Annotated in this window: 42 protein-coding genes, 1 tRNA gene and 1 pseudogene; 26 read left to right on the forward strand and 18 right to left on the reverse strand. The window is 64.9% G+C overall.

What is annotated here, in order from left to right; translation table 11 throughout:
• Both AC3WJD_RS13370 and AC3WJD_RS13375 read right to left on the reverse strand, forming a co-directional pair.
• Window positions 1-776, reverse strand: a 776-nt coding sequence (locus tag AC3WJD_RS13370; protein ID WP_492747166.1) for an NAD(P)/FAD-dependent oxidoreductase, incomplete at its 3' end; no start/stop codon positions are given.
• A 116-nt stretch (window positions 777-892) separates the two neighbouring features.
• On the reverse strand, window positions 893-1357 hold the full coding sequence (locus AC3WJD_RS13375; RefSeq protein WP_492747168.1) for a hypothetical protein: 465 nt from the start codon (window positions 1355-1357) through the stop codon (window positions 893-895).
• A gap of 257 nt (window positions 1358-1614) precedes the next feature.
• Between AC3WJD_RS13375 and rpiB the strand changes: the two genes are divergently transcribed.
• The 4 genes from rpiB to AC3WJD_RS13395 are packed head-to-tail and all read left to right on the forward strand — an operon-like array spanning window position 1615 to window position 4555.
• A complete protein-coding gene (gene rpiB, locus AC3WJD_RS13380; protein WP_492747169.1) occupies window positions 1615-2067 on the forward strand; it encodes a ribose 5-phosphate isomerase B in 453 nt (150 codons plus the stop codon).
• Entirely contained in the window at window positions 2064-3377 is a 1314-nt protein-coding gene (glyA, locus tag AC3WJD_RS13385; protein ID WP_492747170.1) for a serine hydroxymethyltransferase, read from the forward strand. Before rpiB ends, glyA begins: the two co-directional genes overlap by 4 nt.
• Window positions 3378-3380: 3 nt before the next feature.
• Entirely contained in the window at window positions 3381-3842 is a 462-nt protein-coding gene (nrdR, locus tag AC3WJD_RS13390) for a transcriptional regulator NrdR (RefSeq protein ID WP_492747171.1), read from the forward strand.
• Window positions 3842-4555, forward strand: coding sequence for an RNA methyltransferase (locus tag AC3WJD_RS13395; RefSeq protein WP_492747212.1), 714 nt, complete (start codon window positions 3842-3844; stop codon window positions 4553-4555). The genes nrdR and AC3WJD_RS13395 overlap by 1 nt, the downstream gene beginning before the upstream one ends.
• On the opposite strand, the gene AC3WJD_RS13400 is transcribed toward AC3WJD_RS13395, so the two are convergent.
• Entirely contained in the window at window positions 4546-4851 is a 306-nt protein-coding gene (locus AC3WJD_RS13400) for a chorismate mutase (protein WP_492747172.1), read from the reverse strand. The two genes, AC3WJD_RS13395 and AC3WJD_RS13400, sit on opposite strands and share 10 nt — an antisense overlap.
• Before the next feature lie 115 nt (window positions 4852-4966).
• Here AC3WJD_RS13400 and AC3WJD_RS13405 point away from each other — a divergent pair, with 115 nt between their 5' ends.
• Window positions 4967-5194, forward strand: coding sequence for a hypothetical protein (locus AC3WJD_RS13405; protein ID WP_492747173.1), 228 nt, complete (start codon window positions 4967-4969; stop codon window positions 5192-5194).
• A gap of 197 nt (window positions 5195-5391) precedes the next feature.
• Window positions 5392-6006 (forward strand): 30S ribosomal protein S4, encoded by a 615-nt coding sequence (gene rpsD, locus AC3WJD_RS13410; RefSeq protein ID WP_492747174.1) that lies wholly within the window; start codon window positions 5392-5394, stop codon window positions 6004-6006.
• A gap of 63 nt (window positions 6007-6069) precedes the next feature.
• On the opposite strand, the gene AC3WJD_RS13415 is transcribed toward rpsD, so the two are convergent.
• From AC3WJD_RS13415 to AC3WJD_RS13425, 3 genes are all read right to left on the reverse strand, one after another.
• Window positions 6070-8019 carry an alpha/beta hydrolase family protein gene (locus AC3WJD_RS13415; RefSeq protein ID WP_492747176.1) on the reverse strand — a complete coding sequence of 650 codons (1950 nt, stop codon included), beginning with the start codon at window positions 8017-8019 and terminating at the stop codon, window positions 6070-6072.
• A 79-nt stretch (window positions 8020-8098) separates the two neighbouring features.
• Window positions 8099-10072 (reverse strand): alpha/beta hydrolase family protein, encoded by a 1974-nt coding sequence (locus AC3WJD_RS13420; RefSeq protein ID WP_492747177.1) that lies wholly within the window; start codon window positions 10070-10072, stop codon window positions 8099-8101.
• Between the two features lies 1 nt (window position 10073).
• Window positions 10074-10229: a hypothetical protein gene (locus AC3WJD_RS13425; RefSeq protein ID WP_492747178.1), complete on the reverse strand. Its 156-nt coding sequence runs from the start codon at window positions 10227-10229 to the stop codon at window positions 10074-10076.
• Between AC3WJD_RS13425 and AC3WJD_RS13430 the strand changes: the two genes are divergently transcribed.
• Window positions 10219-11862, forward strand: a complete 1644-nt coding sequence (locus AC3WJD_RS13430) for a M28 family metallopeptidase (protein WP_492747179.1) — start codon at window positions 10219-10221, stop codon at window positions 11860-11862. The two genes, AC3WJD_RS13425 and AC3WJD_RS13430, sit on opposite strands and share 11 nt — an antisense overlap.
• An 80-nt stretch (window positions 11863-11942) precedes the next feature.
• On the forward strand, window positions 11943-12923 hold the full coding sequence (locus AC3WJD_RS13435; RefSeq protein ID WP_492747180.1) for an agmatine deiminase family protein: 981 nt from the start codon (window positions 11943-11945) through the stop codon (window positions 12921-12923).
• A gap of 48 nt (window positions 12924-12971) precedes the next feature.
• On the opposite strand, the gene katG is transcribed toward AC3WJD_RS13435, so the two are convergent.
• On the reverse strand, window positions 12972-15167 hold the full coding sequence (gene katG / locus AC3WJD_RS13440) for a catalase/peroxidase HPI (RefSeq protein ID WP_492747181.1): 2196 nt from the start codon (window positions 15165-15167) through the stop codon (window positions 12972-12974).
• Between the two features lie 195 nt (window positions 15168-15362).
• The gene (locus AC3WJD_RS13445; protein ID WP_492747183.1) at window positions 15363-16223 is read right to left on the reverse strand and encodes an AraC family transcriptional regulator; all 861 of its coding nucleotides are present in this window, start codon (window positions 16221-16223) and stop codon (window positions 15363-15365) included.
• Window positions 16224-16444: 221 nt separating this feature from the next.
• Here AC3WJD_RS13445 and AC3WJD_RS13450 point away from each other — a divergent pair, with 221 nt between their 5' ends.
• Complete coding sequence (locus AC3WJD_RS13450) at window positions 16445-17410, forward strand: SDR family NAD(P)-dependent oxidoreductase (protein WP_492747184.1); 966 nt, start codon at window positions 16445-16447, stop codon at window positions 17408-17410.
• 302 nt (window positions 17411-17712) lie between these two features.
• A complete protein-coding gene (locus AC3WJD_RS13455; protein WP_492747185.1) occupies window positions 17713-20055 on the forward strand; it encodes a TonB-dependent receptor in 2343 nt (780 codons plus the stop codon).
• A 12-nt stretch (window positions 20056-20067) separates the two neighbouring features.
• Here the strand turns inward: AC3WJD_RS13455 and AC3WJD_RS13460 are convergent, their stop codons facing one another.
• Window positions 20068-20463, reverse strand: a complete 396-nt coding sequence (locus AC3WJD_RS13460; RefSeq protein ID WP_492747187.1) for a nuclear transport factor 2 family protein — start codon at window positions 20461-20463, stop codon at window positions 20068-20070.
• Between the two features lie 209 nt (window positions 20464-20672).
• Between AC3WJD_RS13460 and aguB the strand changes: the two genes are divergently transcribed.
• Together aguB and AC3WJD_RS13470 are read left to right on the forward strand one after the other, a co-directional pair.
• Window positions 20673-21521 (forward strand): N-carbamoylputrescine amidase, encoded by an 849-nt coding sequence (gene aguB, locus AC3WJD_RS13465; protein WP_492747188.1) that lies wholly within the window; start codon window positions 20673-20675, stop codon window positions 21519-21521.
• 89 nt (window positions 21522-21610) lie between these two features.
• Complete coding sequence (locus AC3WJD_RS13470; protein WP_492747189.1) at window positions 21611-21904, forward strand: putative quinol monooxygenase; 294 nt, start codon at window positions 21611-21613, stop codon at window positions 21902-21904.
• Here AC3WJD_RS13470 and AC3WJD_RS13475 read toward each other — a convergent pair.
• The gene (locus tag AC3WJD_RS13475) at window positions 21891-22547 is read right to left on the reverse strand and encodes a uracil-DNA glycosylase (protein WP_492747190.1); all 657 of its coding nucleotides are present in this window, start codon (window positions 22545-22547) and stop codon (window positions 21891-21893) included. The two genes, AC3WJD_RS13470 and AC3WJD_RS13475, sit on opposite strands and share 14 nt — an antisense overlap.
• Window positions 22548-22570: 23 nt before the next feature.
• On the opposite strand from AC3WJD_RS13475, the gene folK reads away from it, so the two are divergent.
• Window positions 22571-23080: a 2-amino-4-hydroxy-6-hydroxymethyldihydropteridine diphosphokinase gene (gene folK, locus AC3WJD_RS13480; RefSeq protein WP_492747191.1), complete on the forward strand. Its 510-nt coding sequence runs from the start codon at window positions 22571-22573 to the stop codon at window positions 23078-23080.
• An 18-nt stretch (window positions 23081-23098) separates the two neighbouring features.
• Window positions 23099-23174: transfer RNA gene (locus AC3WJD_RS13485), tRNA-Lys, on the forward strand.
• A 133-nt stretch (window positions 23175-23307) separates the two neighbouring features.
• Here AC3WJD_RS13485 and AC3WJD_RS13490 read toward each other — a convergent pair.
• Window positions 23308-23430, reverse strand: a pseudogene (locus AC3WJD_RS13490) (ATP-binding protein); the annotation flags it as partial.
• Between the two features lie 251 nt (window positions 23431-23681).
• Between AC3WJD_RS13490 and AC3WJD_RS13495 the strand changes: the two are divergent.
• Complete coding sequence (locus AC3WJD_RS13495) at window positions 23682-25181, forward strand: alpha/beta hydrolase (protein WP_492747192.1); 1500 nt, start codon at window positions 23682-23684, stop codon at window positions 25179-25181.
• Window positions 25181-26374, forward strand: a complete 1194-nt coding sequence (locus AC3WJD_RS13500; protein ID WP_492747193.1) for a CaiB/BaiF CoA transferase family protein — start codon at window positions 25181-25183, stop codon at window positions 26372-26374. Before AC3WJD_RS13495 ends, AC3WJD_RS13500 begins: the two co-directional genes overlap by 1 nt.
• A 61-nt stretch (window positions 26375-26435) precedes the next feature.
• Here AC3WJD_RS13500 and AC3WJD_RS13505 read toward each other — a convergent pair whose 3' ends face one another.
• From AC3WJD_RS13505 to AC3WJD_RS13535, 7 genes are read right to left on the reverse strand one after another with little or no spacing between them, the layout of a single operon-like run.
• Complete coding sequence (locus tag AC3WJD_RS13505) at window positions 26436-29657, reverse strand: amidohydrolase family protein (RefSeq protein WP_492747194.1); 3222 nt, start codon at window positions 29655-29657, stop codon at window positions 26436-26438.
• Complete coding sequence (locus AC3WJD_RS13510) at window positions 29539-30732, reverse strand: YncE family protein (protein ID WP_492747195.1); 1194 nt, start codon at window positions 30730-30732, stop codon at window positions 29539-29541. Before AC3WJD_RS13510 ends, AC3WJD_RS13505 begins: the two co-directional genes overlap by 119 nt.
• Window positions 30733-30757: 25 nt before the next feature.
• Window positions 30758-32083: an MFS transporter gene (locus AC3WJD_RS13515; protein ID WP_492747196.1), complete on the reverse strand. Its 1326-nt coding sequence runs from the start codon at window positions 32081-32083 to the stop codon at window positions 30758-30760.
• Between the two features lie 42 nt (window positions 32084-32125).
• Complete coding sequence (proC, locus tag AC3WJD_RS13520) at window positions 32126-32899, reverse strand: pyrroline-5-carboxylate reductase (RefSeq protein ID WP_492747197.1); 774 nt, start codon at window positions 32897-32899, stop codon at window positions 32126-32128.
• Entirely contained in the window at window positions 32896-34173 is a 1278-nt protein-coding gene (locus AC3WJD_RS13525) for an amidohydrolase family protein (RefSeq protein ID WP_492747198.1), read from the reverse strand. Before AC3WJD_RS13525 ends, proC begins: the two co-directional genes overlap by 4 nt.
• Window positions 34170-35564 (reverse strand): amidohydrolase family protein, encoded by a 1395-nt coding sequence (locus AC3WJD_RS13530; protein WP_492747199.1) that lies wholly within the window; start codon window positions 35562-35564, stop codon window positions 34170-34172. The genes AC3WJD_RS13525 and AC3WJD_RS13530 overlap by 4 nt, the downstream gene beginning before the upstream one ends.
• Window positions 35561-36157 (reverse strand): FMN-binding negative transcriptional regulator, encoded by a 597-nt coding sequence (locus AC3WJD_RS13535; protein WP_492747200.1) that lies wholly within the window; start codon window positions 36155-36157, stop codon window positions 35561-35563. The genes AC3WJD_RS13530 and AC3WJD_RS13535 overlap by 4 nt, the downstream gene beginning before the upstream one ends.
• 225 nt (window positions 36158-36382) lie before the next feature.
• Here AC3WJD_RS13535 and pdxR point away from each other — a divergent pair, with 225 nt between their 5' ends.
• From pdxR to AC3WJD_RS13585, 10 genes are all read left to right on the forward strand, one after another.
• Complete coding sequence (gene pdxR / locus AC3WJD_RS13540; RefSeq protein WP_492747202.1) at window positions 36383-37843, forward strand: MocR-like pyridoxine biosynthesis transcription factor PdxR; 1461 nt, start codon at window positions 36383-36385, stop codon at window positions 37841-37843.
• A 91-nt stretch (window positions 37844-37934) separates the two neighbouring features.
• Window positions 37935-38420 carry a hypothetical protein gene (locus tag AC3WJD_RS13545; protein WP_492747203.1) on the forward strand — a complete coding sequence of 162 codons (486 nt, stop codon included), beginning with the start codon at window positions 37935-37937 and terminating at the stop codon, window positions 38418-38420.
• On the forward strand, window positions 38420-40087 hold the full coding sequence (locus AC3WJD_RS13550) for an amidohydrolase (RefSeq protein ID WP_492747204.1): 1668 nt from the start codon (window positions 38420-38422) through the stop codon (window positions 40085-40087). Before AC3WJD_RS13545 ends, AC3WJD_RS13550 begins: the two co-directional genes overlap by 1 nt.
• 171 nt (window positions 40088-40258) lie before the next feature.
• Window positions 40259-42412, forward strand: a complete 2154-nt coding sequence (locus tag AC3WJD_RS13555) for a TonB-dependent receptor (protein WP_492747205.1) — start codon at window positions 40259-40261, stop codon at window positions 42410-42412.
• Window positions 42413-42577: 165 nt separating this feature from the next.
• Window positions 42578-43669 (forward strand): PepSY-associated TM helix domain-containing protein, encoded by a 1092-nt coding sequence (locus AC3WJD_RS13560; protein ID WP_492747206.1) that lies wholly within the window; start codon window positions 42578-42580, stop codon window positions 43667-43669.
• A gap of 11 nt (window positions 43670-43680) precedes the next feature.
• Complete coding sequence (locus tag AC3WJD_RS13565) at window positions 43681-44982, forward strand: putative porin (protein WP_492747207.1); 1302 nt, start codon at window positions 43681-43683, stop codon at window positions 44980-44982.
• 98 nt (window positions 44983-45080) lie between these two features.
• Window positions 45081-46190: a carbohydrate porin gene (locus tag AC3WJD_RS13570; RefSeq protein ID WP_492747208.1), complete on the forward strand. Its 1110-nt coding sequence runs from the start codon at window positions 45081-45083 to the stop codon at window positions 46188-46190.
• A gap of 556 nt (window positions 46191-46746) precedes the next feature.
• On the forward strand, window positions 46747-47118 hold the full coding sequence (locus tag AC3WJD_RS13575; protein WP_492747209.1) for a hypothetical protein: 372 nt from the start codon (window positions 46747-46749) through the stop codon (window positions 47116-47118).
• Window positions 47115-47648, forward strand: coding sequence for a helix-turn-helix domain-containing protein (locus AC3WJD_RS13580; RefSeq protein WP_492747210.1), 534 nt, complete (start codon window positions 47115-47117; stop codon window positions 47646-47648). Before AC3WJD_RS13575 ends, AC3WJD_RS13580 begins: the two co-directional genes overlap by 4 nt.
• Window positions 47638-47982 (forward strand): VOC family protein, encoded by a 345-nt coding sequence (locus AC3WJD_RS13585; RefSeq protein WP_492747211.1) that lies wholly within the window; start codon window positions 47638-47640, stop codon window positions 47980-47982. Before AC3WJD_RS13580 ends, AC3WJD_RS13585 begins: the two co-directional genes overlap by 11 nt.
• Window positions 47983-48121 lie beyond the last annotated feature (139 nt).

Raw genomic sequence — 48121 nt, forward strand, 5'->3', positions numbered from 1 at the left:
CCGTTGCCCCCCGCCGCCCCCGCCGCCAGCAGCGGCGCGACCGCGGGGATGATCCCGATTCCGACCACGACCATCTGCGCTGCGATCACGCTGCCATCGTCGAGGCGCACCCCCGTGACATGGCCGCCTTCGCCCACCAAACCCGTCACGCACGCCTCGAGCTGCACATCGACGCCGTGCGCGCGGTGCTCGGCCTCGTAGAAGCGCGACAAGGGCTCGCCCGCGACGCGCGCGAGCACGCGCGGCAACGCCTCGAGCACGGTCACTTTCTTGCCCGCCTTGGCAAGCACCGCGGCGGCCTCGAGCCCGATATAGCCGCCGCCCACGACCACCACATCGGTGGTGGTGTCGAGCGCCGCCATCATCGCGTCGGCATCGGCCCGCGTGCGCACGACATGCACGCCTTCAAGCTCCGTCCCCGCGCACCCCAGCATCCGCGGCGTGCCCCCCGTCGCCCACACGAGCTTGCCGAAGCCGATCACCGCGCCATCGGCGCAGGTCACGGTCCTCGCCTTCGCATCGACATCGGTCACGCGCCGCCCCGTCAGCAGCGCGACATTGCGTTCCTCCCAGAAACGCGCGGGGCGGATCTGGATGCGCTCGAACGCCTTCTCGCCCGACAGATATTCCTTGGACAAGGGCGGGCGCTCATAGGGGATTTCGGGCTCGTCGCCGATGATCGCGATGCTGCCCTCAAAACCCTGCTGGCGCAGCCCGATCGCCACCTGCGCACCACCATGCCCCGCGCCGACAATGAGCACGTCAAAGAAGTTCATCGACGGCTTTTCCCGTTCCCTGATTGGTTTGAGGCGCGTCTAGCCGCGCCTCAGCGCGCGGTCGATCAAGAAAAACTGCGGCATTACATTGTTCGACAATCGCCCGCGTCACGCGATCAATCGCGACAGAAGCCTTCCGACTGCTTTATCATCAGGCAATTCTTCTTGCCCGCCAGATATTTGAGGCCCGTCTCGTCACCGCTGGCCTTGCGGATCGTTTCTTCCACACCGCCGCGCGTGAAACGGATCGTGTCGTCAGCAGCGGTACCCTTGTAGCTTTGGGTGCCGTCGAGCAGCGTGACCTTGACGTCATAGCCGCCTGGCGCGCCCGCCTTGGCGATATCGAGTACCAGGCCTTCCGGCCCCGTCCATTTGCCGACCCAGGCGTCGGTCGCAGCGCTCCCGGCCCCGTCTGCCATATTGGCTTCGATCATGTTCGCATCCACCGGTTCCTCGTTGGCGGGAACCTCCTCGACATTGGCGGCCGCCATATCATCGGTCAGCGTGGCGTTGTCAGCGGCCTTCTCGCCACAGGCGGAAAGCAGTGCGACGGCGGCGATCAGGGGAAACGTGGTGCGCATAGGGTCATCCTCAAAAGCTCGGCTGGTCAACGCGGATATAGAGCCAATGGCTCCCCCGCTGTCCATGCCCATATTGGGTGGCGTTTCGCGCGTGGCTCGCCTAGAGCCTTTCCCGGCAAGACGTGCGTCTTGCCGGATGAGAAAGGCTCATAAAATGAGTCTGGAGCACTTCCCGACCGAAAAACCGGTTCCCACTTTTTCGGGAAGTGCTCTAGAGAGCGCGCATCCGACTCATCCGCAAATTTTGGGAGCGCATCATGCGTATCGCCATCGCATCCGATCACGCCGCAATCGAGCTCAAAAAGGTGCTGGGCGAGTGGGCGCGCGAGCAGGGACATGAAGTCACCGACCTCGGCCCCGCGACGATCGAAAGCGTCGACTATCCCGATTATGGCTACAAGCTCGCGCAGGCGATCGCAGATGGCGAGGCTGACCGCGGCATCGCGCTGTGCGGCTCGGGCATCGGCATCTCGATCGCGGTCAATCGTCACCCCGCCGCGCGCTGCGCGCTGGTGTCCGATCACCTGTCCGCGCGCCTTGCGCGTGAGCATAATGACGCCAATGTCATCGCGATGGGCGCACGGCTGATCGGCCTCGACATCGCCAAGGACTGCCTGGCGGTGTTCCTCACCACCGAGTTCGGCGGCGACCGCCATGTCCGCCGCGTCGAGAAACTCTCCCATCCCCGCTTCGAGAAGGAGTCCGCATGAGCACCAATCCCGCCAATTTGAGCGACGTCCAGCCCACCGGCTTCTTCACCCGCAACCTTGCCGACGCCGATCCTGCGGTGTTCGCGGGCGTGACGCACGAGCTGGAGCGCGAGCAGCACCAGATCGAGCTGATCGCATCGGAGAACATCGTCTCGCGCGCGGTGCTCGAGGCGCAGGGCTCGGTCTTCACCAACAAGTACGCGGAGGGCTATCCGGGCAAGCGCTACTACCAGGGCTGCGCGCCTTCGGACGAAGTCGAGACGCTCGCGATCGAACGCGCAAAACAGATGTTCAACTGCGGTTTCGCCAATGTCCAGCCGCACTCGGGCGCGCAGGCGAACGGCGCGGTGATGCTGGCGCTTACCAAGCCCGGCGACACGATCATGGGTCTCAGCCTCGACGCGGGCGGCCACCTCACCCACGGCGCGCGCCCCGCGCTGTCGGGCAAGTGGTACAATGCCGTGCAGTACGGCGTGCGCGAGGACGATCACCTGATCGATTTCGATCAGGTCGAGAAGCTCGCCAGGGAACACAGGCCCACGCTCATCATCGCGGGCGGATCGGCCTATCCGCGCCATATCGACTTCGCCCGCTTCCGTGCGATTGCCGATGAGGTCGGCGCGATCTTCATGGTCGACATGGCGCATTTCGCGGGTCTCGTCGCGGGCGGCGTCCACCCGACGCCCTTCGATCACGCGCATGTCGTCACCACCACCACGCACAAGACGCTGCGCGGGCCTCGCGGGGGCATGATCATGACCAATGACGAAGCCATCGCGAAGAAGATCAACTCGGCGGTATTCCCCGGCCTTCAGGGTGGCCCGCTGATGCACGTCATCGCCGCCAAGGCGGTCGCGTTCGGCGAGGCGCTCCAGCCCGAGTTCAAGAGCTACGCAAAGGCCGTGGTCGAGAACGCCAAGACGCTCGCCGCGACGCTCAAGGAGCGCGGCGCCGATCTGGTCTCGGGCGGCACCGACACGCACCTCGCGCTTGTAGACCTGCGCCCGCTCGGCGTGACGGGCAAGGACGCCGACGAGGCGCTCGAGCGTTCCGCGATCACCTGCAACAAGAACGGCATCCCCTTCGATCCCCTGCCGCCCACCAAGACCAGCGGTATCCGCGTCGGCAGCCCCGCGGGTACGACGCGCGGTTTCGGCACCGCCGAGTTCCGCGAGATCGGCAACATGATCGCCGACGTGCTCGACGGGCTGAAGGCCAAGGGCGAGCATGGCGATCCGGTGGTCGAGGCCGACGTGAAGGCCCGCGTCGGCGCGCTGTGCGACCGCTTCCCGATCTATCCGGGGGTGTGATCCTTGAAGTGCCCCTTTTGCGGTCATGAAGACAGCCAGGTAAAGGACAGCCGCCCCACCGAAGACGGGGCGGCGATCCGCCGGCGGCGCCAGTGCGAGGGGTGCGGCGCGCGCTTCACCACCTTCGAGCGCATCCAGCTGCGCGAGTTGACCGTGGTGAAGAGCGAAGGCCGCCGCGAACCTTTCGACCGCGAAAAGCTCGAACGCTCGATCGCCATCGCCTGCCGCAAGCGCGCGATCGATCAGGGGCGCATCGACAAGCTCGTCTCCGCCATACAGCGCCAGATCGAGACGAGCGGCGAGAGCGAGGTGACGGCCAATCAGCTCGGCAACATGGTGATGGACGGGCTGAAGGCGCTCGACAGCGTCGCCTATATCCGCTTCGCCTCGGTCTACAAGGACTTCACCGAAGCCAAGGATTTCGAGGATTTCGCGGGCAGCGTGAAGGAAATGGGGGACAAGTGATCCCCTCCCCTGCCATTGTCCTCGTTCGCCCCCAACTCGGCGAGAATATCGGCAAGGCCGCGCGTGCGATGCTCAATTTCGGGCTGACCGAAATGCGGCTCGTTTCCCCGCGCGACGGCTGGCCCAATCCCTCTGCGGGCCCCGCCGCATCAGGCGCGGATATCGTGCTCGAACGCGCGCAGGTGTTCGACAGCGTCGCCGAAGCCGTTGCCGATTGCCAGCACATCTATGCCACCACCGTGCGCAAGCGTGGTGTCACCAAACCCGTCGTCACTCCCGAGCAGGCCGCGCACGAGATGCGCGCCGCGCCCGGCAAGTCAGCAATTCTCTTTGGCCCCGAACGCTCGGGGCTCGAGACCGACGACGTCGCGGTGGCGCGCAAAATCCTGACCGTCCCGATCAATCCCGAATTCGGTTCGCTCAATCTGGCGCAGGCGGTGATCCTCGTCGCCTATGAATGGTCGAAAGGCGAAAGCCTAGCGAGTCCGCCTAGTGTCGAGATCGACCCGCCCGCGCCACAGGAGGAACTCGACGGCATGATCGGGCAGTTGGACGTCATGCTGGACAAGGCCGGCTATTTCTTCCCGCCCGACCGCGCCCCTTCCACCAAGCGGACGCTGCGCACGCTGCTCACCAAGCCCGGCTGGAATTCAATGGAGGTCCGCACGCTGCGCGGCGTGCTCTCCAGCCTCGCCAATCCGCGTCAGCGCTGATCGAAGACGTCGAGTTCATAGGCAATCGACGCCTCGACCAGATGTTCCCACAGCGCCTCGGCGATCGCGGGTGGAAAGCCGTTACCCGCCGCATTGGCACGTGCATTGGCGATCACTTCGGCCTTGCGCGCTTCGTCACGCACCATGCCGCGTTCGGGCTTGATCCGTGCCGCCGCCTCCATGAAGCGGAAGCGTTCGCCCAATAGCTTCGACAGTTCACGGTCTATGGAATCGACGCCGACGCGGACCTCGACCATCGTCTCGCACAACTCGGCTGATTTGCGTTGTTCGGTCATGCCGGCGATCTAGCGGCGCAAAACTGCCACGTCGAGCGCGCAATAATCATATATACATTTGTTCGGAAATATGTTTGATCGCCGCATCTTAAGTTCGCGCAAAAGGTAGTAAGCAATGCGCATGTTCGCTGTTCTCGTCGCATCGGCGTTGATTGTTGCCCCGGCCTTCGCCGCTGATGACAAAGCCGAAAAATCTGAAGGCAAGAAGATCTGCCGTACCATCAAGCTGGATACGGGCACGCGTCTCAGCGGCAAGAAGGTCTGCAAGACCGAAGCTCAATGGGCCGCCGCCGAAGCCCGCACCGCCAACGATCTTCGGAGCCTTCCAAACAGCTCGCGCTGATTCAAGCGGCGGGCGCCCTTCCCGCCGCTCTCCGGCTTGACTTTCCTGCCAGCGCGCGTATTAGCGCGCCCTTCGCAATTGGCTCCGCACCCCGGTGAAGCGGTGGCCCTGCCCAGATCCATGATCACAGCAGAGCGGTACCGGGACTAACCCGTCCCTTGCGGGCGGATCATGTTGTAGCAATTGAAGGAACTGACATGTCGAAGCGCAACAGCGCCAAGTACAAACTCGATCGCCGCATGGGCGAGAACATCTGGGGTCGCCCGAAGAGCCCCGTCAACCGCCGCGAATACGGCCCCGGCCAGCACGGCCAGCGCCGCAAGGGCAAGATGTCGGACTTCGGCATCCAGCTCCGCGCGAAGCAGAAGCTCAAGGGCTATTACGGCGAAGTCACCGAGAAGCAGTTCAAGAAAGCCTATTTCGAAGCCGCCCGCATGAAGGGCGACACCGGTCAGAACCTGATCGGCCTGCTCGAGCGTCGCCTCGACGCGCTCGTCTACCGCGCCAAGTTCGCCCCCACGATCTTCTCGGCGCGCCAGCTCGTGTCGCACGGCCACATCTATGTGAACGGCGTGAAGTGCAACATCGCGTCGCGCCTGGTGAAGCCGGGCGACGAGATCACGCTGGGCAAGAAGGCGCAGGAAATGGCGCTGGTCATGGAAGCACAGAGCCTCGCCGAGCGCGACATCCCCGATTACGTCGCGCCCGACGGCGCCGCCAAGGTCACCTTCACCCGCGTGCCCTCGCTCGACGAGGTGCCCTATCCGGTGAAGATGGAACCGAACCTGGTCGTCGAGTTCTACTCGCGCTGATCCGGCCTCTCGGCCAACGAACAAGAAAGGGCGGCCCCTCGGGACCGCCTTTTTCTTTTTGCCTTACAAACCGAGTGCTGTACGAATGAAGGCGTCGCTCTTCTCCAGCATCTCGGAGCGTACCTTCGAATCACGAAGATCGTGAGCCAGCCGCGGATAGACGATCAATTCCGCGCTCTTTCCGGCATCCTTCAACCTGTCCGTCATCAACTGCGATTGCTCGAGCTTGACGTTCGCATCCAGATCGCCGTGGAACATCAGCACCGGCGCCTTGATCTGCGCGGCATTCTGCGCCGGTGATCCTTCGCGGACATGCGGTCCGGTGCCGATGAACGCCTGCACTGCGGGACCATTCGTGTAGTTGCGCGCGCTTTGCTTTAGCTGCTGCAGGTCGGTGACGGGCGCGATCGCCACGACCGCCTTGAAAAGATTAGGCTCAACTACGTTCGATTGAAGCGCGGCATATCCGCCATAGGACCAGCCCACGATCGCCATTTTAACGGGGTCAGCCACGCCCGACGATATCAGCCAGCGCGCGCTGTCGTTGACGTCCCCGATCGCGGTGCGCCAGGACTGGAAGCCGTTCTTTTCGAACCACGCATCGCCATAACCAGCCGAACCACGGAAATTGGGCTGCAGCACGGCAAAGCCGCGATTGGCGTAGAATTGCGCAAGCCAGTCGAAGCCCCATTCGTCGCGCGCGCTCGGCCCTCCATGCGGCATGACGATCGCGGGCAGACCGCGGCCGTCGCTCCCCGGCGGCAGGGTGAGATAACCGGGCACCATTGTGCCATCGGCCGCCGGAAAACTGATCGGCTTCACCGTCGCAAGCTTCACACCCTCGAGCTGCGGGCGCTGCAGCAGGACTTCCTCCAGCTTCTTGGTGTTCTTGTCGAAAACGAAATAGCGCCCGGGATCGGTATCGCTTCCCGCCCACAGCAGGATGCGGCTCTCATCAAGGCTCGCATCGATGAAGTGGATCAGCGGCAGGCCCGGCAGCGCCTTGGAAAGCGAAGCGGAGAGTGCCTTGAGCGCGGGATCGAAATAGGTCGCCTCCCGCTTCTCGGTCACATAGGTCGCTCCCACGACGCGCCCCTGACGGCCGAAACGGATCAGCCCGTCGACGTCGACCTGCGGATGCTCGAAAACCAGCCTGTCCCCGAACGATCCGTCGAGCGACACCGCGTAAACGGCGCGCTTGCCGCTGATCTTGCGAAAGCCATAGACGACGTCCTTGTCGCGATCGACTGCGACTGGCGCGAAACCGATCTCGGTCAGTGTGTCGAACGTGTCGAGCCGCTCGAGCTTCTTTTCGCCCTTGCGGCGGTAATAATAGATCAGTTGCGACGTCTCATAGCCCGTCGCGCCCTTGAGCTGACCCACGCCCTGGATCCGCACGTCGCCGTGTCCGTCCGATATATATTCCACCACATCGGCGCTGCTGTCGGCGACGAGTTCCGATTTGCCCGTCCTGGTGTTTACCTTTTCCACGGCATAGCCGCGGAAGCCGTTCTGCCCGACAAGGACGACGTCCTCCTCGTCGGGCAGCCAATCCACGACATTGCCCCCGAACAGCGTGGGCCGGCCGTAATAGCGGTCGAGGCTCCGGTCGCTGACGAGCTTCAGGTTCGAGCCATCCGCATCCACCGCGACCAGCCGCGAAAGGGTGGTGGGCTCATCATCCAGCCGCGTGGCAATTTGCGTGGTGATGAGCAGTTGGCAAAGCAGGCGCTGGTTCGAGACCCAGCGGCAATCGGACAGGCGCTTGGGAAGGCCGTCGGCCATCAGCGCCCGATGCGGCTTTTCTCCCGACCCTATCGAAACCGTGTAAAGATCTGTCCCGCGCTCGCCCACCGCGCTGATGAAGGCAAGCTTCGTCCCGTCAGGCGAAAGGGTGACATAGTCCACGTTCGGGCGCAGGCCGAACAACGCTGCCGCCTCCGAGGCGGGCTGGGCGATTGCGACGGGCGAACCATAGAGAGCCGCAACGATCGCTATCAGAAATCGGGGCATTCCGGCTCCATGCATTGGGTACCTCTTGCGTATTTGGGCTGGCCGAACGGGCGGCCGGAAACGGCCGCCCGTTTTTCATTCACTTGATGCCCAGCGATGCCCGCAGGAATGCGTCGGACTTGCCCAGCATCTCGGTCCTGACCATTGAATCGACCAGCGAGTGCTCGAGCTTGGGATAGACGACCAGTTCGTGCTTCTTGCCCGCCGCGGCCAGTTTTTCGGCCATCAGGCGTGATTCGCCGACACCCACATTGGCGTCAAGGTCGCCGTGAAACATCAGCACGGGTGCCTTGATCTTGTCGGCATTTTGCGCGGGCGACCCTTCGCGCACATGCGGCCCATTTCCGATAAAGGCGTCGACCAGCCGGAAGTTCGTATATTCACGCGATTCCTGTCGCAGCCTTTCCAGATCCGTCACCGGAGCGATCGCGACGATGGCCTTGAACAGGTCGGGATCGAGCACCGCCGACTGGAGCGCGGCATAGCCGCCATAGGACCAGCCGACGATCGCCAGTTTCGACGCATCAGCAATGCCTTCGGACACCAGCCAGCGGCCACCGTCATTCACATCGCTGATCGCGGTCCGCCACGACTGGAATCCATTTTTCTGGAACCACTGATCGCCATAGCCGGACGATCCCCGGAAATTGGGCTGCAGGACTGCATAGCCGCGATGGGCGTAATATTGCGCCAGCCAGTCAAAACCCCATTCGTCGCGCGATCCGGGGCCACCGTGCGGCATCACGATCGCAGGCAGCTTCTTGCCCTCGCTCCCGGCAGGCAACGTGAGGTAGCCGGGGATCATCGTGCCTTCGGCCGCCTTGAAGCTCACCGGCTTGACCGGCGCGAGCTTCACGTTCTCGAGCTGCGGGCGCGTCAGCAGCACTTCGTTCAGGCTCTTGGTCTTCTTGTCGAAAACATAGTAGCGGCCCGGATCGGTGTCGCTGCCCGCCCAGAGCAGCAGCCTGTTCTCATCAAGGCTGGAGTCGACGAAGCTCACCAAGGGCAATCCCGGCAGCGCCTTCGAAAGCGCCGCGCCCAGCGATTTCAGCGCAGGATCGAAGAAAACGGTCTGTCGCTTGTCGGTCGCAAAGGTGACACCAACCACGCGATGCTGCCGCCCGATACGCACGAGCCCGTCCACATCCACTTGCGGGTGCGCGTAGACCAATTCCTCACGCATCGAGCCATCAAGCGCGATACGGAAGACCGCCTTGCGACCATCCTTGTCGCGAAAGCCATAAACGGCGTCCAGGTTGCGATCGACCGCGATCGGATTGAAGCCCTCGTCGGTCACAAGGTTGAGTTTGCCGAATTCGCGCCAGCTATCGCCGTCCTTCGCGCGGTAGAAATATTTGAGCGTCTGTTGGGAATAGCCCGTCGTGTCGTTCTTCGGAAGACTGCCCATCATGCGGATCCGGCCGTAGCCATCGGAGATATATTCGACCGCGTCGTCCTTCGGCGATTCGATGCGCTTGCTCGACAGACTCAGCGTGTCGACACGCTCCACGCCCAGACCGTTTTCCTTTTGCGCGAGGCGCGTATCGGTTGAAAATTCGGGCACAAAGTCGCGCGTACGCAGGATCGCGCCGTCTTCGCCCGGCAGCCAGTCAAGCACGTCCCCGCCATGCTGGTTCATGCGAAGCGCGCGCGATCCTGTCCGTGCGCTCACCAACTTCAGATTCTTGCCATCGGCATCCACGCCGATCAGCCGCGAAAAGCCGATCTTCAGACCGCCCTGATCGGTCATGCCCGTCACGCTGCATACAAGCCGCGTGTTCGACACCCAGCCGCAGTCCCGCAGACGTTCGGGATCGCCATCCGAATAGGCCGCCCGGACCGGAGCGGCGCCAGCCGCGACCTCGGCGGTGTAGAGGGTCGATCCACGTCCAGGGTCGGGCGCAATGAACGCTATCCTGCGACCATCGGGCGACAGGCTGATATCTTCCACATTTTCGCGAACGCCGAACAGCGCGGCAGCGTCATTGGCCTGTGCCTGTGCGACAGGCGACAGCATGGATGCCGCGAACAGCGCGGCGGCAAAGCGATGCATTCTATTCCCCCCCAGAATTCAGTACATTGGGGATGCTGCCGGGAACATTGGTCGGGCGCAATAGCGAATTGGTCGGCGCGGCGTTGCGTGCGCTCCGCCGCGCTGCCATGAAGCCGCCAGTCTCCAGATCATCGAGGAAGTCGCCGATGCGTTCCATTCTGTTGCTTGCCGCCGCCCCGCTTGCCCTTGCCGCGGTCAGTGCCCATGCCCAGTCGGGCGCGATATCGCTCGACACACTGAAATCGGTGACCGAGACGCTCTCATCCGACGCGTTCGAAGGTCGCGCGCCGACCACGCCCGCTGAGGACAAGACTGTCGCGCTGATCGCAGAACGCTTCCAGAAGGCCGGGCTGAAGCCCGGCAACAAGGGAAGCTGGTTTCAGGACGTGCCTTTGGTCGAGATCACCAACAGCAACGTCTCGCCGCTCGCCATCACCGGCGGCAAGACCCCGCTTTCGCTCAAGCTCCATGATGACATGGTGATCGGCACCTACCGTGTCGTCCCCAACATCGCGATCAAGGACAGCGACGTCGTCTTCGTCGGCTATGGCGTCAACGCGCCCGAGCGCGGCTGGAACGACTATGCGGGCGTCGACGTGAAGGGGAAGACCGTCGTTATCCTCATCAACGATCCCGACTGGCAGAAGCCCGATGTCGGCGGCACCTTCAACGGCCGCGCGATGACCTATTATGGCCGCTGGACCTACAAGTACGAAGAAGCCGCGCGCCAGGGCGCCGCCGCCGCGATCATCGTCCACGATACCGAGCCCGCGGCCTATGGCTGGAAGACTGTGGATTCGAGCTGGACGGGCCCGCAGCTCGGCGCCGACGACGTGAACAATCACATGGACCAGAGCCAGGCGGTGGGCTGGATCCAGAAACCCGCGGCCGAAGCGCTCTTCGCCTCGGCGGGCAAGGACTTCGCGAAGCTCGCCGAAGCCGCCAGACAGCCGGGCTTCAAGGCCGTGCCGCTGGGCGTCAAGGCCTCAGTCAGCTTCGACAACGCCATCAAGCGCAGCAAGTCGAAGAACGTGGTCGGCATCCTCCCCGGCAAGGCGCGCCCCGGCGAGACCTTCCTCTACACCGCGCACTGGGATCATCTCGGCCGCTGCATGCCCGACGAGACCGGCGACGACATTTGCAACGGCGCACTCGACAACGCCACGGGCACCGCGGGCCTGATCGCGATGGCAGAGGCGCAGGCCAAGGCGGGCGCTGTCGATCGCTCGATGGTCTTCCTCGCGGTCACCGCCGAGGAATCGGGGCTGCTCGGCTCCAAATATTATGCAGAGAATCCGATCTACCCGCTCGCTCGGACCGTGGGCGGCGTCAACATGGACGGGTTGAACATCCTCGGGCCCACCAGGGACGTCACGGCCATCGGCTGGGGCAAGTCCGAACTCGACCCGATCCTCGAGAGGGCGGTGAAGGCGCAGGGCCGCTACATCTCACCCGAATCCACGCCCGAAAAGGGCTTCTATTACCGTTCGGACCATTTCAGCATGGCCAAGCTCGGCGTGCCGATGTTCAACGCGGGCAGTGGCGACGATCTCGTCGCGGGCGGCAAGGCGCATGGCATGAAGGTCGCCGCGGAGTTCACCGACCAGCACTATCACCAGGCGTCGGACGAATATGATCCCAACTGGAACTGGGACGGCGCGGTGCAGGATCTTCAGCTTTACTACATGCTCGGCCGCGAGCTTGCGAACTCCACCGCCTGGCCAAACTGGAACGAGGGCGACGAGTTCCGCGCCACCCGCGACAAGAGCCGCGCAGGCGCGACCAAATAAGCCCCTCCCATTCTCCGCGCATCCTGAGTAGGGACCGACCGCGGCCGCAATGGCTGCTCAGGATGCGCGGCAGGATTGAGATGACAGTGAAGATGCTTCCCGAATGGGCGCCGCATGAGCGCGTCTGGATTGGCTTCCCCAGCCATGAGGTCGAATGGCCCGGCGTGCTCGATGCCGCCCGGCGCGAGGTTGCGGCGTTCGCCAATGCGGTCCATGCCGATGGCGCGGGCGAAGCCGTTCACCTGATCGCTGCCGATTCCGCCTCGGCCGAAGCAGCGCGCGCGCTCGCCGCCCCCGGGGTTGTCGTCGAGGAACATCGCTTCGGCGATATCTGGCTGCGCGATACCGGCCCCATAATCGTCGGCAGCGGCGCGGCGCGCGAAGCTCGCGATTTCGGCTTCAATGGCTGGGGCGGCAAATATGAAATGCCGGGCGACGAGGATATTGGTGCACGCCTCGCCGCCACGATCGGCCTCGATGCCACACGCTGCGACTGGATCTTCGAGGGCGGCGCCATAGACGTTGACGGCACGGGCCTAGTCGTGACCACCGAGCAATGCATTCTCAACGCGAACCGCAACCCTGGCCTGACGCGCGGGCAGATCGACGCGCGCCTCAAGACCGATCTGGGTTTCGACCGCATCCTGTGGCTCGGCGATGGCCTCTTGAACGACCATACCGACGGCCATGTGGACAATCTCGCGCGCTTCGTCGGCCCAAACCGCCTCGCGCTCCCCGCCCCCGCCGGCGAGGATGATCCCAATGCCGCGACCTATGCCGATGCGAAGGCGCGTGCCGAGGCGATGGGTGTCGAGGTCGTCCCCGTCCCTTCCCCCGGCCGCGTGATCCGCGACGGCGAAGTCATCCCGGCAAGCTATATGAACTTCTACATCGGCAACGCGGCGGTGGTCGTGCCCGTTTATGGTGCCGCCAGTGACGATGCCGGGGTTGCGGCGATCCAGGCGCTGTTCCCCGATCGCAAGGCGGTCGGCCTGCGCGCAGACCATATTCTCGTCGGCGGCGGCAGTTTCCATTGCATCAGCCAACAGGTACCGCACTGAGGCGGAGCGGGTCCACGGCATTGGCCACCGCGGACCCGCCCGCTGGAATCAGGCGAGGTCGAAGCGGTCCAGGTTCATCACCTTGACCCACGCCTTCACAAAGGCGTCGACGAACTTCGATCCCGCATCGTCGGTCGCATAGACTTCAGCCAGCGCGCGAAGCTGCGAGTTGGAACCGAAGATCAGGTCGACACGCGTGCCCGTGTACTTCTGCTCTCCGGTCTTGCGGTCGCGCGCGGCAAAGGTGCCATCCTCCGCGGCTTCCCACTTCATGCTCGTGCTCGTCTTGAGCAGGTTGACCAGGAAGTCGTTGGTCAGCGTCCCCGGCCGGTCGGTGAACACGCCATGCTTCGACCCGCCGACATTGGCACCGAGCACCCGCAGGCCCGCGACGAGCACGGTCATCTCCGGCGCGGTGAGCGTGAGCAGGTGTGCGCGATCGACCAGCAGTTCCTCGAGCGAATAGACCGAGCTTTCGCCGGCATAGTTGCGGAAGCCGTCGAACACGGGCTCAAGCGGCGCGAAGGAGTACGCGTCGGTCTGTTCCTGCGAGGCGTCGGTGCGGCCCGGCGTGAATGGTACGGTCACGTCATGACCGGCCTTTTTCGCCGCCGCCTCGACCGCGGCGGTCCCGCCGAGCACGATCAGGTCGGCGAGCGACACCCGCTTGCCGCCGCCCTGCGCGCCGTTGAACTCCTGCTGGATCGCTTCGAGCTTCGAGAGCGCGGCTGCCAGTTCCGCTGGCTCGTTGACCTCCCAGTCCTTCTGCGGCGTCAGCCGGATGCGCGCGCCATTCGCACCGCCGCGCTTGTCCGATCCCCGGAAGGTCGAGGCCGAAGCCCAGGCCGTCGCGACCAGTCGCGAGATCGACAGGCCGGAGTCGAGGATCCGGCTCTTGAGCGCGGCGATGTCCATCGCATCGATCAGCGGGTGATCGACCGCCGGCACCGGGTCCTGCCAGATGCGCGGTTCGGCCGGCACTTCGGGCCCGAGCAGGCGCGTATGCGGGCCCATGTCGCGATGCGTCAGCTTGTACCAAGCCTCGGCAAACGCATGCGCAAATTCGTCGGGATTCTCGTAGAAGCGTCTGGAGATCGGCCCGTAATTCGGATCGACGCGCAGCGAGAGATCGGTCGTCAGCATCGTCGGCTTGTGCCGCTTCGACGGATCGTGCGCGTCGGGGATCGTCGCCTCGGCATCCTTCGCCACCCATTGGCTAGCGCCCGCCGGACTCTTCGTCAGCTCATATTCGTGCTCGAACAGGTTGGTGAAGAAGCCATTGCCCCATTGTGTGGGGGTGGAGGTCCAGATGACCTCGAGCCCGCTGGTGATGGTATCACCGGCATTGCCCGTGCCGTAGCTGTTGGACCAGCCGAGCAACTGCTGCTCGATCGGGGCGCCTTCGGGTTCGGGACCGACATATTCCGAGGGATCGGCCGCGCCATGCGTCTTGCCGAAGGTGTGGCCGCCCGCGATCAGCGCGACGGTCTCCTCGTCGTTCATCGCCATGCGCGCAAAGGTCTCGCGTATGTCGACCGCGGCCTTGAGCGGATCCGGGTTGCCGTTCGGCCCCTCGGGATTGACGTAGATCAGCCCCATCTGGACCGCGGCCAGCGGGTGGGCGAGATCGCGCTCGCCGCTATACCGCTCGTCGCCGAGCCATTCGCGCTCGGGGCCCCAGGAAATGTCCCTTTCGGGTTCCCAGACATCCTCGCGCCCGCCGGAGAAGCCGGCGGTCTTGAAGCCCATCGATTCGAGCGCCACGTTGCCGGCGAGGACCAGCAGGTCGGCCCAGCTGAGCTTGCGGCCATATTTCTGCTTGATCGGCCACAGCAGCATGCGCGCCTTGTCGAGATTGGCATTGTCCGGCCAGCTGTTGAGCGGGGCGAAGCGCTGCGTACCAGCACCCGCGCCGCCTCGGCCGTCGCCGATGCGGTAAGTGCCCGCTGCGTGCCAGGCCATGCGGATGAAGAGCCCGCCATAATGGCCGAAGTCGGCGGGCCACCAATCCTGCGAGTCGGTCATCAATGCAGTGAGGTCCGCCTTCACCGCCGCGAGGTCGAGCGTCTTGAACTCCTCCGCATAGTCGAAGTCCTTGTCCATCGGGTCGCCGGCGGGCGGATTCTGATGGAGCACGGTAAGATCGAGTTGGTTCGGCCACCACAGCCGGTTGGTCATGTCGAAGAGTACGGCCCTGCCGGCTACCTTGCCGCCGCCCACCGGGCACTTGGTTTCGTCGTTCATAGCTCCTCCGATCGTGGTTTTCTGTGTCCACTTGCAACACGCGATGATTGCGCTGCGATGACCGGCTGTCTAATCGCTTTGTTTGCTCAGAGTGATCGAACCTTGGCGGGGAACGGGCCTGTACCGTCCACCCGGGGGACCGGCATCTATCGTGCCGAATGATAGCGCAACCGTGGCGCCGCAGCCAACGGCATTTCAGATCACGCCCATATCTTCGACCACCGCGCCGCGCAGGCGTTCGGCGTCGCGCGAAGGCGCGATGCCGAACATGCGCGAATATTCCCGGCTGAACTGCGACGCGCTTTCATAACCCACCGCATAGGCCGCACGCCCTGCGTCGGCGCTGGTCGCGAGCAGGCGGCGTGCGGCCTGAAGCCGCAGCGCCTTTTGAAACTGCAGCGGGCTCATCGCGGTCGCGGCCTTGAAGTGGCGATGAAAGGAAGGGAGGCTCATGCCCGCGATCTCGGCGAGCGTCTCGATCCGCACCGCCTTGTCGAAATGCGCCTGGATCCAGTGGATCGCGCGGCGCACGCGTGAATGCCGGCTGTCATCGCGCACGATCTGCCGGAGCATTTCGCCCTGCGGCCCCTGAAGCAGCCGATAGAGCAGCTCGCGCTCGCGCAAAGGCGCCAGCACGGCCACGTCGCGGGGCGTGGCATCGAGCAGCACCAGCAAATTCTGCCACGCGCTCAACAGTTCGGGAGTCACAGGCGCTACCGCGAAGCCGGCGGCGGGGCCACCCCGCACTGCCGGAATTTCGGCCAGAAGATCCGCAAGCGCATCACGATCGAGCGTGAGGCTCACCCCGACAAAGGGCTTGTCGGGTGTCGCCTCGACGATGCAACCCGAAACCGGCAGCTCCAGCGACACGAGGAAGGAGCAGGCCGGATCGTAGCGCAACATCCGGTCCCCGATCATCACCTGCTTCGCGCCCTGCAGCACCAGGCACGCCATCGGCTCATACACCCCGGACGCCGGCGTGCCCGGCTGCGGAGCGACACCGATCCCGACACGCGGAATCGCCGTCTGGAAGAGGATTTCATCGGTGTGCCGCATGACACGCTGGCACATTTCTTCAAGCTGGTTCCGCATGACCGCACAGATCGGTTGTAGCGGCGCGAAGCACAAGCCTTCACCTTGGCCGCCTCCCCGTGATGTTGATAGGATCAGGCAAGCGATCGACACGATCAGGCGCCCGTATCTCATCGACATGACCCAGATAGGCCGAGAGGCGGACAAACGCGTTTCGCCCGGAACGTGAAAGCAAGGACAGCAGCATGAACCAGAATTTTGATGCGGAATCGACCACCGACGAGGTGCTGGACGGTGTGAACTTGGCCGGCAGACGCGTCTTCGTGACCGGCGTTTCGGCCGGGCTCGGGGTAGAAACGGCGCGCGCACTCGTCGCGCACGGCGCGGACGTCGTCGGCGCGGCGCGCGATCTCGTAAAGGCTGAGCAAGCAACCTCCGATGTGCGCGAAGCCGCCGAAGCGAGCAATGGCAGCTTCGAAATCGTCCAGCTTGATCTCGCTTCGCTCCCAAGCGTGCGGGCATGCGCCGACGCGCTGCTCGCCGACGGCCGCCCCTTTGACATCATCATCGCCAATGCGGGTGTGATGGCGCCGCCGCTCGGCCGCACCGAGGACGGCTTCGAGACGCAGTTCGGCACCAACCATCTGGGTCACTTCGTGCTCGTCAACCGGATCGCGTCCCTGCTCCGGCCGGGCGGGAGGTTCGTAAGCCTTTCCTCGGCGGGCCATCGCTTCGCCGACATCGATCTCGATGATCCCAGTTTTGAGCAGACGGCCTACGACCCCTGGGCAGCCTATGGCCGCTCCAAGACCGCCAACGCGCTTTTCGCCGTGGAGTTCGATCGGCGTCACCGCGATCAGGGCATCCGCGCCGCTGCGGTTCACCCGGGCGGGATCCGGACCGAACTCGGCCGTCACATGAGCGAGGAAGACGAAAAGGCGCTCATGGCCTCGATCGATGCCGCCAATGCCGCAGCGGGCTTGCCCCCCTTCCAGTTCAAGACCATCCCGCAGGGCGCGGCGACCTCGGTATGGGCGGCGGCCGTCGCCGACGCCAACGCGGTCGGCGGCCGCTATTGCGAGGACTGCCATGTGGCGGAGATCGAGGAAGGCGAAGGAATCCGCGGCGGCGTTCGTGCCTATGCGATCGACCCCGAACGCGCACAGGCGCTCTGGGCGAAAAGCGAGGAACTGGTCGGCGAACGCTTCTAGAGTTTGGTCGTTTGCGGCAGAAGCGCGTGGTGTTTCTGCCGCAAACGTGAATTCGGGCGCAGCCTCGATCATATCTCTCCAGCAACGATTCATCTGTTCTACAAGACACGAAACCGCTATCAGGAACTCAACCGACGCCGGGGGTTCCTGTCATGCGGTTGCCCAAGATCTCCGATTGTAACGGCAGTCCCAACACGCCAGTTACCGGTCGACTTCATCACGTATTGCCAGACCGGGCGAACCGACCGTTTCCATCGCGCGTTGCAACAATTCGGATCAACAGGGCAATATTCCTGGCGCTCATGGCCCTGACCGAACCGCTGACCGCCCAGGACATCGTCGTGACCGCACGGCGCTACGAGGAACGGCTGCAGGACGTGCCACTGGCAGTGACTGCGCTGTCGTCAGAACGGATCGAAGATCTCTCCACTCCCGAGCTGGCGGCGATCGTCGAATTCGCGCCCAACGTCACCTTCGATCCAACCGCGTCATTGAGCGGCAGCTCGAACGCAGCCTCCATCTTTATCCGCGGCGTCGGCCAGACCGATTTCGCGATCACGACGGACCCCGGCGTCGGGGTCTATGCCGACGGCGTGTATCTTGCCCGCGCGACGGGAGCGGATCTCGACCTGCTCGACGTTGAACGGGTCGAGGTGCTGCGCGGGCCCCAGGGCACGCTGTTCGGCCGCAACACCATTGGTGGCGCGATCAGCGTAACGTCGCGCGCCCCGACCTACGATGGAATTGCGATGGAAGCCGAGGTGACACTCGGCCGCTTCAATCGCCGCGACGTCCGCGCCATCATGAATCTGCCGCTGGAATCCAATCTGGCGATGCGCGTTGCCGGGTCGATACAGCGCCGCGACGGCTTTGGCCTGAGACTGCTCACTGGTGAGCATCTCGGCGGCCAGGATCGGCATGCGGTGCGGCTATCGGCGGCATGGAAACCGCTTCCGTCCTTGGATGCCCGGATCATCTTCGATTATTCGAAGGCCGATGAGCAGTCGCCCGTGAGCACGACGCGCTTCACGTCGCGCAACAGCAGTGTCGAAGCCCCGGAGACGCTCTTCACCGGCCTGCTTTACAACAATCTGATCGGTAACCCCGCACCGTGCCAGTCCCCGGATTTCGTCGTGCCCTTCTGTGGCGTTCCCGGCCTGATTGCCCTGCCGCCCCTGCCCGCCGGAACGGTTCCCTATGATGCACGCTGGCTGACCGACGATCTGTTCACGTCAAACGCCACGGGTCCCGCGCGCTCGCGCTACGAGATCACGGGCGGCACCGCTATCGTGAACTGGAAAGGCGACGCGTTGCACATCAAGTCTGTGACCGGCTATCGCGAATCGAACTTTGCTTTCGGACGCGATCCGGACGGCTCGCCGCTTGTGCTGGTGCACACGTCCAACGCCATCCGCCATCGCCAGTTCAGCCAGGAACTCGAGGTCGGCGGCGAGCATGGGCGCTTCCGCTGGATCCTGGGCGGCTATTATCTTGATGAACACGCCCGCAACCGCCTTGTCGTGCCGTTCGCGCAGGAGACGTTCGCCACGATCAACCGGCTCGGTCTTGGCTGTACGCTACTGCCGGGACTGACGGGCGCGGCGGTGCCGATCCCCGCCAACCCCTGCCCCAACCCGTTCCTGATCACCGTGGTCGGCTCCGGTGCCACGGTCGACAATCGCAGCATCGCCGCTTTTGGCGAGGCGACGGTCGGGGTCGGCAAAGGGCTTTCGCTGACCGGTGGCTTGCGCTGGACCCGCGACCGCAAGCATGTCGACCTCAGCGGTTACTTCATCGGCGGGGTTCCCTTTTCACCCAACCCCGCCGCAACGGAGCATTTCACCCGCCTGACACCGCGCATCATACTCGATTACAAACCGAACCCGGATCTGATGCTCTACGGCTCGTTGGCCACGGGCTACAAATCCGGGGGCTTCAACGAGCGCTATGGCGCCCCGCTTGCGACCGGGCCGACCGCCTTTGCGCCAGAATCGGTGCAAAGCTTCGAGGTGGGCGGCAAGGCGACTTTGTGGAATGGGCGCGCGCGGCTGGGGCTGGCCTTGTTTCACGCGCGCTACGACGACATCCAGGTCGTCGTTTTCGACAATACGATTCCGCGCACGATCAATGCCGCCAAGGGCAAGACCGAGGGTGTGGAGTTCGAGGCCAATCTCCAACCGGTGAATGGCATCGCGCTCCAGCTTGCCTATGGCTACACCGATGCGCGTTATACGAAGCTCGATCCGGCGGTGATCGGCTCCTTCGGATTGCCCATCGTCAATCCCTTGCGGCTGAACTACGCCTTCGTGAACACCCCCCGGCACAATCTTTCGGTCGGAGCGGAATATCGCCATGACCTCGCCGCGGGAACGCTGCGGATCCGAGGCGACGTCAGCTACCGATCGCGAACTGCCAACGATGCGATCAACACGCCAGAACTGATCCAACCCGCGGTGACGCTGCTGCGCGCACGCGCCTCCTTCACGGGCCCGGACGATCGCTGGTCGGTTGCGGTGTTCGGGACCAACCTTACCAATCGACGCTACATCACCAGCGGCGCAGCCGACGAGGTCGGCTTTGCCCGCGCCGAGGTCAATGCCGGCCGCCCGCGCGAATGGGGTGTGTCCGCCTCGGTGCGATATTGATGTTGGCGGGTCTCAGGCCAGCAGCTTCTTTACCAGTGCGGTGTCGACAAATTGCTGGAGCGAGGTAACCTTTCCATCCTCGCCGAATTTCCAGAAATCGCAAAATTCGCTGGTTACCCGGTCCTTTCCGTTAACGCTGACATCCACCTGCCAGGTCATCACCGCGGTATCTCCGTCAACCATCGCGCTCAGTTTTCTAAGGTTTTCAAACCTGAAGGTTTGCACGAGCCCCTGCAACGCCGGCGCGGCTTCGACCTCGCCGGTCGGCATCCCCGGGGCAATCGCTTGACCCGAGAGGCAATAGGTCGCGTCGGGCGCGAAATGGCTCAACAGCCCCGCGGCATCGCCTGCCACGCGCGCATCGTAAGCCTTCCTGATGGTATCCAGCATTTCCGCACGATCGGGCATGTCTACCTCCTCGATTGCCCCCTGCCGTCGGGCAATTTCCTAGCACAATGGGTCCCGGTCCGACATGCGCGCAGAAGGTGGTCACCCTTTCGGCAAATGGCCTCGGCGACAGCATTGATCCGTCGCCGCCAGCATTTGCACCCATGCCCCTTGGCCGCACGACGCCGCGTCTCTATCTGGCGAGGATCGCCTCTGAAAAGGTTTGCCCGATGACCGAGATCACCGTCGCCGCACTGCAGCTCGCGCTTACCGACGACCTGGACGCCAATATCGCCGCGGTCTCGGATCTCGTGCGCGACGCCGCCGCGCGCGGGGCGAAGATCATCCTGCCACCTGAGCTCTTCGAAGGCCCCTATTTCTGCCAGGTCGAGGATGAATCGCTGTTCGCGCGCGCGCGCGCAACCGCCGAGCATCCCGCGGTGCTTGCCATGCAGAAGCTCGCCGCCGAACTCAGGGTGTACATCCCGACCAGCTTCTTCGAGCAGGACGGGCCGCACCACTACAACAGCCTCGCGATGATCGACGATGAAGGCCGGGTGATGGGCGTCTATCGCAAGAGCCACATCCCCGACGGGCCGGGCTATGAAGAGAAATTCTACTTCCGACCGGGCAATACCGGATTCAAGGTGTGGAAGACGCGCTACGGCACGATCGGCGTCGGTGTGTGTTGGGATCAATGGTATCCCGAATGCGCGCGCGCGATGATGCTAATGGGCGCCGATCTGCTCTTCTATCCCACCGCAATCGGCTCAGAACCCTATGATCCCGAACTCGATACCAGCCGCATGTGGCAGCGAGCGATGGTCGGCCACAGCGTCTCGAACGTCGTGCCCGTGATCGCCGCTAACCGCATCGGCAACGAAAACGGCCAGGTCTTCTATGGCCACAGTTTCATCTCCGACGAGTGGGGCGACTATCAGGCGAATTTCGGCCGCGACGAGACCGGCGCGATCGTCGCCACGCTGGATCTCGACCGCGCGCGCAGGCACCGCGCGGGCATGGGGTTCTTCCGCGACCGTCGCCCCGATCTCTATGCCCGGCTCGCCGAGGATATTTGATCCCGGCGTGCTCCGCACCTCTGATAGGCAAATTCCTGTTTTGACGTTCAGTAGCCGCGTTTATCGACAAAATGACTAGGGAGATTCCTATGACTGTCGCCCGTCACTACATCATGCACGCCGCCGAGGGTAAGGACGCAGCGCTCGAAACCGCGCTTCGCCAGCTCGCCGACGCGGTGCGCGGCGTTCCTGGCAGCGAAGGCGTCGAGTTGCTGCGCGACGTCGGCAATGAGCGCCGCTTCGTCTTCATCGAGAAGTGGGAGTCGGTCGACGCGCACAAGTCCGCGCGCGATCACCTGCCCAAGGATACGCTCACGCCAGTGATGGGCGCGCTCGATGGCCCGCCTGACGGCGCCTATCTCGACTATCTCAAAACGGTCTGAGCGCGATCGCGCGCTCGAATACCGCCTCGAACATCGCGGGGGTCAGCCGGCCGGTATTGGTGTTGTAGCGCGAGCAATGATAGCTATCGATCACCAGCTCGCCGCCCGGCATGCGATGTTCGGCTAGGTGCCCGAAGCGGGCCTTGGGCAGCCGGCCGCCGAGTACCTTGACGATCGACTGGTGTGCGATCTGGCCCAAGGCGATGAACACGCGCGCATTGGGCAGCGCTGCCCGGCTTTGCTCCAGAAACGGGCGGCAGGTGTGGATCTCCTCCGGCGTGGGCTTGTTCTCGGGTGGCAGACATTTGACCGCGTTGATGATGATCGCGCCGCTCAGCCGCATACCGTCGTCGACGCGCCCCTCATACTTTCCCTCGGAGAGCCCGAACCTGGCCAGCGTCGCGAATAGCAGGTCTCCCGCATAGTCGCCCGTGAAGGGCCGGCTCGTGCGGTTGGCGCCATTGCGCCCCGGCGCCAGCCCGACGATCGCCAGCCATGCCTCGGCATCGCCAAAAGCGGGGATCGGCGCATTCCACCAATCGGGATGCACGACGCGCAATTCCTGCCGCAATGCCACCAGCCGCGGGCAGCGCGGACAGTCGCGCGGCGGCTCGCTCTGCGGGATCGGACTTTCAATGAACATGCGATCGGGATAGGCGCGCAACCATGCCGGTTTCAACCTATGCGATCGCGCTCGGTTCCAACAAGCGCCACCGCCGCTACGGCGCGCCGCGGCGCGTGATCGCCGCCGCGCTCGCCGCGCTCGAGGCCGAGGGCGTCACCATCCTTGCCGCGTCGCCGATAATCGAGACCGCGCCGCTGGGGCCGTCGCTTCGACGCTACGCGAATGCAGCTGCGGTGATCCGGTCCAACGACGCGCCCCCTGCCCTGCTCACCCGGCTCAAGCGCATCGAGCGCGGCTTTGGCCGACGCCCCGCGCAGCGCTGGGCCGCGCGCGTGCTCGATCTCGACATCATCCTCTGGTCGGGGGGGATCTGGGCCTCGCACGGCCTCGGCATTCCCCATCGCCACTATCGCGAGCGCGCCTTCGTGCTCGAACCGCTGGCGGCGATCGCCCCTGACTGGCGCGATCCGCTCACCGGTAATTCCGTGCAGCACCATCTTTATCGCCTCGAGCGCAGAACCCCGGTTGACCGCAGGGCCCCGCGCTCCTAGTGGAAACCGCCTTGGTGAGGGCCGTTAGCTCAGTCGGTAGAGCAACTGACTTTTAATCAGTAGGTCGCTGGTTCGAATCCAGCACGGCTCACCAAAATTCCATAAAAATCAATAAGATATCAATCGATGCCCGGTTAAAACGCCCCAATAGGTAACACCTTAGGTAACACTTTGGTCATGCTGGGAGGCCGATTTGCCGCTCACCCGCAGTTTTGCCGCGCCGGCGCCTGCCGGATGGCCTCGCGTCCTAAATTCACAACCAAGTGAGTCTTGCCGGTTCCGGGCGGCGGCCCCAGGAACAGCGTCGTATCGCCATACGCGATCCAGCGGCAGGTCGCGAACTCGCGGATTATGATGTCGCGAACCGCCATTCATCGACGCGGCTAAACCAATGAATTCACATCGGTTTTCTCTCTTAGAAGACACTTGCAAAATAGTCAATGACACAAGAAATGACACAAATTTCAAGACGCTAGATATTGATCAGCGGTCCATCACAAAATTCCCGACCTTTTGTGCGTTAGAGCAGCGGACATGGGGCCGCCAGCCAGCCCGTCGCCACGCTTATATCCGGGAGATCCTTTTCTCGGGAGTGCCGCAAATGGGCCGGAAGCCGCCGGTCCACTTCCAGGCAGAAAATGAAGAAAAGCTGCCAAGAAGCAAAACCGTGATCGGCTCGACTTTCCCACGGCACCGCTGTCATGGTCCCCAACACATGTTCATCTTGGAACTTCAAGATGGTCCAGAAAGACCTAGAATTCATCCATTGGGAGTCATTGCGAAGGCCTTGATCATGTCTGCAGAACCGCCAGCCAGACTATCCGCCGCCGATGGTTGCCAGGCCAGATCGATGCCCATCGTTGCCAACCTGTGGCGTCGAAGCGTCGACCGGGTTCTGGATATGATGGCAGCAAGGCCCCGAAAGGATGCACGCATGCGCAAGCCCCTTCTCTCCGTGGCTGCCTGTCTGGCGCTCGCGATCTTCTGCGGCACGGTTTCGGCACAGCAACTTACGCCACGCGAAAGCCAGGAACTCGAACTTCTGCAAAAGCCCGAAAGCTGGTTTCTGGAACAGCTCGGCGACAAGCGCGAAGTCGTGGACGGACAGACGCTCGATCCCAAGCTGCAGTATATGTTCGTCAAATATTGGCGACAGCCGTCACCCGCCGGCGGCAATCCGCTCGCGAACGCCGAATCGCGCGCAGCGCTGCGGGCGAGCGCCAACCGTGCCTGGATATTCAAGACCAAAGTCACGCCCGACATGGCGCAGGTTCGGGACGCTGTGGTCAAGGGTCGGCACGGCGATATCCCGGTTCGCGTCTATCGGCCGGTCACCCGCGAATCCGGGGCGCTGCCGATGCTTGTCTATTTTCATGGCGGCGGCTGGCTCTTTGGCAGCCTAGATGCGAGCGACCGCGTCGCGCGACTGATCGCGAACGAAGCGCGCGTAATCGTGGTCTCGGTCGATTACCGGCTCGCCCCCGAACACGCCTTTCCCATTGCTTGGGATGACGCCGAAGATGCGTGGCACTGGGTGCGCGCCAATGCGGCCGTACTGGACGGCGACCCCCACCGCATCGGTGTTGGCGGTGACAGCGCGGGCGGCAATCTCGCGGTGAACGTCTCGGGCCGGCAGCTTGCCGCGCGCAAGCCCATGCCGCTCTACCAGTTGCTCTATTATCCGGCGGTCGATCTCAGGGCGCGCGACTATCGTTCCTACGCGCTGTTCGGCGCGGGCTATGGCCTGGATCGCGCTTTCGCAGCGCTCGCCATTGACGCGGTCTTTCCCAAGGGCGACCTCGACAATCCGGAGATCTCGCCGATCATGGCAAAAAGCATGAAGGGCATGCCCGCGACAATTCTCGCATCGGCAGGATTCGACATACTGCGCGATTCCGGCCGGGCCTATGCCAGGCGGCTGGAGCGCGAGGGCGTAAGCGTCGTCTATCTCAACTACCCCACGCTCAATCACAGTTTTCTGCAGAACAGCGGCGTGATCGAGGACGCAGACCATGCCGCCACCCGGACGGCGCAGTTGTTCGGGCAGGTCATTCGCTCGCGCATACCGGTACCAGCGGCCGATAGTCAGGGAGGCGAGTAATGCTGCCGCTGCTGCGGGGGATTCGAGTAGTCGAGGTCGGCGCGGTCGTGCTCGGCCCCTATGCTGGACAGATGCTTGGCGACCTGGGCGCAGAGGTGATCAAGGTCGAACCATTGGAAGGCGATATCGCTCGCGATGCCTTCCCCCGCGGCGAGGTCGGCGGCGCGCTGTTCGTCAACAACAACCGCAACAAGCGGATGCTGGCGATCGATTTGAAGAAGCCCGAGGGCCGCGCGGCGCTGGCGAAGCTGATCGAAAGCGCGGACGTCCTGCTCCACAATATGCGCGTTGAGGCGGCAGAGCGGCTCGGGATCGGTTTCGAGGCCACGGCGGCGATCAACCCCCGGATCATCCATTGCGCCGCCATCGGCTTTGGCCAGCGCGGGCGCTATCGCGACCGCCCGGCCTTTGACGACATCATTCAGGCCGCGAGCGGGGTCGCCGGCCTTTCCACCGCGACGGGCGGAGACCCGAGCTTCGTCTCGACGATCCTGGCCGACAAGGTCGCCGCGCTGCACGCGGTCTATGGCATCCTCGCCGCGCTCGTCGCCCGCGCCAATGGCCATGACGGTGCGATTCAGGTCGAGGTACCGATGTTCGAGGCACTCGCCGCCTTCCTGCTCAACGAGCATCTTGCGGAAGCCACGTTCGATATCGACGGCGGGGTCGGCTATCCGCGCATCCTGTCACCCAATCGGCGCCCGTTCCGGACCGCCGATGGCTGGATAGCGGCACTCCCCTATACCGATCGGCAGTGGCGCGCCTTCCTGGCCGAGATCGGCCGCGAGGATGTAACGCAGACCGGCTGGTTCAACGACCCGCGCGAGCGTCCGGCGCACGTCGACGAACTTTACGCGCTGATAGCGGAGAACCTGCCGGCCCGCAGTACCGCGGAGTGGATCGAGGCGCTGTCGGCGCGCGACGTTCCCTGTTCGCAAGTCAACGGAATCGGCGACCTGCTCAGCGACCCGCATCTGGCGGAGATCGGCTTTTTCGACATACCGGAGGGTTATCCGCAAGGCATCGCGCGTACGCTGCCGCAGCCGGTGCTGTTCGCAGGGATCGCGTCGTCACCCGACACTGCGCCCCGCGCGCTGGGCGCGGACAGTGAGGCGGTATTGCGGACGTGCGGCCTGGACGAAGACGAGATCGAAGCGCTGATCGCCGGGGGGATCGTGCGAACGGCCGGCTAGCCTGCTGCGCGCGCCTCATCCCGTTCCAAGGGCAGATCGATTTCGGCATCGCGACCGACCGTCAGTCGCGCGGCTCCGCCGGCAGCCATTGCATCGCCTTCTCGCCATCCACGAACCACGGCGCGGGGAGCTTGCGCCGGACCGGCCATAATTCGTCGAGCGTGTTCGCATCGAACAACTGCCCGCTGCGCATCACCAGCGACAGCGACTTCGTGTTGCCGATATCCGCCAGCGGATCGCTGTCGAACACCACCAGATCGGCATATTTGCCGACCTCTAGCGTCCCCATGTCGTCGAGCCGTCCGATCGTCTCGGCCGCACCCGCGGTCGCCGCGTGCAGCACCGCCATCGGCTTCATGCCGCCCAGCGCATGCGCCTCCATCTCGTAGTGGAAGCCGATGCCGGGCTCGTCGCCGTGCGAGCCCATGCCGACGAGCGCGCCTTTTTCGGCAAGCCTCGTGGCGTCGGCGGCGAGCACCGGCAGGCGCGACGCGTCGAGTGAACCCCATTCACGGCGCGCAAGTTTGTGCGCGATCGCGCTCGACGGCCAGAAGCGCTTCACCTTCGCGTCGAGCGCCGAGTCATATCGGGCGACATAATAATGCCGCCCCGCCGGTCCGCTCGTATTGACCAGCAAGGTCGCGACATAGCTGGTGCGCGTCAGCTGGTAGAGCTTGAGCACATCCTCGCCGAGGGGCGCGATCGGCAGCGCATGTTCGTTGCCCGCATAGCCGTCGAGTATCTGGGTGAGGATCAGCTTCGCGTTGTGACTTCCCTCGGTCGTCGGGAGCAGCCCCTGTTCGCGCGCGGCTATCGCGATCCACTGGCGAGTGACGCGGCTTTCGCCGCGATATTGCTTGATATTGCGCAGGCCCCAGGCTTCCCGATAGCGGCGCAGCACGCCGCGCACCTGATCCAGCGACGTGAAACGCTCCTTGGAAAAGAGCGCGGGCCCGGTCGAGCGCAGCCGCGGCCCGATAACGAGCCCCGCGTCGATCAGGTCCTGATAGGCGATCTGGTCGATGCCAAGCGTCGACGGGTCGAATGACGTCGTGACGCCATAGGCGAGCCGTGCGCGCAGGCCCCACTCCTCATAGCCGATGACGTTGCGGCGCACGCCACCGATATGATCGTGATCATCGATGAAACCCGGCATAACCGTCTTGCCGCCGAGTTCGCGCACCGGCGTTCCTGTGGGCACCGCGAAGCTGCCGCGTGGGCCGAGCGCGGCAATACGGTCGCCAGTGACGAGGATGTCGGCATCCTCGATCAGCTTGTCGCCGCCCGCCATCGTCAGCGCGCGCGCGCCGCGCAGCAGGATGCTTGCCCTCGGCCGTGCGCGCGGCAGCTCGGCGACCAGCTCGACATGCGAGGCGGGAACAGGCGCGCTCGTGTCGGGCAATATCTGCAGATAACTGCCGATCGACCAGATCAGGCTTCCATCGGCGCGCCAGTCGAAGAAATCGGCGCCCATGCCGGTGACCTTGCGCGCGGTGCCGCCGGGCGCGGTCAGATCGACCACAGCGCCCGGATCAGCGGGCACGGGTAGCACATAGAGCTGCTCGCTCGCCTGCGCCGCGAGCCATTTGCCGTCGGGACTGATCCTGATGTCGTCGGCATCCGCGAGCCGGTCGGAGAAATAATAGCCCTGCGCCTTCACCGTCGCGACAGGCCGACGCTCGCCGCTCGCAAGGTCGACCGCGATCAATCCCTCAGCGCCGAGCAGATAGGCGATATCCGTCCGCCCCTTGGTGAAATGGGGCCGCTGTCCGAGCGTTCCGCGCGTCACCACGCGTGCCGCCCCGCCCGTCGCCGGGATCGCCGCGAGTTCGGCCGGGCGCACCGTGCCGAATTCGAAGCTCGATTGCTGCCGTGCCGCGGCCGACGATCGCACGGCCAGGATCGTCGTACCGTCGGGTGTGTAGGCGGGATGTGTATAGAAGGCCGCGAGGTCGCTGACCTTTGCCGGCGCTTCCGAACCGTCGGCCGCGACCGTCCAGACCGCGCCGCCGCTACGCTCGCCCCAGGTCACATAGGTGATGCGCGATCCATCGGGACTCCAGCCGGGCAGCGAGGGCGCGTCGCCTGTGATCGGCAAGCGCACCGCAGCACCGCCGTCGACACCCTGGACATAGATGCTGCCGAGCGCTGCATAGGCAACGCGCTTGCCATCGGGCGAAGCGTTCGTCCCTTGCAACAATCTGGCGCGGACGGGGCCCGTCTGCTCGCGAAACGCGATGCGCGTGCCCGGTCCGACCGCAAGCTTCAGCCTGGCCGTAAAAGGCACGCGTGCCGCAGCCGCACCGTCAACCGGTCGCCGCTCGATCCTGCCCTCATAGGCAATCAGGATCGCCTTGCTGTCCGGGGTGAAGGCATAGCGCGGAATGAGGTCGAGCCAGGCCGCACCGTTCATCAGGTCGAGCGGCGCTGGCCCCAGGTCGCGGTCGATGCCCGTCGCCAGATCGCGAAGGCGCAGCCGCGTCTGAGCCATGCGCCGCGTCGCATAGGCGAGCAGCTTTCCGTCGGGGGAAATGACGGGGCGGAAGAAGGTCTCGCTGCTCGCCTCGCGCCCGCCCGAACTGCCGACCACGAGTTCCTCGGTGCCGGTTGCAAGGTCGCGACGCATGATCGTCCAGGGCACCGGTTCGTCGAACGAGAGGTCGCCGGTGCGCCGGGCATAATAGAGATATTTGCCGTCGCGCGATGCGGACGCGCCCAGAGTGCTTTGCCATGTGGCGCGCGGCGCGTCTTCGCCGGGCCTCGCCGGCACGACCAGCTCGCCCGGTCCGCCGTCTGTGGGATGGCGCCACAGCTCGTAGCGGTCGATGCGGATGCGGTAGCGGCTGACATAGACATATTTGCCGTCGGCGCTCCATTCAGGCGAGGTGCGCACCGCCCCCTCGTCCCCGTCGCTGATACGCCGCGCGCCGCTGCCGTCGGTGCGCGCGATCCAGACATTGTCGCCGCCCGACCGGTCGCTGACATAGGCGATCCACTTGCCGTCGGGCGAAAAGGTCGGCTGCACCTCGAACGCCATGCCGGTCGCGACCGGCACCGCGCGCCCGCCCTTTGCGGGCATCGCGTAGATCTCGCCGAGCATGTCGAAGAGGATCGTCCTGCCGTCGGGCGAGACGGCAAGCGACATGAAGGTGCCGCTCGTCACCTCATAGTCGAGCGTCCGGGCGGGCTTCATCGGCAGCGCAGACTGCGCCTCGGCACGGACGCAAACCGGAAGCGCAAGCACGGCTGTGGAAACCAGTACCAGCAGTGCCGGCCGCTTCATCGCCTCTCCCCCTTCGCACCCGTCTCAGTTCGGCTGCCACGTCTTCGACCCGGAAGCTGTCCGGATGATAGCGCGTCACCGCCTCGCCGCCGTCCCTGCCGGGGAATGCGGTGGAATCCGCGTTGACGAGGTAAAGCCGGCCGGTCCGGTGATCGATATCCATCATCCGCGCGCCGAAGCTGGTCCGCACCGTGGCGAGATGACGCAGCCCATCGGTACCCTCATGCCCGATCACCGTCATCGTTCCCTCATAGTTGCTCGACACGATCCGGTGACGATCCTCATCGATCGCGAGCGCGTCGAGCCCCTTGCCGATCGGAACGCGCGCTGTGACGGTTCCGGTTGCCGGATCGAGCAGGAACACCGAAGGCTTGTCCCCAGTGCACGCGCCAAGTAGGCGGCCCGTGTCCGCAAGATACTTCATCTTGGACACATTGCACCCGACATCCCAGCGCGCCTGTTCGCCAAGCGTCGCTGAATCGAGCTTGAGCACGATCCCGTCCATGCGCGCTGGTGCGTAGAGATGGCCTTTTCCGTCGGCGGCCGGGTCGTCCATCTTGCGGAACGGAAAGCGCGTGGTTGCGAGCAGCTTGCCCGTTGCCGCATCGATCGTGAACCAGGTCGATTCCGCCGGGCGCGAACCGGTGATGACATGGAGGCGGCCCGTCGCCGGATCGAGCGAACCGCTGTTGAGGCCGCCATCCCTGGCAAGCGGCGTGCGCGCGATCACCTTGAGCGACTTCAGTGCGAAGCTCAGCAGCGAGCCGTCGGCCATGGCGACATAGCCGCGATCATATTGGGGCAGCAGGATCGGGCCATTGGCGCGAGCAGAATTGGGCAGGGTCATCACCGCCCGCCCGTTGTCGACGTCATAGACGGTCAGCCCGTCCTTCAGCCGTGCCATAAACAGGCGGGCGCTGCCGGGCGCGAACTTCACATAGTCCCAGCCGGTGTCGCTGCTCGGCAGCGTCACGCTTGCCGCCATGACATAGGGTGGTTCGGAAGCGACCTCCCGGGCGGGAGCGCTGCCCGCGCACATGAGGGCGAAGCATGCGGCAACATGAATGAGCTTCATCGTCCGGACTCCGGTTACTTCGAGATCAGTTGAGATGGCCATGCGCGCGCGGTTCGCGCATCCTGAGCGCGACGACAAAGGCAAGTGCGCAGACGGCCGACACATACCAGGCGAAGAGCCCCTCATGCCCCATCTGCTTCAGCAGCAGCGCGGCATATTCAGCGGTCCCGCCAAAGATCGCCGAGGCGATCGCATGGCCGAGCCCTACCCCGAGCGCGCGCACGCTGGCGGGGAACAGCTCGGCCTTGAAGAGGCCCGAAACCGATGTGTAGAAGCTCATGATCGCCAGTGCCGCGAACACCAGCAGCCCTGCCGTCCACATGGTCTGGGCCTGCCCGATGGCGCCGAGCAGCGGAACCGCGAAGATCGTCATGCCGCCGCTGAAAATGAGCAGGTTGGTTCGGCGGCCGATCCGGTCGGACAGCGTACCGAGAACCGGCTGCAGCAACAGGAAGGCGAATGTGACGACCAGCATCGTCCGGCTCGCGATTGTGACGTCCATCCCCGCGGTATTGACGAGATATTTCTGCATATAGGTGGTGAAGGTATAGAGCGTCACCGCCCCTGCGGCACTCAGCGTCATGACCGTGAACATCGCGCGCGGATGGTGCATGAGCGCGGTGAGCGACCCGGCATCGCCCGGATTGCCCTGGGGTTCGGCGGTCTCGTGCATCAGGTCGCGAAAGAGGATGAAAACGCCCGCGAGTGCCGCCCCCAGGATGAAGGGCAGGCGCCAGCCCCATTCGCGGATCATGGCGTCGCTCATCGTCGCCTGGAGGAGGAAGACCACGAGCAGTGCGAACAGCTGCCCGCCGATCAGCGTGACGAACTGGAAGGAGGCGAAAAAGCCACGCCGTCCCGGTTCGGCGATCTCGCTCAGATAGGTTGCAGCCGCTCCATATTGGCCGCCCGTCGAAAAACCCTGCATCAGCCGCGCCACGAGCAGCAGCGCGGGCGCCGCGGCACCGATCGTTTCCCAGGTAGGCAACAGGCCGACGAGCAGCGATCCCGCGCCCATCATCACCACCGAGGCGATCATCGCTGACCGGCGCCCGTGCCGGTCGGCATAGCGGCCGAAATACCATCCGCCGAGCGGCCGCACCAGGAAGCCGGCAGCATAGATCGCAGCGACGTTCAGAAGCTGTGCGGTCCGGTCGCCAGCCGGGAAGAAGGCCGACGCAAAGTAGAGCGCGGTATAGGCATAGGCGTAGAAGTCATACCATTCGATCAGGTTGCCGACCGAGCCCGCGACCGCTGCACGCGCGCGCGTCCTGCGATCGAGCAGGTGAGTTTCGGCAGGACGCGTGTCCCCGTCGGCGGGCACGCCGATCTGCGCGGAAATCCGTGTCATTGTCCTCTCCCGTGCCGGCCTTTTGCGACCGGCATCCTCATATCAAAGTGCAAGTGCGCGCGAGCGCGCGGCAGCCGCCTCCACGACCGCGCAGGACAGCCGGTCGATCGCGCCGTTCGAATCCATCTCGGCGAGCCCCGCCGCCGTCGTGCCGCCGGGGCTGGTCACCTGCTCCCTGAGCCCGGCAAGGTCTGGCTCGAATTCCGCAAGCGCCGCAGCTCCGGTAAAGGTCGCGCGCGCCAGCTGCATTGCGAGCGGCGCGGGCAAGCCGGCCTCGACACCTGCCTTAGCCAGCGCTTCGGCGAAGCGGAAGAAATAGGCCGGCCCGCTCCCCGACAATGCGGTAACCGCATCGATCTGCGCTTCATCCCCGAGCCAGGCGACCGCGCCCGTTGTGGCAAGCAGCCGATCGACGCGGTCTGCATCACCGTCACGCAGCCCGGGCCCCGCGACGGCGGCAGTGATCCCCCTGCCGATCGCGGCAGGCGTGTTCGGCATCGCGCGCACGAGGCGACCCGTTCCGAGCACGCCCGCGAGCCGCGCGATGGTGATCCCCGCCATGATCGACACGAACAAGGCGCCGCGGTCGGCGAGCGGCCTCAGTGCATCGGCGAGGGCTGCGAATTGCTGCGGCTTGACCGCGAGCACGACGGTGAGCGCGTCGCCACCCTCGACGCTTTCGATCGCTTCGACGCGCGCAGAGCCCGGGGGCGGCGCGGCGAGCACCGGGTCATGGATCAACACGCGGTGCGAACCGGACCAGCCGCGCGCCATCGCGCCGCCCATCCGACCGCATCCGACCAGCAAGATGCTCATTGGCCGAGGTCGCGATAGCGCTCGGCCAGCAGGTCCTGGCGCGACCGGCTCGATGCCTGGCGCCCCTCGATGATCACGCTCACCGCATTGGTCGAGGGTTCAAGCGGATCGCCGTCCCAGACCACCAGGTCAGCGTCGCTGCCCGGGGTCAGCATGCCACCGCCCTGCCCCCATATCGCCAGCGGATTGACAGTCACCGCGCGCAGCGCCTCGATATAGCTCAGCCCGTTGGCGACCGAGATGCCCGCGCCCTCGCGCAACGCGAGCCCTGCATTATAGGTCATGTGGATCGCGCCCCCGGCCATGCCGAAGCCGACCTGCACGCCAGCGCGCTGAAGGATCGCGGCATTGTCCTGCCTTACGCCGAGCTGGTCGAACGCCATCGGCAGATTGGCCTGGGGATCGAGTATCACGGGTATCTTCGCGGCCGCGAGTTCGTCGGCGAGACGCCAGGCATCGGCCCCGCCGACGATGATCACCCTGACCCCGAGGTCCCGCGCCAGCAGCACCGCCTGACGGATGTCGGATTCGCGATTGGTCTGGATGGCGAGCGGCAGCTTGCCCGCAATGACGTCGCGGATCGCGAGATAGCTGTCATGGGGGCCGCCGGGGCCCGGCGCAGCAGGCGCGCCTCCACGCTTGTCCTTGCGCTTCCTGTCCGGGGCAGCGGCGGCTGCGGCCGCGCGCTTGCCGTCACTCAGCAGCTTGCGCAGCGCGCTCCATTGCTGCGCGCGCCCGCCCAGCCGGTCCCAGGCGCCCCCGCCGATCACCGTGTAGACCGCGACGCCGGGACGGTCGAGAATGTCGACGCCGTCGCGAAGCCGCGCGATCGCAGGTTCGCCGCTAAAGGGCGCCTGACGCGAGGGCGCGGGATAGATCAGCGCGCGCGTGATACCGTCGGCGCGCGCAAGGCTCACAAGCGTGGAATTTCCGTTGAGCGCGCGGCTGACATCATAGCCGGGATTGCGCTCGTCGGTGGACGCCTGGTCGCGCGTGTCGTCGGCCGAGGCAACCTCGACCAGCCCGATCTGCGTGGCGGCGTTGACGAACCCCGGTGTTACGGGCTTGCCGCGGGCGTCGATGACCACAGCACCCGCGGGTGCTGCGCCGCCCGCGCTCACCGAGGTGATGCGGCCATTCTCGACGAGGATCGTCGCGTTTCGAACCGGCTGGTCCGATTCCATCGTCCAGGCCTCGGCATTGACCACCGCCAGCGACTGCGCGGCGACCGGCGATGCCACCGCAAGCGCGATGAGGCTCACAAACATTCTCATGATCCGACCCCCTTGCGTCCCAGTTCGAAATCAGAGGCCGGAGCCGCGCGCGGCTTCGCGCGGTCAAAGGCAATGGCGCCATCGATCAGCACCAGATCGGCCTTGCTCCGGATGCTGAAGGGGTCACCCGACCACAGCACCACATCGGCCTGGAAACCCGGCGCGATCGTCCCGATGCGCTTGTCGAGGCCGAGCAGCCTTGCAGGATTGCTCGTCGTCCATTTGATCATCCGCTCTGGCGGTATGTCGATCCCGATCCTTCGCCCTGCCGCGGCGGCCTTGGCCGCCGCGATGTTGAGGCGCTGGCCATCGGCCGCGGAATCGGAATGCATCATCACGCAGACGCCCGCACGCTCGAGCAGCGGCGCCTCCGCGCGCACCGCGTCCTGCGCCTCCATCTTGAAGCCCCACCAGTCCGCCCAGACCGCAGCGCATGTGCCCGCCTCGCGGAGCAGTCCCGGTATCTTGTAGGCTTCGGTCGCGTGGTGGATCGCGCCGATCCGGAAGTCGAACTCCTTCGCGACCGACAGCATCGCCGCGATATCGCCCGCACGGTAGCAGTGGAGATTGACGCGGACGGCGCCCGACAGGATGCCCGCAAGCGCCTCGAGCTTGAGGTCGCGGGGCGGTGCCTGGGTGCCCGCGAGACGCGCGCGCTCGACCGAACGCTTGTAGCGCTGCGCGTCGATGAATGCCTGGCGCATATAGGCAATCACGCCCTGCCGGCTCGTCGGCCCGTCATTGTCCTTCTCGGCACCCCAGCTCTTGGGGTTCTCGCCGCACGCCATCTTGAAGCCCTGGACGCCGCCGGTCGCCTTCATGCCCCACACCGTCGGCGAACGCAGCGGCTTCACCACGACCGAGCGCCCCGCAAAGATCGGCGTCGAGCCCGGCAGGATCTGGATGGTGGTGACGCCGTTCGAGAGCGCGCGGTCAAAGGCCATGTCCTGCGCGTTCACCGCGGTCTCGATCCAGGTATCGGCAACATTGGGCGTGCTTTGCTCCGACACGTCCGACGCCTCGCGGTCGATCGAGGTCAGCGGCAGGACGAAGGTTCCGTCATGGCTGTGGACGTCGATCACCCCCGGCGTGACCCAGCGGCCCGTTGCATCGACCTCGCGCACCCCGGGATTGGCAAGGCCCTTGCCGACCGCGGCGATCCTGCCAGATCGCACCAGGACATCGCCGCCCTCGATGCGTCCGCCAGCACCATCGAGGATCGTCGCGTTGCGCAGCAGCATGTCGTCGGGCCCGGCCGGCTGATACCGGCTGGGGAACGGGTCCTCCTGCCATGGCGCGGGGGCGGCCCGCTGCGCCCCCACCGACATCGACACCGCCAGCAGCAATGCCGCGGCTATCGCTGAACCAAGCCTCGCCCCCAATGCCATCATTCCCGCCCCTTGTTGAACCGCCTCATCCATTCGACCGTCTGCGCGTCGGGCAGCGCCCCCAGGATCGTGCGCAGCGTTTCCCGCGTCTCGTCCTGCCCCAGCTTGAACTTCCCCGAAAGGCTCGTAATCGTTGCCCGGAACCCGATGATGCGATCCAGCATCGAATTGTATCGCTCACCCAGCTCGCCTGCGTCCCAGGGTTGGGGCCGCCCTTTCTCCATCGCATCGATGAGCAGCTCGAGCGAGGGCTCGGTGAGCGCGTCGTCGAAACGAATGTCCGCGCCGATCTTCGCCTGTGCATAATTCCATGTCGGCGCCCAGTCGCGCCGCCCGGCATGCTGCGGGCTGACATAGGCATCGGGGCCGGCGAACAGGATCGTGCCGCGCGGATTGCGCAGCAGCGCGTGATAGAGCGGGTTGGACCGCATGAGATGCCCGATCAGCTCGACCATCCGGCCGTCGCTGTCATAGACGCCGATCAGTGGCAGCAGGCTTGCCTCGAACGGCGCATCGCCGCCACAGACCCAGGCAAGCGGATAGGCCTCCACCAGCGCACGAATATCCGCATCACCAAATTCTTCGAACAGCCCCACCTGGCCCCCTGCTTGTCCTTGCCTCTGCGCAGCGTCGGCGGGCCCATACGTCCCGTTCAATGTCGGCTCGGCGGTCTTTACATGGCGTGTTTGTCTCGCAGCACTGGCACAGCAGCAAGCACCAAAACCGAAAAGTTCGGGGGACCAGTGGGCGTTGCGCATTCCACGGAGCCGCGTTAGGCTTGGTACCCGGCTTGCGCATGAATCCGGGGAGGGGGAGATCCAATGCTGCGTCCATTGCAGGTCAGCCTGAGAGACCGGATCGATCCCGCACGCGATGCGCCGATCTATATGCAGATCATCCAGGCGCTGATCCGCGACATCGAGCGCGGCCGCCTGACCTCGGGCACATACCTGCCGAGCAGCCGCGAGCTCGCGCAGCTGCTCGGGGTCAACCGCAAGACAGTGGTGCTCGCCTATGAGGACCTGATCGCGCAGGGCTGGCTCGATTCTGCGGGCACGCGCGGAACGCGGGTCGCGACCGCGCTTCCCGACCCCGTCAACCGGCACCATAACGAGGTCGAGGCGACGATGAGCAATGCCGCCATCGACTATCGCTTCGCGCCGCCGCCCGAGCGGCCGCTTGCGCTGCCCTCGGGCCCGGGTCTCAAGCTCGACGAGGGAGCGCCCGACGGGCGGCTCTTTCCCGCCGAACTGCTTGCCCGCGCCTATCGCACCGCCGCGCACCGGGCGTCGCGCGACAACGGCTTCCAGTATCGCGATCCGCGCGGTTCGCCGGCGCTGCGCGAGAATATCGCGACGATGCTCAGGAGCCAGCGCGGCCTGCCCGTGACCGCGGAGAATATCTGCATCACGCGCGGCAGCCAGAACGGCATCTTCCTTGCCGCACATGTCCTGCTTCAGCCTGGCGATTCGGTGATTGTCGAGGCGCTCACCTATGAGCCCGCGGTCGCAGCGTTCCGCGCGCTCGGTGCCAATATCCTACCCGTCGGGCTCGACGAGGACGGGATCGATCTCGATGCCGTCGAGCATGCCTGCCGGCGCAACGCGGTGCGTGCGGTCTTCGTGACCCCGCATCATCAGTTCCCGACCACGGTCTCGCTGCGCCCCGAGCGCCGCCTGCGGCTGCTCGATCTCGCGCGCCAGTTCGGCTTCGCGATCATCGAGGACGACTATGACCACGAATTCCATTTCGAATCGCAGCCGCTGCTGCCGATGGCGGGCTATGCGCCGGGGCTCGTCATCTATGTGGGCTCGATGTCGAAGCTGCTGCTGCCGGCGCTGCGCATCGGATATGTGGCCGCGCCGCCGCCCGTGATCGACGCGATCGCGCACATGGTCTCGCTGACCGACGGGATGGGCAATACGCTGACCGAGGATGCCGCGGCCGAACTGATCGAGAATGGCGAGCTTCGCCGCCATGCGCGCAAGGTCCGCCAGGTCTATGCAATGCGCCGCGAAGGTTTTGCAGCCGAGATCGACAGGACGCTCGGCGACCTGGTCGACTACCGCATGCCCGCGGGCGGGCTCGCCTTCTGGCTGCGCTTCAACACCGATCTCGACCAGATGGAGGCGCGCGCGGCCGCCATGGGGCTTCGCTTCGCCTCCTCGCGCTCCTTCATGACGCGCGACGATGCGCCGCAGGGCTTGAGGATCGGCTTTGCCAGCCTCAACCAGCATGAGGCGCGCACGGCGCTCGCCGCGCTCCGCAAGGCAGCGAGCTGAAACCGCATTGGTCCCATCAACTTAGCGAATGTTGGATGTTTTACGATCCATGCCAAGGATGGAGCGTTCAGGCCTTGGAGGAGGGAAAATTATGAAACTTCGTCTAGCACTTCTGTTCGCGGCCATGGCGATGCCGCACGCTCCCGCGGTCGCGCAGCAAGCGCCGGCGCCAGCCGCCGAAAGTGATGCATGGCCCGAGGCCTGGTTCGAGATCTTCAAGCTGGCGCCCGGCAAGCAGGAAGAGTTCATCCGCCGCATCGCGCAGGCCGACGAGGTCGCCGCCGCCGCCGGGCTGCCGCCGATCCAGATCTTCTTCCACGAGAATGGCGCCGATTTCGACGTCATCCTCTTCAAGCCCGTGACGGGCGTGAAGCTCTCCCCCGCGCAGGAAGAGGCGATGGCGAAAAAACGGCGCGAACTGGGCCTGCCGAGTGGCCCCGCCTATTTCGTCAACATTCGCGAGCTCGTTGCCGAGCATACCGATTCAAAGACCTATGGCCCGCTCTCGGCGGGCCGGTGGCTGGCGCGGCTCGACAAGTGGCGCGCCGAGAATCCGCCGCGCAAGGCAACCAGGTGATGATGGGCCGCCGCACTTTCCTCGCCCTGACCGGCGGAACCGCTGCGGCGGCCGTTGCGCGCGCCGCGTTCGCAGCCGGGGATGACCAGCTCGACACCGCTTATGTCAATGCGAGGGTCTGGACCGGTGCCGGACTGGACGTGCGCAGCGATGCAGTCGGGATCAAGGGGGAGCGCATCGCCGCCATTGGCGCGGAGGCGGTACGCGCGCATACGGGCCGGCGCACGCGCGTCGTCGATCTTAAGGGCGCGTTTGTGACCCCCGGTTTCATCGACCCGCATGTCCATTTCGTGAAAGCGTCGGTGATGCTGTCGCAGCCCTCGCTGCGCGATGCCGCCGACCCGAATGAATTCGTCGCCCGCATTGCCGCGGCGGCCAAAGCGCTGCCAAAGGGGCAATGGCTCGAGGGTGGCAACTGGGACCAGGACCGCTGGGGGGGCGAAATGCCGCATCGCTCCTGGATCGATCCGGTCACCCCTGACACGCCGGTCGCGGTGATCCGCTACGACCTTCACATGCTGCTCCTCAATTCGCTCGCTCTGAGGCTCGCGGGCATCGACCGCAACACCCCCGATGTGGCTGGCGGCGTCATCGAGCGCGACGCCAACGGCGAGCCGACCGGGATCATCAAGGATGCCGCCAGGGATCTCGTGCTGCGCGCGATCGGCGAGCCGACACCCGACCAGATCGACGCCGCCACGCGCCAGGGCATTGCGCTCGCGCTCAGCAAGGGCGTCACCCAGGTCCATCCGACCGAGCTGGATGCGATCACCTTCGATTCGACCAGGCGGCTTCGCGCGCATGGCGCAACTGGCCTGCGCTTCAGGCATTATCTCCCGCTCAAGGACTGGGAAGCCCAGGCGGCGCTGATCGCACGCGAGGGCCGCGGGGATGACTGGGTGCAATGGGGCGGCTGCAAGGTCGTCTTCGACGGCTCGCTGGGCTCAAGGACCGCGCGCTTCTACGAACCTTATGAAGACGAGCCCAGCACGCGCGGCATCGTCGTCACTGATCCTGCCGCTCTGCGCCACTGGATGCAGGGCGCCGACAAGGCGGGCATCCAGGTCACCGCGCACGCGATCGGCGACGAGGCGAACGACATCGTCCTCGACACAATGGCGGGCGTCACCGCCGCCAATGGCGCGCGCGACCGGCGTTTCCGCGTCGAGCATGTCCAGCACATGAAGCCGCAGGCCATCCCGCGCTTCGAAAAGCAGGGCATCATCGCGTCGGTGCAGCCCTATCATGCGATCGATGACGGACGCTGGGCGGTGCGCCGCATCGGCGCGGAACGCCTGAAGACAAGCTTCGCCTTCGGCTCGCTCGTCCGCTCGGGCGCACATGTCTGCATGGGTTCGGACTGGCCGGTCGCGCCGATCGATCCGCTCACGGGACTCGATGCAGCGATCAACCGCGAAACGCTTGACGGCAAGAATCCGCAGGGCTGGTTCCCCGAACAGCGCGTGACGCTGGCCCAGGCGATGCGAAGCTATACGCAGGAAGGCGCATATGCGGGGTTCAACGAAAAGCGATTGGGCCTGCTCGCGCCCGGTTTTCTTGCCGATCTCGTTGCCTGGGACACCGACTTCTTCGCGGTCAAGCCGCATGCGCTGGTCAAGGCAAAGGTGTTGCGGACGATCGTCGGTGGGGTCCAGTATTTCGGCTGAGTCTGCGGGGGCCCTGTAACATAACTGCCACTTGGCCCCCTTGCGCGCGAACAAACTGGATGTTTAGCGGCCCAACCAACGCAATATTGTTAAGGCGCCGATAACGGGCTTGGTTCCGGCCCTGCCGTATCGGGAGGGAGGACTCGATACCAATTTTGGGGGGATTTCATAATGGTTGCAAATCGCAGCATCTTTCGGGGAACGAGCCTGGTGGCCTTTTGCGCGGCGCTTGCCGCCGCCGCGCCGGTCCTCGCGCAGGAAGAGGTCACCGAGAGCGAGAACATCGTCGTCACCGCGCAGCGCGAGAACGAGACGCAGGTGATCCGCGGGGGCTCGCTCGGCGCGCTGGGCGACAAGGACGCGATGGAAGTGCCCTTCGCCATCAAGGCATATGGCGAGACGCTGATCCTCAACCAGCAATCACTGACGCTCGGCGCGGTGCTCGAGAACGATCCGTCGGTTCGGACCTCGCTTGGCTTTGGCAACGCCTCCGAGCAGTTCATCATCCGCGGCTTCCCGCTCTTTGGCGAGGATATCGCGATCGACGGGCTCTATGGCGTCACGCCGCGCCAGCTCGTCTCGCCGGAACTCTATGACCAGGTCCAGGTCCTGAACGGCGCGAGCGCGTTTCTGTTCGGCGCGGCACCCGGCGGCTCGGCGCTTGGTGGCACCGTCAACCTCCAGCCTAAGCGCGCGCGCGAAACCGACATCAACCGGGTAACGCTCAACTACCTGTCCGACTCGCATCTGGGCGGGGCCTTCGATTTCGGCCGCCGCTTCGGCACAGACAACGCCTTTGGCGTCCGGATCAACGGCGCTGGCCGCTGGGGCGACATCGCGATCGAGGACGAGTATCGCAGCTCGGTCGTCGTCGGCGGCGCAATCGACTGGCGCAGCGACAACGTCCGCGTCTCGCTCGACCTCGCCTATCAGCGCGCGAGGGTCCAGCATATGCGGCCCATGGTCCAGCTCTCGGGCGTGACCTTCATTCCCGAGCCGCCAAAGGCCAGCCTGAACTATGGCCAGGACTGGAACTTCACCACGCTTCGCGACATCTTCGGCATCTTCAAGTTCGAATATGACCTGAGCGAAAACTTTATGTTCTACGCGAGCGCCGGTGCGCGCGATGCGGCGGAACGCGGCAAATACCAGAGCTTCACCCTGCTCAATGCCACCACCGGCCTTGGCCGCGTGACGGGTTCGAAGATCCCGCGCAACGACAATAACGAGGCGGCACAGGTCGGCCTGCGCGGCGATTTCGCGACCGGACCGATCAGCCATGAGATCAATGTTGGCGGTTCGCACAGCCGCTATATCAACCGCAACGCCTTTGCCTTCGGTCCCTTCACCGGCACGCCCAACAACCTGTTCAATCCCGTCGACGTGCCCGAACCCGTCTTTGGCGCGGGCCTGCTGGGAGGCGATCTCGAGGACCCGAACCCGGCCAACCGGACACGCCTCAACAGCCTGTTCTTCTCCGACACACTCGGCGCGTTCAACGAGGTCGTGGAACTCACGCTTGGCCTTCGGCGCCAGCAGATCTATTTCCGCTCCTACAATGTCACGACGGGCGTCCGGACGAACCGCTACAAGGAAAGCGCGACGACCCCCGTGGTCGGCCTCGTCATCCGTCCGACCGAGACCGTCTCGCTCTATGCTAACCGGATCGAGGGTTTGGCACAGGGGCCGGTCGCGCCCGCGGGCACGATCAATGTCGGCGAGGTGTTCCCACCCTTCAAGACCGTGCAATATGAGCTTGGCGGCAAGGTCGCGCTCGGCCGGTTCAACGCCTCGGTCGCGCTGTTCACGACCGATCGCCCGCAGGCGCTCACCATCCAGAACAGCGCGGGCCAGAGCGAGTTCACGGTCAACGGCCTCCAGCGCAACAAGGGCATCGAGTTCAGCGTCGACGGCGAGCCCCTCGATGGCCTGCGCGTCATCGCCGGACTCTCGCTCACCGACGCCAAGCAGCGCAAGACGACGCGCGGCTTGACCGACGGGCTCGATGCGATCGGTGTTCCCGAATATACCGCCAACGCCAATGTGGAATGGGATCTTGGCTTTCTGCCTGGCCTGACGCTAACCGGCCGCCTCATGCAGACCGGCAAGCAGCAGGTGAATCTCACCAACACGCTCGACCTGCCCAGCTGGACGCGTTTCGACCTTGGCGCACGCTACGTCGTCGCGGCAGGCGATGTGCCGATCACCTTCCGCTTCAATATCGATAATGTGGCGAACGAGAATTACTGGTCGTCGTCGCTTGGCGGCTATCTCGTCCAGGGCATGCCGCGCACCTTCAAGACTTCGGCGACGATCGAATTCTGAGGCGCGCGGAGCGGACCTCTCAACTTGGCCCGGCCAGAAACGGCCGGGCCTTTTCATGTCCGCAAGCGGCCGGGGCCGCCCGGCACGGACCGCCGCGCATTGGTCCCCTTACCTACGCAAAAAGTGGATGTTTTTCGGTCCCATGCTGCCCGCCATGCCGTTGCCATGACCGCACCCCTTCCCTCGCTGCGTCCGTCGCTGCGCCGCCGGCTTCTCACCGTCCATCGCTGGCTGAGCCTTGGCGCGGCGATATTCTGGCTGCTTCAGGCAATCACCGGCATCCTGATCGTATTTCATTGGGAAATCACCGACGCGACCATCTCGTCGGTCCATCGCGCGACCGATCTCGCCGCGATCGAGCGCCGGATTGACGCGCTCGTACCTCCGGGCAGCAGCGGCACAGTGCGTGCGGTCTGGACGACGGCGGGAGCGCCCGATCGGTACAACATCTATTACGCCGATGGCGCAGGTACCAGCAGCTCGCGCCGCATTGCCGGCGACGGAACCGTCTTGCACGCGCCGCGCAGCGACGAGACCACGGTCATGGGCTTCCTCGTTGGTTTCCATCACGATCTGCTGGGCTCTTGGGGCAACTGGATCGTATCGATCAGCGGCATCCTGCTCTGCTCCAACCTGGTTCTGGGCCTGGTCGCGGCCTGGCCGCGGCGCGGCACGTGGCGGCTTGCGCTCACGCCCGCGACCCGCGGCGGCGGCATCGCCCGCCTCTATTCGTGGCACCGCGCGGTTGGTCTATGGGCGGTGATCCCCGCGCTGATCATTGCCACTACGGGCACGATGCTCAAGTTCGAAGGCGGAATCGCCAAGCTGATCGGCGCCACGCCCGTCTCGCTTCCCTCCAATCCGCCGACGGGACGCCCCGTCGGTTTCGCCGCCGCAGCCGGGGCCGCGCTCGCGGCCATCCCCGGCAGTCGCCTGACGCAGGTTGCCTGGCCCGAGGACGGTGACGCGACCTGGCGCGTCCGCGTCCGCGCGCCGGGCGAAATCCGCCGAGCCTATGGCGGCACCCTTGTCCTCGTCGACGCGAACAGCGGCGTGGTTCGCGGCACCTGGCCGATCGCCGAGGCCGAGCCCGCTCGCGCTTTCATGAGCGCGTTGTTTCCGATTCATACCGGCGAGGCAGGAGGACTGCCCGGCCGCCTCCTCTCGATCGCCATCGGCCTGTGGCTGATCACGATGATCGTGGTGGGGACGCTGCTTTGGTTCAAGCGCCGCAAGCGGCGCCCAACCGGGCAATAACCATGCGCATAATGCTTTCTCTTCTTGCCGGAACGGCACTCGTTTTCGCGTCGTCGGCGCATGCCGAGGAAGATCGCATCGGCGCGCTGGAACGCCGGCTCGCCGAGCAGCAGCAACGTATCCAGCAGCTCGAGACGCTGGTCGCGGCACAGGCCGCGCGCCTCGAGCATCTCGACGCTCCGGCACCGGTTCCGGCTATCCCGGCGTCCGTCGCTGCCGTCGCGGCATTCCCCTCCGCCCCTCCGCCCGCGGCTGCAACGACCGCATCGGCCGCGCGCGCCAGCGAGACGATCGCCATGCGCATTCCCGGGCTGGACGTCAGCGGCGATCTTCGCATCCGGCAGGAGTGGAACACTGGCGGGGCGCGTGCGCGCGCGCGTTCGGTTCTTCGGGCCCGCCTGCGCGCAACCTACGCCGCCACCGACAAGCTCTCGATCGGCGGCCAGATCACGACCGGAGATCCCGACGATCCCAATTCGACCGACGTCACGCTGGGCAATTTCCTCGACGACTTTGCCGTCTCGCTCGACCAAGCCTGGATCCGCTACGCCAATGGCGGCCTCACCGTCCAGGCGGGCAAGTTCCCGCAGATATTCCAGCGCACCGACATGGTGTGGGACGGCGACGTTTCGCCGCAGGGCGCGGCCGTCTCCTACAGCGCGAAGGCCGGTGCCGCCCGGCTCGACGCGCGCGCTCTCTATTTCGTCGTCGACGAAGCCCCACTCGCGCGCGACAGCGACATGCTGGGCGGACAGGTCGCCTTTGCAGCCCCACTGGCGGAAGGCGTCAGGCTGGGCCTCTCCGGGAGCTATTATCATTATCGCCTAGGCTCGGTCACGGGTGCTGATGCCGGCGACTTTCGCGGCAATCTCGTCTCGGGCGGCCATTATCTCTCCGATTTCCACCTGATCGAAGGAATCGGCACGCTCAACTGGACCGGTGCCTCGGCGCGCTGGCCGCTCAGCTTCACCGCGGATGTCGTGCGCAATCTGGGCGCCGCGGTCCCCGGCGATACGGGTTTCAATCTGGAGCTCGCCGCGGGCCGCACCGCGCAGGCCGGCGATTGGCGCATCGCGTACAATTATTCGGACGTCGAGGTGGACGCGGTCCTCGCCGCCTTCGCCCATGACAATATCGATCTCTCGACCAATTACCGGCTTCACGGCCTCGCCATCGGCTATGTCCCGGCAAGCAACCTGCAGCTCGATCTCGCCTGGTACCATTATCGCCCGCTCGACGCCGCCTATGCGGCCGCCCTGTCGGCTTCGCATTGGCTCGATCGCGTGCGGCTCAACTTCATGGTGCAGTTCTGAGCCTGCTACCCGCCCTCATCCTCGCATCGTCCGGTGTTCCCGCAGGCGAGGACGCGGCTGCTGCGCACGCGGCCGAGCGCCACCTGCCCCGCAGCCATATGCACGTGCCCGAGAAGGCAGCAGAGGACGGGCCGCCGCTTGCCCTGCAGGTCACCTATACCGGCGAACTGATCGGCAATCCCGCAGGCGGCGTCAGGCACGGCGCGCGCTATCTCGATAATCTCGACATCGTGTTCGACGCGGACATGGACAGACTCGCCGGCTGGACCGGTGCGCACATCCATATCTACGGTCTCTACAATAACGGAAACGCGATCAGCGCTCTGGTCGGCGACGCCCAAGCGGTGAGCAATATCGAAACCGGCGACCGCGCCTTGCGCCTGTACGAGGCCTGGATCGACCAGTCGCTGAACGAAGCCGTATCGCTTCGCGTCGGCCTCTACGATCTCAATTCCGAATTCGACGCGCTCGACACCGCCAATCTGTTCGTCAGCAGCCCGCACGGGATCGGCACCGATTTCGCGCAGAGCGGGCGAAACGGTCCCTCGATCTTTCCGTCCACCTCGCTGGCCGCGCGGCTGAGGATAACCCCGGCCGGTGGCTGGGCGATCCGTGCAGCCGTCCTCGACGGCGTTCCGGGCGATCCGGACCATCCCGGCCGCACGGCCGTCCGCTTGGGCGACGGCGATGGCGCGTTGCTGGTCGGCGAGGTCGAGGCGCCGCTGGGGAAAGGAAAGCTGCTGCTCGGCCATTGGCGCTACACTGGCCGCTTCGACCTCAACCATGGGCGCGGCACGGGCAAGGGCAATGCCGGCACCTATGTCCGCGCCGAGCTTCCACTCGTCGCGCAGCCGCAGGGCAGCATCGCCGGCTTCATGCGGCTGGGCACCGCCAGCGACCGGTTCAACATGTTCGATTTCTTCACAGGCGCGGGCCTCAAATTCACCGGCTGGCTCCCGGGCCGCGACAAGGACGAATTCGGCGTCGCGCTGGCGGCCGCCTTTACCTCGGACTCCTACCGCGCGCGCACCGGCGCGACGTCGGCGGAAGTCGCGCTCGAGGCGAGCTACCGCGCTCAGCTGACGCCCTGGCTCGCCCTGCAGCCCAACATCCACTATATCCGCCGTCCTTCGAGCGATGCCGGCATTGCCGACGCCCTGGTTCTCGGCATCCGGGCCGAAGCGAGCTTCAACCTGATCGGGCTTTGATAGCGCGGCGCAACGCGCCTTCGCCGATGGCTTTGGCGCGGCGCAAGCGCGCCGCGTCCCAATCGTGCGCCATCGAATCTCGCGAGCAGCCACCTTGGCCATCAGAGAACAAACTCTGTCGATTGCGGTTGCTGGATCGTGAACCCATGAACGAAGCGTCGTAAAGCGACCGCATCCGGCTGTTCAGCTACATGATCGCGCCAGACGGGTTTCCCGAGGTTGTTCCGATCCGCCACGCCGCAAGCTGTCATTCTCGCATCGGCGATGCGAGGCGTGCAATCGGCGTCGGATGGTTCGCCTGCGGCTTGTCGTTGGAGCCGCCGAAGACGGAAAATCGTCACGCTACCGCCGGGATGCGCCGGGCGCTGGCAACTGCCATTGCCCCTGCGCCACACTGGCCGTCAGCACGGCTGATTGCGTGACGAGAAACGGCCATTCAGTTCCCGTGGGAGCGAGCGAGTGCAGCGCGATCGGCTCGACCTTGATCGACCTTCCCGTAAATCGATTCCGACGGCGATTCTCTCCATAGACCCGATCATTTGCATACATGTCAAAAATGACATATGCCGCTTTTGACATGTTGACGATTCGCGAGCGCCTCGAAGAATTTGTCCGCCGCATGAATGCGGCTCCGGCTTGCTCGTCCTTTACCGAGGCGTTCGACCTGCTTGGCCGCACCTTGATCGAGATCGAGGACGCATTTTCGGGCATCGCCTATGATGCGGCCTATCCGCGCGACGACGGACGCATGTATCCACCGAAGGAGGACGCGCGTCGCGAGGTTCCGGGCCGTACGGATCTCCAGTGCTTTCGCAGCAAGCAGCATAGAACCTATTTCAGTGAGGAGGGCGCCATTCTCATTGCGGATCTGAAGGGCCATATCCTGTTGGACAAATCCGGAAGCGACGGAAGGAGCATCGGCTTATGAACAAGGACATCAAGCAGTTCGTCGAATTGCTGCAATCGGAAGCCGCCGTAGCGTTCGAGATCGATGCCCCTGCGAATGCGGATGGCGTATGGTGGATCGATATCGAGATCGACGGAATGCAGAGCAACATACTTTGGCAGAAGTCGCTCGGCTTCGGGGTCTATTCGCGAGAGAGCAGCTATGGCGGGCGCCCGCAGGAAATCTATCGCAAGCCCGCGGAAGCCAGCGCCCGAATTCTCCAACTGGCAGCGCAGTGGCGCAGGGATGCGAAACTCCATGCGCTGGGCTTGAAAGAGCTCAGGCATCTAGTCGGAGGGACCCAGCTTGATGTGGCGAAGGTGCTGGACACCGATCAGGCCAGAATTTCGAAGCTGGAGAAAGCCGGCGACATGAAGCTCAGCATGTTGATTGCGTATCTTAATGCCATTGGCGGGACGCTTGAACTACGCGCTCATTTTCCATCGTTCGAAGCGCCGATTGAGCCCGTCGATCCCCTTGTGGTTAGAGGAAGGGCCAAGCATGCAGCTTAATCTTCTCGTACTGCGCGCACGCGATCCCCAACGGCTGGCGGAATTTTATGCGCTGCTGGGGCTTCGTTTCGCCCGCGAAAAACATGGCTCGGGCCCCGATCACATGGCGTGCGATACGGGGCGCGGAATTCTGGAAATCTATCCTTGCACCGATCCGTCCAGCAGTACGCGGGCCGTGAGGCTTGGTTTTGCCGTCGACGATCTCGACGCGCGATGCCGCGCTGTCGAGGACAGTTGGGGCAAGCTCGTTCGCGAGCCACGCCACACGAGTTGGGGACGATGCGCGACGATTGAGGATCCTGAAGGGCATAGGATCGACCTAGTCGAAGCATAGGCGGTCCCCGGGGCCTGCTTGCTGAGATGAGCCTCCCAGGCCTTCGGCCGCGTGAGCGTGCGTGTCCGCCGTCAGCACCAATGGCACAGATTTGAGGTTGTGAATTAAGGAGGATTTGGGTCTCGTCGTAGTGACGAAG

The organism is Sphingobium sp. FW306-1B-F04DB (assembly GCF_058781925.1).

Excerpts from the sequence above, each read along its gene's own strand:
- rpiB (WP_492747169.1), top strand. The coding sequence starts at position 1,615 with ATGCGTATCGCCATCGCATCCGATCACGCCGCAATCGAGCTCAAAAAG.
- AC3WJD_RS13445 (WP_492747183.1), bottom strand. The coding sequence starts at position 16,223 with ATGCGGCACACCGATGAAATCCTCTTCCAGACGGCGATTCCGCGTGTC.
- AC3WJD_RS13450 (WP_492747184.1), top strand. The coding sequence starts at position 16,445 with ATGAACCAGAATTTTGATGCGGAATCGACCACCGACGAGGTGCTGGAC.
- rpsD (WP_492747174.1), top strand. The coding sequence starts at position 5,392 with ATGTCGAAGCGCAACAGCGCCAAGTACAAACTCGATCGCCGCATGGGC.
- AC3WJD_RS13565 (WP_492747207.1), top strand. The coding sequence starts at position 43,681 with ATGCTTTCTCTTCTTGCCGGAACGGCACTCGTTTTCGCGTCGTCGGCG.
- AC3WJD_RS13550 (WP_492747204.1), top strand. The coding sequence starts at position 38,420 with ATGATGGGCCGCCGCACTTTCCTCGCCCTGACCGGCGGAACCGCTGCG.
- AC3WJD_RS13575 (WP_492747209.1), top strand. The coding sequence starts at position 46,747 with ATGACATATGCCGCTTTTGACATGTTGACGATTCGCGAGCGCCTCGAA.
- glyA (WP_492747170.1), top strand. The coding sequence starts at position 2,064 with ATGAGCACCAATCCCGCCAATTTGAGCGACGTCCAGCCCACCGGCTTC.
- AC3WJD_RS13425 (WP_492747178.1), bottom strand. The coding sequence starts at position 10,229 with ATGGAACGCATCGGCGACTTCCTCGATGATCTGGAGACTGGCGGCTTC.
- AC3WJD_RS13545 (WP_492747203.1), top strand. The coding sequence starts at position 37,935 with ATGAAACTTCGTCTAGCACTTCTGTTCGCGGCCATGGCGATGCCGCAC.
- AC3WJD_RS13430 (WP_492747179.1), top strand. The coding sequence starts at position 10,219 with ATGCGTTCCATTCTGTTGCTTGCCGCCGCCCCGCTTGCCCTTGCCGCG.
- AC3WJD_RS13475 (WP_492747190.1), bottom strand. The coding sequence starts at position 22,547 with ATGTTCATTGAAAGTCCGATCCCGCAGAGCGAGCCGCCGCGCGACTGT.
- aguB (WP_492747188.1), top strand. The coding sequence starts at position 20,673 with ATGACCGAGATCACCGTCGCCGCACTGCAGCTCGCGCTTACCGACGAC.
- katG (WP_492747181.1), bottom strand. The coding sequence starts at position 15,167 with ATGAACGACGAAACCAAGTGCCCGGTGGGCGGCGGCAAGGTAGCCGGC.
- AC3WJD_RS13525 (WP_492747198.1), bottom strand. The coding sequence starts at position 34,173 with ATGAGAATGTTTGTGAGCCTCATCGCGCTTGCGGTGGCATCGCCGGTC.
- folK (WP_492747191.1), top strand. The coding sequence starts at position 22,571 with ATGCCGGTTTCAACCTATGCGATCGCGCTCGGTTCCAACAAGCGCCAC.
- AC3WJD_RS13515 (WP_492747196.1), bottom strand. The coding sequence starts at position 32,083 with ATGACACGGATTTCCGCGCAGATCGGCGTGCCCGCCGACGGGGACACG.
- proC (WP_492747197.1), bottom strand. The coding sequence starts at position 32,899 with ATGAGCATCTTGCTGGTCGGATGCGGTCGGATGGGCGGCGCGATGGCG.
- AC3WJD_RS13505 (WP_492747194.1), bottom strand. The coding sequence starts at position 29,657 with ATGAAGCGGCCGGCACTGCTGGTACTGGTTTCCACAGCCGTGCTTGCG.
- AC3WJD_RS13510 (WP_492747195.1), bottom strand. The coding sequence starts at position 30,732 with ATGAAGCTCATTCATGTTGCCGCATGCTTCGCCCTCATGTGCGCGGGC.
- AC3WJD_RS13555 (WP_492747205.1), top strand. The coding sequence starts at position 40,259 with ATGGTTGCAAATCGCAGCATCTTTCGGGGAACGAGCCTGGTGGCCTTT.
- AC3WJD_RS13500 (WP_492747193.1), top strand. The coding sequence starts at position 25,181 with ATGCTGCCGCTGCTGCGGGGGATTCGAGTAGTCGAGGTCGGCGCGGTC.
- AC3WJD_RS13420 (WP_492747177.1), bottom strand. The coding sequence starts at position 10,072 with ATGCATCGCTTTGCCGCCGCGCTGTTCGCGGCATCCATGCTGTCGCCT.
- AC3WJD_RS13530 (WP_492747199.1), bottom strand. The coding sequence starts at position 35,564 with ATGATGGCATTGGGGGCGAGGCTTGGTTCAGCGATAGCCGCGGCATTG.
- AC3WJD_RS13435 (WP_492747180.1), top strand. The coding sequence starts at position 11,943 with ATGACAGTGAAGATGCTTCCCGAATGGGCGCCGCATGAGCGCGTCTGG.
- AC3WJD_RS13455 (WP_492747185.1), top strand. The coding sequence starts at position 17,713 with ATGGCCCTGACCGAACCGCTGACCGCCCAGGACATCGTCGTGACCGCA.
- AC3WJD_RS13460 (WP_492747187.1), bottom strand. The coding sequence starts at position 20,463 with ATGCCCGATCGTGCGGAAATGCTGGATACCATCAGGAAGGCTTACGAT.
- AC3WJD_RS13405 (WP_492747173.1), top strand. The coding sequence starts at position 4,967 with ATGCGCATGTTCGCTGTTCTCGTCGCATCGGCGTTGATTGTTGCCCCG.
- AC3WJD_RS13570 (WP_492747208.1), top strand. The coding sequence starts at position 45,081 with ATGCACGTGCCCGAGAAGGCAGCAGAGGACGGGCCGCCGCTTGCCCTG.
- AC3WJD_RS13495 (WP_492747192.1), top strand. The coding sequence starts at position 23,682 with ATGGGCCGGAAGCCGCCGGTCCACTTCCAGGCAGAAAATGAAGAAAAG.
- AC3WJD_RS13560 (WP_492747206.1), top strand. The coding sequence starts at position 42,578 with ATGACCGCACCCCTTCCCTCGCTGCGTCCGTCGCTGCGCCGCCGGCTT.
- AC3WJD_RS13470 (WP_492747189.1), top strand. The coding sequence starts at position 21,611 with ATGACTGTCGCCCGTCACTACATCATGCACGCCGCCGAGGGTAAGGAC.
- AC3WJD_RS13375 (WP_492747168.1), bottom strand. The coding sequence starts at position 1,357 with ATGCGCACCACGTTTCCCCTGATCGCCGCCGTCGCACTGCTTTCCGCC.
- AC3WJD_RS13415 (WP_492747176.1), bottom strand. The coding sequence starts at position 8,019 with ATGCCCCGATTTCTGATAGCGATCGTTGCGGCTCTCTATGGTTCGCCC.
- AC3WJD_RS13400 (WP_492747172.1), bottom strand. The coding sequence starts at position 4,851 with ATGACCGAACAACGCAAATCAGCCGAGTTGTGCGAGACGATGGTCGAG.
- pdxR (WP_492747202.1), top strand. The coding sequence starts at position 36,383 with ATGCTGCGTCCATTGCAGGTCAGCCTGAGAGACCGGATCGATCCCGCA.
- AC3WJD_RS13580 (WP_492747210.1), top strand. The coding sequence starts at position 47,115 with ATGAACAAGGACATCAAGCAGTTCGTCGAATTGCTGCAATCGGAAGCC.
- AC3WJD_RS13585 (WP_492747211.1), top strand. The coding sequence starts at position 47,638 with ATGCAGCTTAATCTTCTCGTACTGCGCGCACGCGATCCCCAACGGCTG.